The sequence below is a fragment of the Chroococcus sp. FPU101 genome (assembly GCF_017312365.1).
Taxonomy (GTDB): domain Bacteria; phylum Cyanobacteriota; class Cyanobacteriia; order Cyanobacteriales; family Microcystaceae; genus Chroococcus.
In genome coordinates this window covers 1-57,671 of sequence record NZ_BLJI01000007.1, presented here as the reverse complement: position 1 = coordinate 57,671, position 57,671 = coordinate 1, and the positions used below count along the sequence as shown (strand labels likewise).

The window sequence follows — 57,671 nt, the reverse complement described above, 5'->3', positions numbered from 1 at the left end:
CGATCCCGTCCCGCTTCCTGACGATCTTAAAGAAGAAGAACACGCCGCCCGCCAAGAAATGCTAGAAACGATCGCCGAATTTGACGATCATCTTTTAGAAGAACTCCTTGAAGACATTGATCCCCCCCAAGACGAAATTATCCAAGACCTCAAACTAGAACTTAGCGCGGATCAAATTGTACCCGTTTTCTTTGGCATTGCGGATCAAGACTATGGTGTGCGCCCACTATTAGATGCTTTGATTAAAGAAGCTCCTGCCCCTGCTATTACCGCCTCTCGTCGCGGACTGACCCCCACAACCGATCATAATACGATCGTTCAAATCCTTAAAACTTACTTTACAGCACAAGGAGGCCGCCTTTCCCTCGTCAGGGTTTGGCAAGGGACATTAACCGATGGAATGCTACTCAACGGGGTTCGTGCGGGTGGCATTTATCGTATTTTAGGGCAACAACAACACCCCATTACTCAGGCAATGGTCGGGGAAATAGTCGCGGTTGGTCGTTTAGAAGGACTAACAACGGGCATGACGGCTAGTAACATGAATGGTGTTGCCGAATTACCCAAAGCTCATCGCTTAAAACCCGTTTACGCACTGGCGATCGCACCAGAAAACCGTAAAGATGAAGTCAAACTCAGTGGGGCAATGAGTAAGCTACTCGAAGAAGATCCCTCATTATATTGGGAACAACACGGCGATACTAAAGAAGTCATTCTTTGGGGACAAGGGGAAATTCATCTACAAGTTGCCTTAGATCGCTTACGTCGTAAATACAACTTACCGATGACGACCCATTTACCTCACATTCCCTATAAAGAAACAATTCGTCAAGTTTCTAAATCTCACGGACGCTATAAACATCAAACGGGAGGTCATGGTGCATTTGGAGATGTTCATTTAGAAATTAAACCTTTACCGAGAGGGGAAGGGTTCCATTTCCATGAAACCATCGTCGGGGGCGTGGTTCCCAGACAGTATATCCCAGGAGTCGAAGTCGGAGTACGGGAATATTTGTCACATGGGCCGTTAGGTTTCCCTGTAGTTGATGTGGATGTTACCTTAACTGATGGTTCTTATCATTCGGTAGATAGTTCGGAACAAGCGTTTAAAATGGCTGCCCGTATTGCGATGAGTGAAGGGATGCCAAAATGTAAACCTATTCTATTAGAACCTGTTGTCTCGGTGATCGTGACTGCTCCTGCTGAATATACCTCAAGAGTCTTACAACTAGTCAGTGGACGACGTGGACAAATTTTAGGTTATGAAGGGTTATCTAACTGGAAAGGATGGGATGAGGTCATGGCACACTTACCCCAAGCAGAGATGCAAAACTTTATTGTTGAGTTGCGATCGCTGACGATGGGTGTCGGTTTCTTTAAATGGGAATATGATCATTTACAAGAAGTCCCCGACAGATTAACCGATCACATTTTAGCCACTAATGGCAATGGACATCATAAATAGATAGCTTCTGATTGGGTTTGGACTTCCAACCTCTACAATATAATTTGTAGGGGTTGTGTTTCTAATCCCAATTATTTTTAGTGTTGAAAAGCGTCAAATATGGTTGTCAAACTAGATCAGATTGTTCCTTTTGGTCGCACTTTTGATGAATACAGCAAAATCTTTAATTTATCCGATGCTGATTTTAAAAAAGCGATTTTAGGTGTGGGTGACGGGCCTGCGAGTTTTAATGCAGAAGCGAAGCGCAAAGGAATAAAGGTTACCTCAATTGACCCAATTTATCAATTTAATAAAAATGAAATTAAACAGAGATTTGATGCAGTTGTTGATAATATTATTGAGCAAGTCAAAAATACGCCTAACGATTGGGTTTGGACATATCATCAATCTCCTGACGGTTTAAAGAATAATAGAATTAAAGCTCTCAATCTATTTTTAGAAGATTATGAACAAGGAAAACAAGAACAACGCTATTTAACTCAAGAGGTTCCTTTTCTCGCTTTTCAAGATATTCAATTTGAATTAGCTTTGTGTTCTCATTTTCTCTTTTTATATTCCGATCAACTCAGTTATGAATTTCACCTCAAATCGCTTTATGAAATCTTAAGAGTAAGTCAAGAAGTCAGGATTTTTCCTTTACTAACGATGATGCTGCAACCATCTCCTTATTTAGATGCGATTATCCGAGAATTTACGGACAAAGGATATCAGGTTTTTATCGAAAAAGTTCAATATGAACTCCAAAAAGGTGGCAATGAAATGTTAGTGATTACAAAATCAATCTAAATATTTATGGGCGGAGTCGGACTCGAACCGACACGGGGGGCTGCCCCGCCGCATTTTGAGTGCGGTGCGTCTACCAATTCCGCCATTCGCCCTTGAATTGCGTTTGTTTATTATAGCCTGTTTTGCGCTTTAAAAGCAAGTTAGAGTAAGCAGGAGAACTAGCCCAACGATCGATTTCTTTGGCTCTCAAAACAGGGACGGGATGGGTTAACTGTTGAGTTTGCGCTGATTTAAGCATTTCGCCTAGTTCACTTGAACTAAAATTTTCATAGGCTCTAGCTTGTTCTACAAACGCATCTAAGTTAAGCTGAGGGGCTAGAGTAGGAGATCCGCCAGCAAGTTTCATCAAAACGGACATGACAACTTTAGGATCTTGTACAGCCAATAAAGCCGCCCGATCGCAACTAAATTCAGCACATCTGACCCATTCTAGCATTCTGGTTTGTAGGGTCTGAGCGATCGCTGTTCCCCAACTGGGTAAAAGTCCCGCCGCAAGTACCATAATATTGGCAATGGTCAAATAAACACCATGTTCGCATTTAAGATGTCCCAGTTCATGGGCGATTACGGCTTGAATTTCTTCTGGAGTTAGCATATCAATGAGTGATGTATGCAACACCATAAAGGGCTGTTTCCCACGCATCGCAAAAGTATAGGCGTTAGGGACGGGGTTTTGTTGAACGTAGAGTTGCGGGGGTTCTAAGTCTAAGGTAGAACAAGCATCGATAAGTAATTTATGCAGATGAGGCAGTTGTTTTTCACTCACCAACACACTAGAGGCGATATTGTTGAGATAAAAGAACTGTTCGGCTACATTCCCTAGTATGCTCCTAATGGCGACATCAAGACCAGGGAGTTGTTTAAGAGTATTGGTTGCTTGTAGATCAAGAGGATGACGAAAATCATCTGCTTTTAGACCAATAAGTAATAATTTTTCAATTCCCATAGAATTTTTAGCTATTTAACCAAGATTTAATACGTTTTAGGCTATCCCAGTCGGGTTTTCTATTTAGTCCATCTTCGATATTTTCTTCGATATCTTGACGAATATCGGCATCAAGGGTCATAATTTGTTGAACCACTTGAATATGAGGACGTACACCCTTTTCACCTGAGTCTAGAAGGGCTAGAGCAAGATTAATTCTAGATTGAGGTGACGTGGCATCCAGTTTGACGCTTTTTTGGGCAGCTTTGAGGGCATTTTTAGGTTTATCCATTAATAAGTATAACCATGCTACACAAGCCCAAGCCGAGGCGTTTTTTGGGGCGCGATTGCAAATGTCTTCAAACACAGGGAGTAAGGTTTCTGGTTCTTCTCCTGCTTGATAACGTTTTAATCCTTCTTCAAAAAGTGTCGTTGTTTCTGTTTCTGTCATCTCTTTTTACGCTTGGTGTTTGTGGCTAGGTGGGTAAGTCGTCCCACCCCAACTTACTATTAAACACCAAAAGACTTACCACACCCACAAGTCTGAGCCGCGTTTGGGTTCGTAAATTGAAAACCACCTCCGATCATGGCGTTGCTGTAGTCTAAGACTAGACCATAAAGGTATAGTAAACTTTTGCGATCACAGATGATATTAAAGCCATTATAGTCAAAAACTTCATCGTGTTCGCCGATGTTATTAGGATCATCAAAATCCATCATATAAGACATTCCCGAACAACCACCCTGACGAACGCCAACACGCAGGTAGAGATCTTTGCCTTGTTGATCTCGTAACATAATCACGTGTTTGAGGGCGGATTCAGTGAGTTGAATGCCTCTTTGGGCTTGAGTTGATGTCGCTTGAGTCATCCTTTGCTCCAGTGTCTTGGCTTACTATAAATTTATTGATATTAGTTCTCATTCTATTCTTTATTCTAGCTAGTTTTTGAGTCGTTCTACTGCTTCAAAACGTAACGACTCAATCATCTTGGGTAAAATAACGATCTAGAAAATCTAAAGCATGATTGCGAAGATCATAATACTCCTGAGACTCTCGTAATTGATGGGGTTCACGCGGATGAGAGAATGGAACCCTGATTATCTCACCAATGGTTGCATTAGGCCCATTTTTCATCATGATAATGCGATCGGACATCAAGATCGCTTCATCAACATCATGAGTGACCATCATCACTGCTAATTTGTTTTGTTCACAAATTTTCAGCACTTGAAGTTGTAATTTTCGACGGGTTAAGGCATCTAACGCGCCAAAAGGTTCATCCATCAATAACATTTTAGGACGGATGGCTAAGGCTCTAGCAATACCGACTCGTTGCTTCATCCCTCCCGAAATTTCATCGGGATATTTATTCGCTGCTGCTGCTAAATTAACCATTGTGATGTGTTCGCTGACAATATGCTGTTTTTCTCGATGTGAGGCATTTTTATACACTTCATCTACCGCTAGACGTATATTTTCTTGAACGGTTAACCAAGGAAGTAAGGAGTAATGCTGAAAAACCATCATTCTTTCGGCCCCTGGTTTGCGAACTTCTTTGCCTTCTAAACATACGGTTCCAGATGTTGCCTTTTCTAAACCTGCAACAATTTTAAGTAAAGTCGATTTACCGCAGCCCGAATGACCGATAATCGAAATGTATTCATCTGAATTCATGGTTAGATTGATGCCATCTAAAACGACAAAGTTATCGCCTTCAGGAGTTGGATAAGCTTTAACTAAGTTGTCAATTTCTAGGAATTGATCGGCAAGCATTTCCGAGGAAGGATGAGAAAAATCGAATTGAGTCATATTAATTTGAGTTTTTTTTAAGATAAATAAAATAGTTGGGGTTGGTTTGCTCTAATTTCAAAACTTTTCAGATAGCCGACGGGATCACTCGGATCAAATCCTTTTTTGTCGATAAAAGCTTCTGGCGGCTCTATTTTATAATCATCTTTGGGGCACTCAATCCCCATTTCTGCGGCTATTTCTCGATATAAATCGGTTTTCCACGCTTTTCGAGCTAATTCTTCAGCATTTTTGGGAATTTCTGGAATTTGTCCCCAGCGTGCCGATTGTGTCATTAACCAGATACTATGTGATTGCCAGAGGAAAGTCGAGTGATTACCTGGAATTTGTGTTAAATCTTCAGGTAAATCGAAAAAAAGCGTTGTTTCTTCCGAATTAATCGTCCGTTTTTGGTCATCAAACCCGCCATAATTGTATTCTCCGACAATACCAGGACGAGTAAATTTATCAATGGGGCCTGTTTTAGGTTTAGCACCAGTGAAAGAACGATCGGTAATTAGTTTAGCCACTTCAGGACGATTTTTTGGATCGCTGCAATACTGACACGCTTCAATCATCGCTTTTACTAAGCTACGATAGGTTTTAGGATTTTCTTGAATAAAAGATTCCATGACCGCTAAAAGACGATCGGGATGACCCCGCCAAATTTCTCGACCTTGAGCAAAAGTGAAGCCCACCTGTTGACTTTTTTTACCTAATGGCGTGAGAGCGCGAGTGTTCCAAGGCTCGGCAACCATATAAGCTTGCATGGCTCCAATTCGCATATTACTCACCATCTGGGGCGGTGGAATAATGATCGTCCTAAATTCTTCATCGGGGCTAACTCCCGTAGTCGCTGTGAGATAACGGACAAAGTATTCATAAATAGATGAACTTAGAACAACTGCCCAAAGACGGCGGTCTATGGGTAATTTATCAAAATAATTGCGGAAATCCTGTCCAAATTCCTCTAAATTTCCCTTATATTCTTGCCAAGGACGTAGCCCTGCGTCCCACATGGCACGATTCATCGTCATCGCATTTCCGTGACGGTGGATCGTCATGGCTGCACACAAAGGGGCGTGACGTGCGCCTTCTGCACCTGTTCTAGCATTCGTCACCGCACCAGATACAACGGGTGATGCGTCCAAACGTCCGAAGATTACGCCATCCCGTGAGGTTCCCCAACTTGCCTCCCGACTGAGGGTGACATTGAGTCCATATTTGCGAAAGAATCCTTTTTCCCATGCGATCGCAAAAGGAGCGCAATCATTAACAGGAACAAAACCAACTTTTAAGTTAGGCTTTTCTAGGGTACTTGGATCAATAATGGGTTTGACGTTTCGTGCTGTTTCTGATAGCTGTGATAGACCTCTATTGCCACTAATACTACAGGAAGAAAATGTTAATCCTGCTGCCGTTGTGCCTAATGTATAGATAAATTTTCGTCGTGTCCAATTGTCATTCATCGTTAGTTTTTCCTGATTTAAAAGTCAAGGGTTATCGAATAAAAACTAAACGCTAACTTTTGCTTTACGATGGGTCACTAACGCTTGAATTTGTCCTAAGAGATAGTCTAAGAATAATCCCGTTAGACCAATCACTAAGACGGCTAAAAATACCGAATTGAGGTTTAAACGATTCCATTCATCCCAAACAAAAAAGCCAATTCCTAAGCCACCTGTCAGCATTTCGACCGCTACAATCACTAACCAAGCAATTCCTAAACTAATTCTTAATCCCGTAAAAATGTAGGGCAAACTAGCAGGAAGAATAATTTTAGTAATTTGTCTCCATCGTGGCATTTCTAAAACTTTTGCCACATTTAGATAATCTTGATCTACACTAGATACCCCTAATGCAGTATTAATGATGGTTGGCCATAAAGAAGTAATAAAAATCACAAAAATTGCGGAAGGATCAGCTAAATTGAAAATCGCTAGGGCAATGGGCAACCAAGCAAGGGGAGAAACAGGTTTAAATATTTGAATAATGGGATTAAGTGCTAACATGGCTTTTTTCGACATCCCAATTAAAAAGCCAACTGGAATAGCAACTAACGCACTTAAAATAAAACCAATTAAAACCCGTCTTAAACTGGCAATTAATAACCAGCCAATTCCTAAATTACCTGGGCCTCTATTGTAGAAAGGATTAAGAATATAGTCTAGATTAGCCATTAAAGCTTCGGGTGGTGTCGGCATTAAATCATCATTAAATAATGCTACTATCCACCACAGTACGATGATTCCAATAAATCCAGCTAAAGGCAGTAGAAAAGAATCTCGTAAAAAGAAGGGTTTAGATGATTTCCACGCTGACTTTACTGTGAGTAAAATCGCAGATAAATTAAGTAGTTGAATTGACATAGTTACACCAAGTCGAAGGCAAACTAAGACCAGCCAAGGACACTGATGGTATCATGCAATTTTAATAATGCTGATGCTCCAGTCTCCTCTCAAAGCCTACGAAGTTAGCTGACGGGCTAGGATTGAGAGTTACCCTTTAAAGACTTCCTTAAGATTTTTCTGAGTCGGAAATGTCTTTAATACGCCCCTTGTTTTGGTTCCTCCGTTCTAGCTCTCTCAAGAACTAGATTAGGCTGACTTGTTTGAGTTAATGAAAATTAGTCTAACACAATCTTTATAACAAGATAAAGGCTAGTTAAATGAATAAATGTAGGTAATCATACAGCCTACTTTAATCAATTGTTTTGATTATGTAGCCAATTGATCTTATCAAAATTCCTTATATAATACTTTTCTGAACAACCACCCTAAGACGTAATATGCTCATACATTTCAGGGTGGCTTCGGTTAGTGTTTAAATTGTCTAGTGATTGTCTTATTTAAGAATTTTTTGACTTACCTTTGGTTTTAAAGATCAAAACACAGGCAGAAGTTACTAATAATAAACCGACTGGTGATTGTTTTTCGGGAACAGATCGAAGTTCAATGATTTCCCCTTCTCCTGCAACATATCCCTGATTAGCAATATAAATGTTACCATTTGGACTAATAGCTAAACCAGTAGGAGTTGATATTTGGCTATAAACTTTTCTTTTTGTACCATTCGGGTTGATTTGCCATAGATTACCCGATAAATCTCCCCCTAAAACATTAGTCGCATATTCAAGGACATAAAGACTATTATCTGGGGCAAAAGCGATATCAACAATATTAGTAAAACCAGTGGCATAAACATCTAACACCCCTTGCTCATATCGATAAATATTGGCACCACCAGGAGGAAAAGGAAAACCTGTATACTGAGCTACATAAACAGCTTGATCTGATCCTACCGCTATTCCAGTGGGGACAGCTTGCATCGGAAAAGGATTCGGTAACCCTGGAATTGGATTAAATACATCACGCTGCGGAATGACTGTAACCGTAGAAATTGTACCATCTTCTGCGATCGTATAAAGTGCATTACCTCCGCCATCGGTTGCATAGATAGTATTGCCTTGAACCGCAACCGAAAAAGGATTACTAACGATATCCGTCCCATCTGGATTATTATTCAGTTCATAACTAGCAATATCTGTGACTAATGACCAAGAAGAAGGATTTGATAAATCAACTTTGATCAAATGTGCAAAATCATTTACCCCGACCACTGTATCACGGTTCGTGGGATCACTTGCAAAGCCAATCACACCATATAGATTACCATTGGCATCAAATGAGAGATCTTGAAGTCCTGTCGCATCTCCGCCATTGGCTAAAGCAAGAGACGGTAAACCCGTTGTAATGCGTTCAAGTGTATTAGTTTGTACGTTTAGACGTGCGATCGCGCTACTGGCACCATAACAGAGAGTTTCACCAGGTGCGCTAGGAGAAGGAACACACGCCCCATTTCCACCCGAACCTGCTTCAGTGATATAAAGTTGACCATCGGGGCCAAATGTCATTCCTCTAGGACTTTGTAAACCCGTTTGCAGAACCGTCGGAACAAAATTACTAGCCATAGCTGGCTGACTAGAAATTGCAAAAGTCGCCAAGGACATCCAGAAAATTCGTTTAAACATTTTTTGTCATTAGTTGTTTAAATAGATAATTCCCGATTTTATGCAAAGATCTAGCAATTTTGTGCAATTCCTTAAAAATCGTAATCTTATCTATTTTCTAACCAGTAAAGCCACTGCATAAGCGGCAATTCCTTCTTCTCGTCCCACTGGCCCTAATTGTTCATTTGTCGTAGCTTTGACGCTAATTTGCTCAGATGAAATCATTAAAGTTTCGGCTAATTTTTCGCGCATTTGTGGAATGTGGGGCTTTAATTTAGGTCTTTCTGCGACAATTACTGAGTCAATATTCCCAATTTGCCAGCCTTTTTCTTGAATAATCTGATGAACAGAAGCTAATAATAACAAGCTGTTAGCCCCTGCCCATTGCAGGTCAGATGGCGGGAAATAATGCCCAATATCACCTAAACTTAAAGCCCCAAGCATAGCATCCATAATCGCATGAGTTAGTACATCGGCATCACTATGACCCAAAAGACCTACAGAATGCGAAATTTTTAGCCCACCTAAAATCAGGGATCGACCTTCTACTAAGCGATGGATATCGTAACCGTTACCGATGCGAATAGACATAAGTTGATTGAGAAACGCGTCAAACTATCTTTATCCTCACACGAAAAGGAATCACACGAGCATTCATTGTGGTTAAACGGTAGCTTCCTGTAAATCATTGATTAACTGCATGAGATGGTCGCTACTCGCATGATATACTTCATTACAAAAATGACAGGTGGCTTCAGCCCCGTTATCTTTTTCGATCATATCCAGTAACTCATCTTTACCCAATAATTTCAGGGCGCCTAAAACTCTCTCAAAAGAACATTTACAGTCAAAACGTACCATCTGAATTTCGGGTAGAATGACTAAACCTAAATCACCGAGTAACTGCCCAAAGATTTCTTGTAATGTTTTGCCTGAACGTAATAGCGGTGTAAAACCACTTAATTCACTAACTCGTGATTCTAGAGTGGCTACTAAAGCTTCGTCTCTAGCTGCTTTGGGCATCACTTGTAATAAAATTCCACCCGAAGCAGTCACGCCATCTTGTCCAACAAAAACACCGACTAAAAGAGCAGATGGGGTTTGTTCAGAAGTCATCAAATAATGGGCAACATCTTCCCCTACTTCTCCTGAGATTAATTCAACTGTACTAGAATAGGGATAGCCGTAACCTACATCCCTAACGACATATAAATAGCCTTCATGTCCAACGGCACCACCAACATCTAATTTACCTTGAGCATTCGGCGGTAATTCGACATCTGGGTTATCAACATAACCTCGTACTGTACCATCTAAACCCGCATCAACCAGTAAACCCCCCATCGGGCCATTACCTTTGATGCGTATATTAACTCGTGAATCTTCGCGTTTCATACTCGATGCCAGTAATAAACCCGAAGACATTGCCCGACCTAACGCGGCTGTTGCGACATAAGACAGTTTATGACGTTGACGTGCTTCTTCTGTAAGACGTGTTGAAATCACTCCTACTGCTCTAATACCACCGTCTGCTGCTGTTGCACGAATTAATTGATCTGCTGCCATCGTGATATAACCTATAATGCTTAGTTGATGTGGATCTTTGAAAGAAAATCTGACCGTAAATTTGTTTCGTCTTATTTCTTCACGCTTTTTGGTCGTTCTTCCTTCATATAAGTTAACAAAATTTTAATGCTAATCAAATGGGTGATGAGCGCAAAAAAATACACTTGACAAAATGCCATTAATATGTATTAAATAAGATAAATCAGTCAAGATTTCTAAGGCTTTTGAGCGTTGTTCAACGATACTGAGAACAAGCTTTTAGGTAGTGCAAATGTAAAAAAAGAGTTTGAAACAATCAGCAAAATCATTCTTAAGAATTCCCAAGTGTATCGAGGTAATGGTAATCTAGCTATTATGTATGACGATGATGAATTTAGTCTATTAGCCCTACAAGACGAAATCGATAGCCCTCTGGATCACTTAGACCCGATCGAAGAGAGTTCCTCCTCACTTCAAAATCCAGAACCGATGTTACTCTTGTTGACAGCCCCCAATGCACCACAACGAATGTTGGCGGCAAGAGCTTTTTGCGAATTACAAGAAGAACGGGCGATTCCTCATTTAATTAATTTACTCACTGATACCTGTCCTTTAGTGCGGGTGAGTGCGACTTATGCTTTGGGACGAAATCCTAGTTCAGATGCCGTAGAACCCTTAATCAATCTCTTAAGTAAAGATTGGAACGGTTATGTTAGAAAAGGTGTTGTTTGGGCTTTGGGAAACTGTAGCGATCGCCGCGCCCTCCAACCATTGATTCATGCTCTAAAAACGGATATTTCTGCGGTTAGACTGTGGGCCGCAAGTAGTCTATCCCAAATCGCTAAAATTGATTATGAAGACGTAATTACTGCCATTCCGCGTTTAATTGGCAGCCTGAGACGGGATGAAGTAGCTGCTGTTAGAAGTAACTGTGCTTGGGCAGTTGGGCAATTATGCCGAGAACTCCCATTAAATGTCGTTTATGCGACTGCGATCGATGCTTTAATTGAAGCTTTAGTAGAAGATGAAGATTTAGGGGTGAAAGAAGATGCCAAAGGAGCTTTACTTAAAGTAGGTGATCCGCGTGGTCTTCAAATGATTGAGGAATTAGAGCTTGAAGGAATTATCTAAAGAAAAACCGCTTATTATTGGAATTAGTGGCGCATCAGGGCTGATTTATGCAGTTCGTACCCTCAAATTTCTCTTAGAGGCAGAATATACCATTGATGTTGTGGCCTCTAAAGGATCTTACATGGTTTGGCAAGCTGAAAATAATATTAGAATGCCTGCTGAACCTGATTTACAAGAACAATTCTGGCGCGAACAAGCAGAAGTATTAACATCAGGAAAATTACGCTGTCACCGTTGGGGAGATGTCGGGGCAACGATCGCCAGTGGGTCTTTTAGAACTCAAGGAATGCTGATTATTCCCTGTAGTATGAGTACTGTTGCTAAACTGGCTAATGGTTTAAGTTCAGATTTACTCGAACGCGCTGCTGATGTTCAAATAAAGGAAGGTCGTCCGTTAGTCATTGTGCCACGAGAAACGCCTTTTAGTTTAATTCATCTGCGAAATTTAACCACTTTAGCTGAAACGGGGGTTAAAATTGTGCCAGCTATTCCCGCTTGGTATCATAAACCTCAAACCGTCGAGGATCTCGTCGATTTTGTCATTGCTCGTAGCTTAGATCAATTAAATATTGATTGTGTTCCCTTAAACCGTTGGGAAGGACATTAATTATTTTTCACTCACTTGATCCTTCTCCTCTACATTTTTGACATAAACCTTCTTGAAGATCAGGGGTAGATGATAGACAAGAATAGCAGATCTCAAAATAATCGGTATAACCGTCTAGAATTTCGCCAGAATTACAGTCATGTCTCCAACAAGCAATTTGAAGAACTTCTTTAATCAGTTTCTGTCTTTTTTCTAACTCCAGATTATCAAATAGTTTCTCACGATAAAACAATCCGAGAATAGAGTTAAGCATACGGCTTCCTGAGTGATCGGACATCTTTAATTTTTTCTCCTACGCTTAAACGACATTTTCTCATTAAAAATAGTACAAAAAAACTATGAAAAATTTAAAAAAAATATCTAGTTTGACTTTTATTTTGATTACTCTTTTAGGATTATTTTCTCACTCAACACTAGCGGCGGAATTAGAAGAAATTATAAAACGCGGTAAGCTAGTTGTAGCAGTAAAAGATAATATGCCTCCCTTGGGTTTTAAGGATGCTCAAGGCAATATACAAGGATTTGAAATCGATATCGCTAGAAATTTGGCGCAAGAGTTATTTGGTGATCCTCAAGCAGTCATTTTTAAACCCGTTAGTAATTTAGAGAGAATTCCCATCCTTTTAGACGGAAAAGTTGATTTAGTCATTGCCAGAATTTCTCAGAATTCTTCGCGTTCTCATATTGTCGATTTTAGTAACTTTTATTATTTAGACGGTACCAGTATTGTTACAAAAAATCCTAGTTTGTCTTTAGCGTCACTGAACAATCGTAAAATAGCTGTTTTAGAGGGATCGGGAACGATCGCCATTTTGCGTTCACAAATTCCAGACGCTCAACTGATTGGTGTAGAGTCCTATCAAGAGGCTTTGGTCTTGTTAGAATCAGAAAAGGCTGATGGCTTCGCAGCCGATGATAGTGTTTTAGCGGGATGGATTAAAGAATATCCCCAATATCGACTATTACCGATCGCTTTATCGGGTGAGCCTTTGAGTGTAGTAATGCCGAAAGGTTTACAATATGAAAGCTTAAGGCAAAAAGTCAATAGCGCGATCACACGATGGCGCGTCTCAGGTTGGCTTAAAGAGCGAGCTATGTTTTGGGGTTTACCGATCACCTCACCAGTTAATCGTCAACCTTAATTTATACTGAACTATGGATGATAATTTACCCGTAATTTATTTATCAGGATTACTGATTTTTGTCGCTGGATTAGCTATTTTTGTTTTAATCCAAATCGTTAGAACACGGCGTTTTGAAGGACGTTTTAGCCGTTTACAAAAAAAACTTAAAGAAGAGAAAGGAACGGCTAAAGAATATTATGAATTAGGCAGTATGTTTTTAGATAAAAAGCTTTATGTTCAAGCAATTAATTTATTACAAAAAGCCTTAAAAGCAGAGGGAGAAATTGATCCAGAGAATAAAGCCCTCATTTATAACGCATTAGGATTCTCTTATTATGCACAAGAACAATACGAACTCGCAATCCGAAACTACAAAGATGCTATTAAGTTATATCCTCAATATGTTATTGCACTAAACAACTTAGCCAACATATACGAGAAAAAACAAATGTCAGCTAAAGCCTTAGAAACCTATGAAGAAACCCTAAAATACGAACCGCAAAATAGTATTGCTAAACGTCGCGCCGAATCCCTCCGTAAACGATTTATCGCTCAAAGATAGTGATTTACTCAGTTTTATAAGCCGCAGGGGGCGCAGGTGGAGCTATATCGGAGGCGGGCGAAACCTCAATCGGGATTGAAGCTTCAACAGCAGGAGTAATCGGAATTGACACAGAACGAGTTGGGGCTCCTACCGTTGGCTCGCTAGAACGATAGGAACGGGTACGACGGGTCACAGTTCGAGTTGGCGAGACGTCTTGAACTGATGCTGTATTGCCTCTCTTGCGCCGTCTGGAGGGTCTTTCTTCAGTACTACGGTTGGGGGTAACTTGTGCGCCCTCAGTGATAACAGGCATCGTATAGAAGCTTTTACGCGGTTTAACAGGTTCCTTTTTAATAACGGGTTTGCGTCCCTCAATTTTCTCAGGTAGCGGGGGAAAAGGTTGATAGGAAATATCTTTAATGATATCCATCATGTACCAACGCCAAACCACAGCAGCCGAACTAGAAGCCCCCCATGTATGTTGATTATTATCATTGCCTAGCCAAATGCCTGTGACTAACTGAGGGACAAAACCGACGAACCATAAATCTCTTGCTTTATCAGTGGTTCCCGTTTTACCAGCTACAGGGCGACCAATTTGTGCCGCTTGACCAGAACCCGAATTAACCACACCCGTTAGCATCCAAGTCATAATTGAAGCAGTTTCGGGGTCAATGGCTTCTCTAGTTTCAGGTTTATTTTGATAAATCACGTTACCTTTACGGTCTAAAACTCGGCTAATGCCATAAGCTTTGTTATAAACACCTTCATTAGCAAAAGTGGCGTAGGCGTTGGTTAATTCAAGAGGTGTAACTTCCCATGAACCCAAAGCGAGGGAATAAGTCGGCTGTAGTTCAGATTCGATGCCCATTGCCTTAGCAATTTTAATAATCGGGTTCCAACCGACATCAACCAAAATTTTGACGGCTACCACATTCAAAGAAGAAGCCAACGCTTGACGCATAGAAACATAATTTCCTGTATATTTATCGCCAAAATTTTCAGGTTTATAACCATCTACCGTATATTCAGCGTTCATATACCCTTGATTTGGGGAAACACCAGCCGCGATCGCCGTTGTATAAACAAAAGGTTTAAAGGTTGATCCAGGTTGACGTTTGGCTTGAGTCACACGGTTATATTGATTTTTCTCAAAATCATTTCCCCCAACCATCGTTTTAATTTGTCCCGTTCTGGGATCAATCGAGACTAAAGCCGCTTGTTTAAAACGTTCCCAACGTCCATAGGTTGAAAGACTTCTTTGAATTGCTGCTTCTGCCTGACTTTGCCAACGTGAATTTAGGGTCGTTTCTACCGTAAGACCCCCTGCTTGTAATACCTCTTTGGATAGATATTTGGGTAGTTCTTTTTGAATATATTCAGTAAAATACGGAGCTTTGCGTGCCATGCGCTTAAGTGGGCTAGGATTGGTCACCAAAGGACTATCGATCGCTTTCTGTGCCAATTCGGGGGCAATAAACCCTTCTTTTTCCATACTTCTAATGACAAGATCGCGTCTTTCTTTGGCAGCTTTTGGATTTTCTAATGGAGAATAAACACTTGGAGCGGGAACAATTCCTGCTAAAGTAGCCACTTCTGCTATAGTTAATTGATCGACAGGTTTACTAAAATAGACCCAAGCTGCATCACCGAGTCCGTATGCTCCTGAGCCGAGATAAACTAAGTTTAAATATTGTTCTAAGATCTGTGATTTATCAAATTTTTCTTCTATTTTTTGAGCAATTCGCATTTCTTTGAGTTTACGTCCCATGCTGCGTTCTTGGGACAGAAAAACAATTCGGGCGAGTTGTTGGGTGATCGTGCTACCGCCTTCTACTACGTCTCCTGCTTTAATATTAGAAAACATTGCTCGTAGAATGCCTTGGGGATCGACCCCGCTATGATCTTGGAAACGTCGATCTTCTGTGGCGATAAAGGCTTGTAATACGTGATCAGGAATTTGCCAAATTTTGAGCTTATCGTGGGTTACGGGGCCAATTTCTTGTAAAACGGTACCATCGGAGGCTTGAATGGTCATCGTTCCAGGTGGTGTATAGGTCAATACATCATCAACCGATTTGGGGACACCGCTTTCGAGATGAACAAACGCTAAACCTGCCGCGATCGCACTTGCACTCGCCCCTAAGCCCAAGCCTAACCAAAACCAGAATTTAGGGTTTTTATGAACATTTTGGGCAATTTTTAGGGAATTTTGATAAACTACTTGAGTCGCAGGGTGTAGAGTTTGAAGCAGAGAACGATTCGAGTCTGGCCGCTTTTCAGTTGCCGTCGGAGTCGCTCTTGATGAATCAACTGGAGGCAGTCGCCGTCGTCTGCGTCGGTTAGAGGCGCGGTTGGCAGCAGGAGTTTTCGGTCGTTCGGGGCGTTCAGTCTCTATTCGATTAGCCAGAGAATGAAGGATTTGACCTAAGCGTCTTTTTATTTTAGAACCAAAGTTATCTGACACGCCGACACCTCATACAATGAACAATTCACAAAATTCCTAGGGGATGTCATTATTGTTGCAGTTTTTCCCACCAGGAATGAAGGGGATAGTAGAATGCTGGAGTCCAAAGACTACTCAGCACAGCACTAGAAAGAGCAATTCTTTGATAGTCTAGCCAAATTTCGTCAATCGGACGGAGTTCCATCAAAGCATATTGGAGTGCGATCATTGCTTCTGCTACTAAAGCCAGAATAAAAACTAATAAAACAATTGTAATCAAGTCTTCTTTAATATGGCGTTGCAAACGAGCCGTGATAAATCCGACGATGACCAAAACCACCACATGAGAAGGAATTGAAGAACTCATACTATCTTGAAGCAGACCCAGGGTTAAACCCGCAATCACCGAGGATAAAACTTTGTGTTTCAGACTCCAAGTCACCACCCAAATTAAAAACCAGTTTGGCCCCACGCCTAACAACTCCATCCCAGGTAAACGAGTGGGCGACAGCAGTAGGCATAACACAACTGAACTAATCATCAATAACCCGTTTAACAGTTGGCGTTGTCGAGGTGAAAGTTTAGCGATCATAGCGGTTCGTTTAGTGGGGATTTTCTAGAGGATGAACAATAACCCATTCCAATTTATCGATCGCTGCGGTAAACTCAATTTTGGCTTCTGGGGCGGGATTTTTTTCTAACATGACCTTTTGCACTCGTCCGATGGGTATACCACTGGGAAATAAGCGGCTAACTGAAGAAGTTGTAATCACATCACCCGGTTTAACATCAGGCACTTTCTCAAAAAATTGCATCATCGCCACTTGAGATCCTTGTCCTTGAATTCGACCCATCGAACGACTACGGCTAACGGATGCCCCTACGCGACTACTAGGATTACTGACTAACAAAACACGACTTGTATTCGGAGTTGTATCGACCACCCGACCGACTAAACCGCCGATTCCTGTAACCGCCGCCCCGACAGCGATTCCATCTTGACTACCCCGACCTAGAATAATTTGTTGCCACCACTCATCCGCACTACGACCGATGACTGGCGCGGTAACAACGGGTTTTTTTTGAGATTCAAAGTATTTAACTAAGATTTTGAGTTGTTTATTTTGTTGTTCAACATCTTTCAATCGTTGTTCGAGTTCCCATACCCGTCGGTCAGTGAGTTGCTGTTCTTGAAGCTTTGCTGATTCGGATTGGAAAGGACGTGAGAGCAACGCATAAAGCTCTCTTATTGCCCCGCCAGAGGTTTGACGAATCAACCAAGCGATGAGAAGAACTAAACTAACTAAAACGATTTGTAAGCCGTGCTGAGTCCATTTACGTCGCACTGTAAACATGGGTGTTTGAGAAGGATATTTTGTCTTTGGGTGATGACCGTTAGGCGGTGCGAGAAGTTTCGCTGAGAATCCGTTCTAGTAATTTCTGGTTTTTCAAAACTTCACCTGTTCCTTTAACGACGCATCTTAAGGGATCTTCAGCAACATGAGTCACAATTCCAGTTTCATGACTAATCAGAGTATCCAAGCCCCGTAATAATGCCCCGCCACCCGCTAACATGATACCGCGATCGATAATATCGGCGGCGAGTTCGGGTAGGGTACGTTCTAGGGTTCGTTTCACGGCATCGACAATGACAGAAAGGGGTTCCGACATACTTTCGCGGATTTCTTCACCTTTAATGGTTACTGTACGGGGTAAACCAGACATGAGGTGTAGTCCTCTAACTTCCATCATCGGCTCATCTTCCCCAGGTAGCGGATAAGCAGAACCTAAGCGGATTTTGATTTCTTCGGCTGTACGTTCGCCAATAATCAGGTTATGTACCTTTTTGAGATATTGCACGATCGAATCCGTCAACTCATCTCCTGCAACCCGTACCGATTCGCTTAAAACGGTTCCCTGTAAACTCAAAACCGCGACTTCTGTTGTACCACCACCAATATCAATAATCATATTTCCAGTAGCTTCAGTTACGGGTAAACCTGCACCTAAAGCGGCGGCAATCGGTTCATCGATTAAACCAACTTCTCGCGCACCTGCTCGCATGGCGGCTTCTACAACAGCCCGTCTTTCTACGCCCGTAATTCCACTGGGAATCCCAATCACCATCCGAGGATTTCCTAAAGGATTTCCTTCATGAGCGCGGCGAATGAATTCGGCTAACATTATTTCAGCACTGTAAAAGTCAGCAATCACACCATCTCTGAGGGGACGCAATGCGGTCACATTCCCGGGGGTACGACCGAGCATTTTTTTGGCTTCTTCCCCAACAGCAAGCGGATTTTTATCCTTGTCGATGGCGACTACTGAAGGCTCTTCTAAGACAATACCTTTACCTGAGACATAAACTAGGGTGTTTGCTGTCCCTAAGTCTATCCCCATATCTCTCGATAGAGAAAAGCGACTAAAGAAACCCACTGGCTCTACTACTCCTTATAAGAAAGAACTTGCAATTACTATATCTAACGTTTATAAAATCACAGTGGATTCTATTACGTTTTGTTAGATAAGTCTAGCTAGATTAACAAATTGATCATAAGTTTTACCGACCTGTGATCGATAAGGGTTACACGTAGGCACCTCCGTGCGACGGCGGTGTACCGCGTGACTTAATCCTGCAATTTCTAGAATAGCGATCGTTGTTCTAGGTTCCCATTGGTTAATTTATTGATCGCTGCGTGAATCATCGAGTTGATGATGGTTCCGCAAAAAGAGTGTTCAAGGCAAACTGGTTCGACATCAGAAAGCTGGTCTAACTGGAGCCATCTGATACTCATTAATTGTTCCACTTTCTTGCTATTTATGTAAAAGGTCTAATATTATAAAAGGATTTAATGAACTGAAAAGATTAATAATTCTACTTAAACTAATTAAAGCCATTGTTAGTGAATATGAAATGGAAATATTTGATCTACAAAGTTCGAGAACAAATCATTGAGTTAATTAAAGGACTACTTAATAATCCTTGCTGGTTATTAATGCGTTATTTAGGACGATTTAGCTTTTTTAGACAATTAATGCTCCAATGGTCTAGGCAAATTTCTCAGTTTTCTTCTTATTTAATGCCAAAAAATACGATTTTTACGGATGCTGAGCCTGAGCAGATTGTAAAAACTTTGCGTCACAATGGTTTTTATCTAGGTTTAACTCTCCCGCCAAATATAGTAGAAGAAATTTTGGACTTTGCTCAACAGACTCCTTGCTATGGAAATCGTAATTCTAAATTAAACTTTTATTATTGTGAAAAAGACAAAATACAAAAACAAGTTTTATCGCCAATTTTAACAGGATACTACTTTAACACAGCTATTTTTAGTCAAGCGATCAATCAATTAGCCCAAGATTCAGTTTTATGGGAAATTGCAAGCCGTTATTTTCAAACTCAGCCAAAACACATTGGTAATCAACTGTGGTGGAGTTTTGCTGTTAATGTTGAATCTGAAAAACGTTATCAAGCTGCTCAATTTTTCCATTATGACCTCGATGATTTTCAATTTCTTAAATTTTTCTTTTACTTAACAGACGTTGATCAGACAAGTGGCTCACACGTTGTTGTTCAAGGCAGCCATCAGCGCAAACCATTTGTACATCAACTAAGAAGACGGGGATATACTGATTATGAGATTGAGAAGACTTAGGGAAAAGAAAATATTAAGACCATTTGCGGACGAAAAGGATTGGGATTTGTCGAAGATCCTTTATGTTTTCATAAAGGTTTACCACCGATAGCAAAAGATAGACTCATCCTCCAGATAGAGTTTGCAATACATGATTATGGAATGCAAAAAGATCTGAGTAAATGAGTCATATCTTTCAGAATTTACTTTTAGTTCTGGCGGACTAATAAAGCCACTGGAAAATGTTTAAATAAATCAGATATCGATACAGTTTCATCGGCTATCACCTCATCTGTAAATTGATTGCGCCATTGCCCTACTGGTAAATTTAGACTTGTATCGCCCCAGTTTTGCCCACTCGTGAATTCTGTTTGTAATCCCATAATCAGACGAGGAACAACTACCACGACTGAACCACCCCGACTATAAGCAATAATGTGTTCAGCTTTGTTACCTTGGGCAAATATTGGCTCATAAAAACCGTTTCTATCAAAAATTTCGGGTGATTTGGCCCGTAAACCCAAAGTTTGACGAATTAGCCACAGTTTCGGTAAGCCTTCTGGGTAACGGCGACAAATGTCATCAATTGATAAAGTTTTCAGTTCATTTAACAAACTACGACGTAAATCAAAATCAACGATACGACGGTTATCTGGATCGACTAAACTGTTATCCCATAATTCTGTGCCTTGGTAAACATCGGGTATACCAGGTGTCGTTAGTTTAAGCAGGGTTTGAGAAAGTGAGTTAATATAGCCAGGAATCACCAATGATTGCAGGAAATTTTCTAAATCGGCAATAAATTCGGCATCATTGAACGTATTTTTAATAAAGGCTCGTAATGCGTCGTCATACTCAGGATTGCGTTGCGCCCAACTGGTATGTTGTTTGGACTCACACACCGCTTTATCCATGTAGTTATAAAGACGCTCAAAAGATATTGGCCATGCTCCAACTAATGTCTGATAATACAAATACTCAGCATTGCGATCAGGCCATTGTTGATGACGATATTTTTCATTCATTTTTGACCAACGCTGTACCGTTTCCATCCATTTTTCGGGAATTTCCGACAGTAACAGGAGACGTGCGCGAACATCTTCACTACGTTTAGTATCATGAGTAGAACTACCTAGCATGGCATCTGGCCATTCGGATAATGCTTTCTGTGATGCTTTGTGAAAGTCTTCGACACTACAACCAAAATGACTCGGATCGCCCCCTACTTCATTGAGTGCGACAAAACGGTTATAACAATAGAATGCTGTATCCTCAACACTTTTCGCCATCGCAGGGCCGGTTAGCTGTTGAAAACGCATCACAAAATCCTGTTCTAGATCCCCTGTCAGATTTAATAGTAGTAAACTCGCAATAAAATCAAGGGGTTCTGAACCTAAGTCGGGACGAAATTCTTTAGCTAATTTTGTTGCTTCGACAATATAAGCGGCATCTGTTTCAGTAATATATCGAGTTTGCGCCCGTGCATAGGTTCTATACACTGAAAAACAGCTAAGAAGTTCGATTAAGGCTTCTCTTAATTCATCTCGTGAAAAATCTCGATAACGCCAATGATTTGCCGTAATGGGTATTAGTAAATCAACCAGACGACCCACTTCAGCACATAGCATATCTTCTAGGATAAACTGTTTTTTCTCTTTTACGATCGCTGCGTAATCGGTGGGTTCTCCCGTAAACTCTCCATAGAAATCGGTTAAAATCTGTTCACTTTCTGCATTAACAAATACTGCTTGCGCCCGATTCATAAAATCATAACCTGTGGTGCCATCGACGGGCCAAGTCACAGGTAAATCTTCCCCCGGTTCGAGAATTTTTTCAACAACGATCCAAGCATTGGGGGTGACTTCATGGAGTCGGCGTAAATATTGTTCTGGATCGCGCAAACCATCGGGATGATCAACCCGCAAACCATCGATTAAGCCTTTTTCTGTCCAGTGTATGATAGGCGCATGGGCTTCTTTAAACACTTGCGGATCTTCGACTCGTACACCTGCTAGGGTAATAATATTGAAAAAGCGGCGGTAATTGAGTTCTTTTGGCCCATGTTCGTAAAATGTTAAGCGATAATTTTGTTTTTGAATTAACTGATCTAATAAGTCTGGTTCAGTATTAATTGTATAGATGGTATCTTCTTTTATTTCGATTGAATTGGGGTTAACAGGGAAAGTATGCTCATGATAGCGTAAGATTAATTCGTCTTCATCGTAATCTAAACGGATTTCACCTTTAGCTAAAACCGTTTCATAGCGATCGCCTAATACGGGTGCTAAAATCTTGCCATGCAAACGAGGGTCGGGAGATTTCCAATCGATATCAAAATAGGGCGCAAATTGACTTTTTTGGCCATGTTTTAGGACATCCCACCACCAGCGATTTTGTGAGCCACCGATACCCATATGGTTCGGGACAATATCAAGTACCAAACCCATATTATTTTTGTGTAGGGTTTTGGCTAATTCCTCAAGATCTTCTTCAGTTCCCAAGTCTGGATCAAGCTGTTCAAAGTCAAAAACATCATAGCCATGAGTGCTTCCAAACATGGCGAGTAATAGGGGTGATGCGTAAAGATGACTAATTCCTAATTCTGATAAATAGGGAATTAAATTAATAGCACTTCTTAATGTGAAACCGCTACGAAATTGAATTCTGTATGTTGCTCTGGGTAGTTTGAGCCTAGCACTTGACATTTTTTTTTACCTTTTTGTGTCTGATTTTTGTGTTTTTAGATTTTTTAATTAATGACAACTATTGTTTAATCTTATTTGAAAAAATTAAGATTATAAACTAACTCAGTTAACTGCCTAAAAAGTTAGATATTGTTTATTAATTTTCCTTTAAAAGAATAACAAAAACACTAACAATAATCAAATATTTCTAGAGAAGGACTCTTTTAATTAGCGGACTATTCCTTTAGATAGAGCCAAAGATTGAGCAAGGTAACATTTTTCAAACTGTTGAGGGATGGCTAAAGCGTGATTTTTTGTAAAACTTAAACTAAAAGTAAGCTGTATTAAATCATCAGTTTTCACTACAACTAAAGATTTTTTTACACACAGAACTTATTCCATCAAGAGGCTCATCATGTTTTTAGAAAATATAATCATACAGAAAATTTCTCTGTTACCCTTTGAATTGGCACAAATACAACCTGAGACAACTATAAATTCAGCAGAAGAAGCATCTTTTGTATTTAGTGGTCCGCAATTTTTTACGGCTTTGATAGCAGGTGTTGTTCTAGCTTTTGCCTTTCAACTTTTGTTTACAAATTTAGGTGTTGCGGCGGGAATCTCTTTAGCAGGTGGTTCGTCATCCCATTCCGAAAACTCATCGGGGAGCTTTGGTGGAACCGTTCGTAAAATCGGTTTAGCCGTCGGTTTAGGAACACTTATTAGTGTGATGATTTCTTTATTTGCAGCATCATTTTTTGCAGTTAAACTAAGTTTATTTGTCTCTCCTGGTTTGGGTGCAATTATAGGATTAGTGATCTGGGCAACTTATTTTACATTATTAGTTTGGATCAGTTCTTCTACTGTTGGATCTTTAATTGGTTCAGTCGTCAATACGGCTACTTCTGGTTTTCAAGCTATCTGGGGAACTGCCGCAGCGATGGTAGGTTCACAAGCGATGAGCAAACAAGTCGTCAATACCGCAGAAGCCGCAGCCGCAGCCGTTAGACGCGAGTTGGGATCAGCCATTGATGCAGAAACGTTAAAAGAAAATGTACAAGATTATATCGAAAGATTACGAACCCCTGAATTAAATTGGCAAGGTATTCGGAATGATTTTGACAAGCTACTCAATACATCAGAATTTAATGAAGTTTTAGAGAGTGGAAATTTACCCAATATAGATCGTCAAACCTTTGCTCAATTAATTAGCGATCGCACTGATTTATCAAAACGAGATGCAGAACAATTAGCCACGCAACTCGAAAAGGCATGGAAGCAAAAAGTAGGACAGCAAAAACCCAAAAATTCCATAGAGTCTTTAGTGGATTATTTGAGATCAGCCGCACCAGGCGAATTGATCGGGGGTAAACTAGGTGAGCAAATTGATTCACTCGTTGAACAAATGCGTCAAGGGAATCAATCTTCAGATCAAGGGGGATCTCAAGCTCTTACCTTTAGTTTAAACTCTTTGATGGGCTTAGTTTTAGGACGGACAGATTTATCAGAATTAGATGCAGAAAAAGTACTCAATCAACTGCAAAAACTTAAAGGTTATGCAGGTGAGCAAAAAGATAAATTAGTAGCTCAAGTCAATCAAAAAAGTGACTATAGCCCCATTCGGACGGATCTTGAAAATTATCTGCTTAATGCTTACAACTGGCAACTCAAACCCACTACCCTTAAACGTGAAGTTCAGCAGTTGATTTATGATTCTGATGCTAACCCTGAAATGATGGCATATGAGTTAGAAGGTTTAAAACGTTCCGATTTTGTCAATTGGTTAGAGCAGAAAGGTTTACTAACTCAAGATCAAATTGAATCTACAGCTAATATTTTAGAAGATATTCGCTTAGAAACAATGGCGACGACACAAGCAGCAATAGAACGAGAAAAAACTCTGACATTGCTTGCTGATGTCGAACACTATTTACTTAATACTCCTGCATCTGATCTCGTCCCAGAAAAAATTCAACTCAATTTTAAACCCATTCTAGAAGATCCTAGTAGTGATAGCGATCGCCTAGTCAAACGACTTTCGCAACTCGACTATCTCACATACAAAGATATCTTGGAGACACGCGCTGATCTAGCACCCGAAGATATATCGATCATTATTCCTTCTCTAGAAACCGTTCAAAAACAAGTCGAACGAGAAACATTAGATGCAGGAGAAGCTATCAAAGCTAAAATTGATCAACAATGGCTCAAGGTGCAAAGCTATCTCAAAGATACTCACAAAGAAGAATTAAACCCCGATGCTATTAAACGAGAAATTCAACTCTTGCTCGATGATCCCCAAGCAGGTACAAATGCACTAAGAGCGCGTGCTTCTCGTTTTGATCGTGATCTTTAGTTCAACTCCTTTCAACCCGTGAAGACTTAAGCACAGAACAAGTTAACCAAGTCATTGATCAAATCGAAAATACTTGGTCATCGGTTCGCCATGCACCCCAAGAACTTGCAGGAAAAGCAAAAGATCAGTACGATCAAACGGTTAATTCTATTTCAGATTATTTACGTTCTACAGGCAAGGAAGAACTTAACCCCGAAGGAATTCAACGCGATCTCAAAAAACTGCTTGATGATCCTAGTGAAGGGGCAAAAGCGATCAGAAGTCGTTTAGCGAGAATGGATCGTGATACGTTAGTTAAATTACTTTCCCAACGTGAAGATCTCAGCGAAACACAAGTTAATCAAGTGATTGATAATGTTCAGAGTACTTTACAAGAGATAGGGAATGCCCCTCGTCGTTTAGCAAGACGTACACAACAAAAAGTACAAGATTTTCAGAGTACGATCGCTGATTATCTCCGTTCTACCGATAAGGAAGAATTCAACCCTGAAGGAATCAAACGAGACGTACAGTTACTTTTAAATGATCCTCGTGCGGGTGTAGAAAGCTTACAGGATCGTCTTTCTAAGATTGATCGCGAGTCTTTGATTGCTTTAATCTCACAACGCGAAGATATTTCCGAAGCAGACGCGAAACGCATTGTGGATCAAATTTTAGTGGTTCGTGAACGTACGATCGAACAATTACAAACAATCCAAAAACAATTACAATCAGCAATTGATCGCATCCTTAATAGTATTCGGGATTATCTGAATAGCTTAGAACGTCCTGAGCTTAATTACGACGGAATTAAAACAGATTTGCGAACTTTGTTTGATGATCCCCAAGCAGGTTTTGATGCTCTGCGCGATCGCTTCTCTCAATTAGATCGAGATACATTGGTAGCGGTTATCAGTTCTCGTGATGATATCTCTCAAGCTGATGCAGAACGTTTGATTTCTCAAGTTGAGGGAACCCGCGATCGGATCTTACAACGCGCTGATCGCATCGGACGAGAAACACAGTATCGTCTCGAAAAAATGAAAGAAGATGCACAAAAACAACTTGAAGAAACCCGTAAAGCCGCAGCTACCGCCTCTTGGTGGTTGTTCTTTACGGCTCTGTTATCGGCGATCGCATCAGCAGGTGCAGGTGCATTAGGAGTTATTTATTAGAGTATAGGGGGTTTAATTTTCAAACCCCACAATCTTCTATCGTTACAGTTGTTTAGCATCCAAATGGACTAATTCAGGTTCTGGATGCTTTTCCGTTTTCATTGAAGAAGGTAAAGGAAAAAAAGGCTGATGTAAACTAATCAGTTGAGCCAAAGTCCGTTTAAGCTGAGTTCGAGAAACGATCGTATCAATAAACCCGTGTTTGAGAAGATATTCTGAAGTTTGGAAATCTTCGGGTAATTTTTCGCGGATGGTTTGTTCAATAACTCGTCTACCTGCAAAACCGATAGTAGCTTGTGGTTCGGCGATAATAATATCTCCCAACATCGCAAAACTAGCCGTTACCCCGCCTAATGTCGGATGAGTCAGAATAGGGATATACAATAACTTAGCTTCTCGATGCCGTTGTAGCGCACCTGAAATTTTAGCCATCTGCATCAGACTTAACATTCCCTCTTGCATTCTTGCGCCACCCGATGCACAAACGATAATAAGGGGTAAACGTTCGGCTGTTGCGTGTTCTGTGAGACGGCAAATTTTTTCACCGACGACTGATCCCATACTACCGCCCATAAAGCGAAAGTCCATTACTCCTAGAGCAACGGGCAAACCATCTAGTAAACCTGTACCACTATGAACCGCATCGGTAAGACCTGTTTTTTCTTGATAGTCTTTAAGGCGATCGCTGTAGGGTTTGCGATCCTTAAACTTTAGGGGATCAGTCGGCTGAATATGTTCATTAAGAACGATCCAAGTATCGGGATCAATAAGTTGTTGAATGCGTTCATCGCCGTCCACACGTTCATGGTGATCACATTCAAGACAGACTAATTGATTGGCTTGTAAGTCCTTAGTATAAGACAATGCACCACAGGCTTCGCATTTTGTCCATAAACCGTCCGCAATTTCTCGTTCTTGCTGTTGACGGACACGGGGTTCTGATTTTTCTCGATTTGCAAACCAATCAAATATAGACATAATATTAACCTAAACAATCCTCTGCCACTTCACACGAGAGCCAAAATTAATCTTCTGGTGAACTCAATAAAAGCAATGCTGTCCACTGATCCCAGGAGCGTACTTGCAATGCAGCTTGACTTCCTTGTCCGCAATAAATCCCTAAGCCAATATCTAGGACACGACTGGGAATGTCATAAGCTGACAAGATTTGCTGCATTAATTCGGCCTCCCAACGGGCTGATGTTGTTCTAATCGTAATCCAGGACACAGATCTTATTCTATCAAGAGTTGTAACTTCTCAATTTTTCTAGAGTAGAGGGAAAAATAAAGATTTATATGTAGCAATCATCGTATTACCCCAAAAGATTGTCAAGACGGCACCGAGAGCAAGATAGGGGCCAAACGGCATCGGTTGACCACGATTGAGCCGTCCTAAAAACATGGCGAATACTCCACCGATTGAACCCAATATACACGCTAAAAAGGCGGTCACGAGTAAAGCTTGCCATCCCAACCAAGTCCCAATCATTGCGGCTAGTTTAGGATCACCGCCACCCATCGCAGGCTGTCCTAATGCAATTTCACCTGAAAAGCGAATCATATCAAATAACCAGAGTCCTAATACTGCACTACCAATTCCTAACATCAAACTCTGAATTAAATTTCCATTTTGCCATCCAAGCATGAGTTGAAACAAAAGTCCTAATACTAATCCAGACTGAGTTAGTACATTTGGTAGGGTCATTGTATCAAAATCAATCAAACTTAGAACTAAAAGCCAAGAAACTAATACCCAATAACCAAGGGTTGTCCAACTAAAAGTATATTGCCAAAATATTAAACAAAATAAGATCCCGCAAACAGCTTCGACAATGGGGTATCGTGCGGAAATCGGGTTTTTGCACCAGCGACATTTTCCTCCTAAACGTAACCATCCCAACACGGGAATATTTTCGGTTTTGCCCAGTTGATGCAAGCATTTCGGACAACGAGACGGCGGGTATAACAAAGATAATTCGGCAGGTACTCGATAGATGACAACGTTTAAAAAACTGCCTACCGATGCACCAAAAATAAAAACAAATGAGGTTAGAACAAAGTTTAAGAGGGTTTCCATTAACTAGCCTAAGTTTGATTACAAGATCAATCTCTACCTCAATAAGAGGTCAGTTGTAGGCGAGTTGGCTGATTTTTTGGGTGTGCGTCTGCTTTTACCCGTTTTCAGATTCAAGTTGTTTGACGGGAATAAAAGATTCTCCAGGTAACAAAATGGGTTTAGTTCTAAAAATTAATTGACCCCGATGACTGTCTCGATGAATGGCGACTCCTTGAGGTTGACGATTGATTTTAGAGTGCAAAACGTGGTAGGTTCGATAAATGCGTTTAGCGGCTCTAATTAAAGTAAGATTCGATGAACTTGTCTCCATTTTTTCTTGATGATTGCTTTTTTAAGAGTTTAGCATTATCCTATTTTCCTTGATTAAAACGAATTTGTTACAAAAATTAATAGTACAAAATCGCTAATGAAAGAAAATAGGCATTAGTAAAGAAGATTAAGTTTTGACGCACTGGGTTTCACAACCGTTCCAATCAATACAAGACCAACTCTGCTTAGTGTAATAATTCCCTAAAATCGGCTTAAAGTTGACAATTTTAATTTTAAAAAAAGCTATGATTACCCTGCGCCCTGCTAACCTTGCTGATTTAGAGTTGTTGCGTCACTGGGATGAGCAACCTCATGTGATTGAGAGTGATCCTAACGATGACTGGGGTTGGGAAGTAGAACTTGGTCGAAATCCTGATTGGAGAGAGCAATTAATTGCTGAACTAGAAGATCGTCCGATCGGATTTATCGAGATTATTGATCCAGCGCGTGAGGAGGAGCATTATTGGGGTGAGGTTGCAGCAGATCTTCGAGCGATAGACATTTGGCTCGGCGATGAGGGAGATTTAGGCAAAGGTTATGGAACAAAGATGATGCAGCTTGCCATTAAGCGATGTTTTGCCGACTCTTCAGTATCGGCTATCCTTGTTGATCCCCTTGCCAGTAATCATCGCGCTCACCACTTCTACGAACGTCTTGGCTTCCAATTTATTGAGCCTCGACGGTTTGGTGAGGATGACTGCTTGGTTTATCGTCTAGACCGAACCAATTGGCACTCTAAAGTCTAAAGTTAATTGGCTTTTGGTCATTAAATCAGTAGAATTATTCTTCTATGATGAGCGTCGTCGGTCAGACTTGAAATTTACGTTAAGATCAAAGAAAGAATCAGTTTTTTACAGATCAATGGAAGTCAAAGAAATTCCAATCGCTCAAATTCGTCGTCCATTACCTCGACAAAACGATCCGCAAAAAGTACAAGCGTTGATGGAATCAATTGAAAGAGAAGGTTTACATGAACCGATTGACGTTTTAGAAGTCGATGGCACATACTACGGTTTTTCGGGTTGTCATCGTTTTGAAGCGCATCAACGTCTAGGGAAAGAGACGATTAAATGTCGGGTTCGTCACGCACCGCGATCGGTTCTCGCAAAACATTTAGCTTAAATTGGTCGTCATAGGAGCAGTAGACAAAACAACGCTTGGTCTGCTTAAATCCCATGTATCAATTATTTATAATGTTCTATGATAGCCATCTTGAAACAATTGACCCTAGATAGTCTTATTCCGCTTCAGTGGCGACAGTCTAGTTATATTTATCGATCGCTTGGTATTTTTAGTCGATGGCGCGACTCCAGTTTTTTATTACAATGGTCGGAAGAAATTGGCGCGGTTTTGATTAGTGTACTGATTGCGATCGCTCCTTTTAGTGCCACCAGTTTAATCGGTGTTCTCCTGTTGTGTATTGCTCTCTATTGGGTTCTTTTAACAATTTCTGAACAGAATCCCTTTGAAAGTACACCGATTCATTTGCTAGTGTTTTTGTACTGGTTAATCGCTACCTTAGCCGTTGCTTTATCTCCAGTCAAAGCAGCAGCCTTAAGTGGATGGATTAAGTTAACGCTTTATTTGGTCTTTTTTGCCTTAACTTCAAGGGTTTTACGTTCAACCCGTCGGAGAAACGGAGTAGTTACCGCTTTTCTGTTAGTGGCGGCTATTGTTAGTGTATATGGGATTCGTCAGGAAATCTTTGGGGCCGAACAATTAGCGACATGGAACGATCCTACTTCGGAAATGGCGGGGGATACGAGAGCATATAGCTATTTAGGAAATCCTAATTTACTTGCTGCTTATTTATTACCTGCAATCGCATTTAGTCTCGCGGCTGTTTTTGTGTGGCAGGGATGGTTACCCAAAGCTTTAGCAGGATTACTGTTTGTCATCAACTCAGCTTGTCTATATTTTACCGATAGTCGAGGCGGTTGGCTTGGCATGATGGCTTTAATGGTCGTCTTTATGATCTTGCTGTATGTCTGGTTTCGGCATTCTTTATCACCCTTTTGGCGAACTTGGTTATTACCTTTGGTTTTAGGGTTTTTGGGAATTATGTTACTGGGAGGCTTTATCTTTATTGAACCCTTACGCATCCGTATTTTGAGTATGTTTGCAGGACGAGATGACAGTAGTAATAATTTTCGGCTCAATGTTTGGGAATCTGTGATTAACATGATTAAAGCACGTCCTGTTTTGGGGATTGGCCCTGGTAATGAAGCGTTTAATCAAGTGTATCCTTTGTATATGAAGCCTCGCTTTTCGGCGTTGAGTGCTTATTCGATCTATTTAGAAACGGCAGTAGAAACGGGTTTGATTGGTTTAACCTGTTTCTTGAGCTTACTCGGTATTAGCTTTAGTACTGGAGTGTGGCGACTGCAAGGATTACAAAAACAAGATAACTTACAAGGATTTTGGTTAATTGCTGCGATCGCGGGGATGGCTGGCATTTTAACACATGGTTTCTTTGATACAGTTTGGTATCGCCCACAAGTTAGCACTTTATGGTGGTTAATGATTGCAGTCATTGCCAGTCTTTATCCGCTTAAAAATAAACAAGAGATTTTTTGAGCTTAATCTTGTTTGTTAAAAAACATTTAGAAACTTAATGGTTTAGCGATCAAACCTCTACAAAAGAATCTCGATCATGTTATGTTTAATAATATATTCTAATACCATGTATTGAGATTTTTCATTATTTTTCCCTTATTTATTAGGGTTTAGTGACCCTTGTATGGGCTTGGTCACCAAGTCCAAAAAATATCAGTTCAAAAAATTAGGAGAATCTTTAAATGTCACAACAAAAAGTATTAATTTTAGGTGGTCAAGGACGAATCGGTAAAAGTGTCGCTCAAGATCTTCTAACGCATACGGATGCAGAGGTTACCATTACTGGACGTACTCAAAAACAAATTGTTTCTAAGCCAAATCTACAATTTTTAGAATTAGATTTAAGTGAAATAAAACGACTTAGAGAAGCGATTAAAGAGGCAAATTTAGTGATTCATTGTGCAGGGCCATTTCATTATCGTGATGAGACTGTCTTAAAAACTTGTATTGATGAAAAAGTTAATTATATTGATGTTAGCGATCATCGTTCGTTTTATCAAAAATTAGTCCCTTATCAAGAAGATGCAATCAAAGCAGGGGTAACAGCCGTTTTAAATACAGGTATTTTCCCAGGTATTTCTAATAGTATAGTTCGTCAAGGTATTGAAAAATTAGATACAGCAGAAACCATTCATTTAAGTTATGTCGTTGCAGGTTCTGGGGGTGCAGGAATTACCGTCATGCGAACCACTTTTTTAGGTTTAAGAAATCCTTTTGATGCTTGGTTAAATAGTCAATGGAAAACAGTTTTACCTTATACAGAGCGAGAAGTCATTCAGTTTCCAAAACCCTATGGAAAAACGGGAGTTTATTGGTTTGATATGCCCGAAACTTATACGTTTGCTGATTCTTTTAATGTCAAGAATGTTATTACTAAATTTGGTTCGATACCCGATTTCTATAATCATCTGACTTGGATTACGGCTCATGTTTTTCCGAAGAGTTGGATTGAAAGTAAAAAAGGAATAGAATTTTTCTCAAAAGTCAGTTACAACATGACCTCAGTTACCGATAATTTTAGCGGAATTGGGGTAGCCATGCGAGCCGAGATTAAAGGAACTAAAAATAATCAAAAAGCGATTTATTCTGCAACAATGGCTCATCAAGATACTGCTTTCGCCGCAGGTTGTGGTACGGGAACGATTGCTCAATTTATACTAGATGGAAAAATTAATCAGCCTGGTGTTTATCCAGTCGAACAAGTTTTATCAACAGATTTATTTACTCTAGCGATGCACAGCCGAGGTATTCAAATAGAGGAACAATTAACTTAAAGGATTTTAGAGACTTAAAAAAGGGTTTGACAATCAAACCCTTTTCGGTTATCAGTATTTTCTTTAACTGATCACTGTTTATTGTTGACTGTTTTTTATGCTTCTTTTTTCAAGGAGAGTTCAACAATATTAAACTCTTGTTTTAAACGGGCTTTTAATTTCTCTGGAATCGGACGGCTACCATAAGCGGTATAATATCCAGCTAAAGCGTTCACGGCTGTTTGCATTGTTGTAAATGAACGTAATCCACCCGATTTAGTATCCTTACGATAGCGTGAGATATAATCATTAATTTGTTGACGTGCTAAGGATTGAATATCTGCTTTATTTGGCGCATCTTCGGGTTGATCAATTGCTTGAGTTAAAGTTCCGATCACTGTAAGTGTATCTTGTCCATAGTTCCCCGATAGCCCTGATGGACTCGAACAGCCCACTAAACCAATAACAACAACTAGAACAAGCGCAAGTAAGCGTGATATGTATGATTTAATATTCATGACTTAATTTGATACAAAAATTAACCATTAGTTTTCTTATCCTACCAGTAATGGTAGGTACCTTTATCACTTTTATAACAGTGCGATCGCTCTTTATTCATCCCCTTATAGGCTGATCCCTTATTCCCTTTTGTCAAAAAGCTCAGAATTTTTAGATGGCGAGTTTAGCGGTTTTTAGGTTTGCGCTCATCATACAGAGATTATATGCACGATCAATCACATTGCAAGTTTTGATATTTTTAGGCTACCTTCATGAGTGACGATCGCTGCGTGTCTTACTCATACAAATTAATTTTTATATTACGGTTTGTCAATCGATATGCCGTATTTGATTATTGAAGATGTTTTAAGCATTTCAATTTCCATTAGCTGTGTTTATCGTTTTGAAAAATAAGAATATTTGATTTAATGGAATACTCTCCTTTAGGATGAATTTGTAAAGAAAAAAGCAAATATTGAATTATCTAACTCTATATATTCTAAAAGAGTTTTTGATATTTTTCTATGGCTTCAACTCTCGGCAAAATCTTATAAGAAGGCTTGATATGATTTCCCATCAATCTAGACAAAACGAAGCTAGTCAATTGCTCGAAGACTTACAAAAAAATATTTATTAATGAAAAAAATGAGACTCAATCAAGCTAATGATGAGTTGATAGTTCACCACAAAAAACTCTTGTTAAGACTTGAAATTGTTAAGTTATTGATCGAGGAATTCAAACCATGCACAATCTAATTATGGCTATCCCCACAGGTATTGCAGCTTTTATCGCCACGAATTTAGATGATATTTTTATCTTATTACTCTTTTTTTCTCGGGTTAATACTCTGTTGCGTCGTCGTCATATTGTGATGGGACAGTATTTAGGCTTCACGATCCTTGTTTTAATGAGTTTATCGGGTTTTTTGGGGGGAATATTTTTCCCTCCATCTTGGATCGGTATTTTAGGACTGACACCGATTATTTTAGGGGTGCGTCAGTGGTTGGAAACTGATGAAGAAGAATCTGATGAAACACCAAATATTGAACAAAACTCAGCATTTTCACCTTTAACAAATTATCTGTCGCCTCAAGCTTGTGGTGTTGCGGCTGTAACATTCGCTAATGGGGGTGACAATATCGGGATTTATGTTCCTTTGTTTGCGAATTGCACCTGGGGAAGTTTGGTAGTCATTCTAAGTATCTTCTTTACCCTAGTTGGCGTTTGGTGTTATATCGCCTATCGTTTATCTCATATTCCGATCGTTGCAGAAAGCTTAACCCGCTACGGTTCCTATTTCATTCCTTTTGTCTTGATTGCCTTGGGTGTTTCGATTCTGTCGGAAAATCACACTCTAGAAGATCCGATCTTAAGATTAATCATCCTCGTGATCAGTATTGTTAGTTACATGATGTTTCACAAAACAGAACAAGCAACACAACCTAGCCAAGACTAATTGATCTCGCTGCACCCATCTAGAAAAATTTAAACCTCGGAAAGTATTATTATGATTACTCAAACAAAGCCCGAGACTTCAAGTGTACACGGACTTAAAACCAATTGTCTGTCTTTTGGAGAAGTTTTAGCTCAATCTTTTGCGGTGATTGCACCAACAACCATACCCGCATCAAATCTAGGTTTATTGGTAGCACTCTCAGGTAATGGCACTTGGCTTAGTTTTGTGATTGGTATTATCGGTCTTGTCTTTGTCAGTCTCAATATTAATCAATTTGCTAGACGTTCGGCTTCTCCTGGCTCATTATATTCTTATATTGTGGAAGGTTTAGGCCCAACAGCAGGGGTAATTTGTGGATGGAGTTTGGTTTTAGCCTATCTGTTCACTGGAATGTCAACTTTATGCGGTTTTGCTAACTTCAGCAGTGTTTTTATTGGCTATTTGGGGATTCATCTTTCTAGTATTACGTTATTAGCGATCGGTGCTGGAATTGCTTGGTATGCTGCTTATAAAGATATCCAATTATCGGCGATGGCAATGCTTTGGATGGAAGGAATTTCCCTAACTTTAATCGCCATTTTGTGCTTAATCATTTGGGCGCATCATGGTTTTGCGCTCGATATGGCACAGTTAACCCTCAAAGACACCAAACCAAGCAATGTCATTATGGGGTTAGTGCTGGTAATGTTTGCCTTTTCTGGTTTTGAAAGTGCTACTTCTTTAGGGGATGAAGCGAAAAACCCTCTTAAAACAATCCCTCGTTCTGTTCTTGGTAGTGTCTTACTTGCGGGAGTCTTCTTTATTTCGACAACTTTTATCGAAGTGATGGCGTTTCAGGGAACGGGCGTTTCTATTACGACGACTGAAGAACCGTTGGGATTTCTTGCTAATCAAATCGGATTAGGTTTTCTGGGACAACTCATAGCTGTCGGTGCTTTAGCTAGTTTCTTTGCTTGTATACTCGGTTGTATTAATCCTGCGTCAAGAATTTTCTTTTTGATGGCACGTCATGGGTTATTTTCCTCTCGTTTAGGAAGAACTCATTTATCGAACCGAACCCCTCATGTTGCCGTTACCATGTGTTCGTTGATTGTTTTCCTAGTTCCTGCTCTGATGTCGATGTTTGGCATTAAACTGTTTGAGAGTATGGGTTATCTGGGTGCGATTTGTGCTTTTGGATTCTTGACGGTGTATGTATTGATTTCTCTGGCGGCTCCTGTATACTTGCATCGACTCGGTAAACTCCGTCTGTTAGATTTGGTCATCTCGTTTTTGGGTGTTTGTTTTATGATGCTACCGATTTTAGGTAGTGTCGGAGTCCCTGGTAATAGTTTGTTTCCTGTTCCTCCCGCACCCTATAGTATTTTTCCTTACTTGTTCTTATTGTATTTAGCTGTGACTTGTGGCTGGTTTATCTGGCAAAGATTCCGTTCACCTCATATCGTGCGCTCAATGAAACAAGGAATCGCGGCGATTAATGCCCGATTTGATGAATCAGACGCTCAATATCACTATCCGCAGTCGAAATCAGTTGATTAGTTTTTGGGTAGAGATAGCGTAATGTCTCTACTTTTATCCTTGTCCACTTTAGATCATGATCAATATTGAGTTATGTATATCAATCTCATGTTTTTTGCTCTCCTGCCAAAAGTGTCTGAACAACTTAACACTTTTGTTGTCGGGCAACAAGTTGTATGGAGTTACAAAGCGCATCATAGTCACGAAGCAATTCAAAAAGTTCCTGCTGAAGTTGTTAAATTAGGGGCGAAGCGAGTACAGATTAGAGTTCGGCAAGAGAACGGTGAGTTTGTGAAGCGTTGGGTTAATCAAAGTAAATTAGAACAGTTATAATCCCTGTTGCTCTTGATTTGATGATCATGCGATCGCACTTAATCATCAATTTCTCTTGATTAAAATACATTATTTTGATAAGATTAGTGTACTTTATCAATAGCTTAGACTGCCATGACCATTTCCCAAGCATTGGCGCATAAACCAGAATTCAAGAAGCAATATTTTTTTGAAAGACGTTCTCTCCTGCCTCATACACCCCATCATTTTTGGCAGATCGAAAGCGGAATTATCCGAACTGCAACATGGCTTGAAGATGGAATCATGATCACGATCGGTTTATGGGGGCCTGGGGAAATTGTGGGGACTTCATTAACCCGCATTGATCCTCATCATATCGAGTGTTTATCTTCAGTACAGGCTTTGGCAATACCTTTAGAAGACAGTCATCAACGAACAGCGACTTTATTAGCGCAAATGCAACAACTAGAAGAATTAACAGTGATTCGCGCTCATCGTAAAGTTGATTTGATGTTACTTAAACTCCTAGGCTGGTTAGCTCAAAAATTTGGACGTAAATCGGCTTCAGGGCAGCTAATTGACTTACGTTTAACTCATCAAGATTTAGCGGATCTCTTAGGGGCGACACGTGTCACTATTACCCGAACACTCAATCAATTAGAACAACAGGGCTTTATTGAACGCCTTCCTCTACACCGCATTATCTTGCGAGAAGAGGAAATCTGGCATTATCAGATTTAATGAACAGATTTTGCCAAGATTGATCGTAGAGAGGGGATATATCGTATCTCTACACGATGATGTGATCAGAGATAAATATCTTTGCGCCGCATCACTCATGATAGTTGCAAAAAATTTACATATTTCAATTGTTTTACAATATAATTAAAATACATTTATGATACACAATCAATCAATTTTACTGATTTAGCTCTCTACCGTTGGATTGCATAATGAGTCAATCTTATGGATGAGGCTAGATTTGACTTAAACTTTTTTTTAGATAAGGAACAAATAAAAAAATGATTAAAAAACTTAGAAGTATATTTTTAATGGGACTGGGCTATTTACTTTCTCCCTTGTGCTGGTGGAATGATATTGTTTTTAATCTTCCTATTGCCTATGGTTTTGGTTGGCTTTGTCATTTATTTACACCCTCATTTCTCATCCCTGGTACGATTATTGGCTACTGGCTCTCTAATATTATTGGAATGCTTATGATCCAATTTGGAGCTGCTAATTTAATGGATAACCAAAATCAAACACGAAATGTTAAAAAAGAACTATTTACAGGTTTAGTGTCTTCAACTCTTTATACTTTGGTCATTATCGCCTTAATTCAGTTCAAAATTCTGGATGCTAATTCTTTATTGTCGATGATCAGCAGTAAAAATTCTTAAAAACTGAAATTTATGATTAACTTCCTCTAGGTTTAGATACTTGGATAGAGATCTTATAAGTAAGCTGTAATCTACTTCAAACAAGAAGTTTAGAAAAACAGCTTATTTTTTTATTCAGTTAAAATGCTACTACTAAACGTTACAGGATTTGCACAAACCAAATAGATAATACCTGTTCCTAAAAGGGCAACTGCTAAACTAAATAAGATCACCCAGCGATCGGCAGGTTCATAAGTATCTTCATCAATGTCATGACGCACTGCAAAATAGTGCTGTGTTGAGAGTAAGACTGTTAATAAACCCATTAAAGAAAAAAGTAACCCTAGTTTCCAGCCATAACCAGGACGCGGAACTTCTGGAGGATGAAAGGCTCGTATACGAATAATAACCACTCCAAAACCCATTAATGCGATCGCTGTTCTCATCCAAGCTAAATAAGTTCTTTCATTCGCTAGATGATCTCGAATGCGAGAGGAATTGTATTTTTTAACCTTTGGAGTAGTTTCTTGATTAGAAGAAAAAATGGACATAATTGGCAGTGAATGCGCTAAAAACTTTGATTGTGAATACAGGAAGCCAAAAAATCGACCTAAAAACGAGTCAATCGATGCTCAAACTACAATTAAATCTAGCGAATTGACTCATTAGAGCAAATGTTCTTTTTTTTGAATTGATACATAAAAGTTATTAAACCCTGTACAAATCCAAAAAATCCGCTATGATTTGTATTGTAAATCAATTTGAGTTGTTTTGAAATCCGATTTTAACTTAGGTATTAATTTACACATGAAATCATACAAAGTTCATAACTCCATATGGCGGTAATGACAATAGAACAACTACGCATCTTTCTGGCTGTAGCAGAACACCTCCATTTTACTCGTGCGGCTGAAGTACTCTATGTGACACAACCTGCTGTCAGCGCAGCGATTCAAAATTTAGAACGTGAATACAGTGTCAGGCTTTTTCATCGAATTGGTCGCCGCATTGAGTTAACTGATGCAGGTAAACTATTACAGATAGAAGCTCAAAAAATCATTGAACAAGTAATGCTGACTGAACGCGGACTCAAGGAACTGAATAATTTACAGCGAGGTCAATTAAGATTAGGCTCAAGTTTGACGATTGGTAACTATTGGCTACCTGAAAAAATCAGTCAATTCCAAAATTCTTATCCTGGAATTTCTATTCATTGTACCTTGGCTAATACCGAAGAAATTTGTCTTGGTACAGCAACGGGACAATTTGATTTAGGTTTAATCGAAGGAGAAGTCAAATCAACCTTGCAAAACAGTTTAGAACAAAAAAGTGTCGCTAGTGATTGTCTGCAAATCATTGTTGGGAAAAATCACCCTTGGTATCATCAAAAAAAAGTTCTATTATCTGAACTTACTCAAACAGACTGGGTAATGAGAGAAGCAGGATCTGGAACTCAACAACAGTTTGAAGAAGCCTTATTAAGTTGGGGAATTAAGCAAACTCAATTAAATATTATTTTAATTTTAAATACAGGTGAAATGGTGAAATCAGTGGTAGAAACAGGAGTAGCCGCAGCAGGTATATCTGAACTGATGATCAAAAAAGAATTAAAGTTAGGTTCTTTACGAGCCATTCAAATTCTTGATGATCGAAATGGTAAAACAAAAACTTTAGAATGGGTACGACCTTTTTTAAAACTTAAACATAGAGAACGCTTTCAAACACGAATTTGTCAAGCGTTTGAAGAAATTTTAGAAACTGAGCCTGTAAATAGCTATTTAGAAAAAGTTTGAGGAGCTTTAATTAAATCTTCCATATCTAATAGTTGTAAAGCATCATTACTAATAACAATCGGTAAATTACCATTCCATTTATCAATTGCTTGTTTTTTAAGAATTTCTGGAGTCAAGGATTCTTGGAGTAACATTTGGGAACGAGCTTCACCTTGAGCAAGATTAACCATAACTTCTGCTTCTTTCTGTGCTTTAATGACCGTAAAACCCGCTTTTTTAGCTTCTTGTTCAGCGATTTGTTTTGCTTCAACTGCTTCCATAAATCGTTCTGAAAAATGCACATGAACTAGAGATAGATCATCAACTTGGATATGATAATTAGATAAACGAGTTTGTAATAAATTATCAACTTGTGCTTTGACTTCTTCTCGTTCTGTAATAATTTCTTCGGCTGTATATTTGGCCATCACGGCTTTTAATACTTCTTCTATAGCAGGGTTAATAATTCGCTCAATAACCTGTTCTTCCACACCAATTTCTTGATAAATTTTATTAACTTCTGCTGGGATAATATGCCAATTAAGCGCAACATCTGTGAATACTTCTTGTAAATCTTTAGAAGATGCTTCGGCTGAAATATCTTGTTTTTGAATCCGAACAGTCAGCTTTTCTACAGTATTGATGATCGGAATGATTAAATGTAACCCTTCATTAAGTCTTTGATCTTGTACTTCACCAAATTTCATAACAACACCTCTTTTACCTGCTTCGATAATCACAAATGGATTTAAAAGTATTAGAGATAATAAAAAAAAGAGTATCAAAACTTGATAGCTTGGTAAAGAACGCTTTTTAGTCATTGACATTTAAAATATTTTACTAATTACTAAAATTAATTATAAAAAGAATTGATTATAAATATAAAGCTTTATTGTAGTAATAAAAATTTTTACTATTATTATTTTTTATGATTTAGACGATTATGAACATTTTTGTTTATGTAATATGTTTCAATACAAAAACATTTAAACATAAAATATATTAATGAAATGATACAAAAAAATTATACATATTTTTGTTTTTTAACTATAATTATTAGTTAGTATAGTGGACACTCAGCAGTTAAAAAGAGAGATTTAATATTTATGATCTTCATTGATTATCTTTAAAAAATAATCAGTAAAATACTGATGCTCTAAAAACTTCATTGAAATTTTAAACTTATTTAGAGATAATTATTGTTATTTTTGAAATAAAAACGAGTTAATATAATACAAAAAATAATAAAATAGTTTTAAAATAGAAATTTAAAAAAAAATTTTTTAATGTAAAAACATAGGAGAAAAAAATGATAAAAGCAGTAACATTTACAATGAAAATTTTGAGCGTTTTACTAGCACTACTGATACTTGTTATTATCAGAACGTCATTTACTACTATTCTTGAAAATTTTGCTTAGATGCAGTGCAAACCAGTTAAATATGATTGACTGCATAAATGATAAAGTAAGTCTATTTTGTCACAATCAATCTTCAATTTTTTGTCAAATAAAACTTTAGCGGTTTAACGAGCTTATTTAATATGCTTACATAAGCACTCTCTATTTTAGCTAAGTGCTTAATACATTTAATTAACAGCAAAATTGAGCAATTGTTATGACTTCTTTTAACTCAACAGTTGATTATTTGACCCATGACAGATAACAATGATCGAAGTGATAATAATTATAAGGCTTGTGCAAGATGGAACGATTACCCGAAAATTTACAGTATTTAAAAGATCAAGTGGCTTTAGTGACTGGGGCATCTAGAGGAATCGGAAAAGCGATCGCACTCTCTTTAGCCTCTCAAGGTGCCAAAGTAATAGTCAATTATGCCCGTTCAAGTTCGGCTGCTGATGCGGTAGTACAGGAGATTACAGAAGCAGGAGGAGAAGCGATCGCTCTTTGTGCAGATGTCTCAAAATCAGATGAAGTCGATAGCCTGATCCAAAATATTTTAGATAAATTCGGTACGATTGATGTTTTAGTCAATAACGCGGGAATTACCAAAGATACCCTCATGTTACGCATGAAACTCGAAGACTGGCAAGCGGTTATTGATCTCAATTTAACAGGGGTCTTTTTGTGTACTCGTGCCGTTAGTAAAATTATGCTCAAACGTAAAAAAGGTAGAATTATTAATATTTCCTCCGTTTCGGGTTTAATGGGTAACGCAGGACAAGCGAACTACAGCGCGGCAAAAGCGGGGGTTATTGGTTTGACGAAAACCCTAGCGAAAGAATTTGCAACTCGTGGAATTACAGTTAATGCGGTTGCCCCCGGTTTTATTGCGACCGATATGACCAATGACTTGAGTAATACTGAAGATATCTTAAAATTTATCCCCCTCGGTCGTTTTGGTGAAGCTGAAGAAGTCGCGGGGATGGTGCGTTTTCTTGCTTGTGATCCTTCTGCTGCCTATATTACAGGACAAGTCTTTAATGTCGATGGTGGGATGGTGATGTAATTTATAGATGCAAGGGTTTGGTCTCCAAACCCATCGCTAATTATTTGAATTTATGAAATCATCTTCGCCCTATCAACCTTTTCTTTTACGTCTTCTACATGGGTTTACTAGCCTTTTTTTGCTTGCTGCAATGGTGACGGCTTTTTGGACGTATGACACCTATGATGGGCGATGGGGTAAAACTGCGCTTCCTCATTTTATTGAAATTGAAAGTATACATGGAACCTTTGGACTATACACGCTGTTGATGTTTCCATTATTGGTTCTGTATGCTTTTCATCGAGGACAGAAACGCTTGATCCAACCTGATACATTAACGAGACTAACGCAGGTTGGTCATCCGATCTGGTGGTATACTTTCAATCGAGTAACGAATACTCTCGCCCTACTTGCTCTGACCTTTGCACTGTTTAGTGGCAAGATGATGGATGATCAGTGGTTGCCTCGTGGTGAACTAAACCACTTTTGGTATTACGCACACTTAGTTTCTTGGATGGTGATGATTTTTGCGATCGCATTCCATTTACTGATGAATGCAAGAGTCGGTGGTTCGTCTTTGTTACTATCTATGTGGCACTGGAAATATCGCCTTAAAGATAGTCCCCGTTTCTGGTGGTTTCATTTCTCCCAATGGCGAACAAACCTAGAATTAGACAAAATGCGGTTTTCTCTACTTAATATACTTGAAGCGATCATACTTATTAGTATTATTTCTGCTTGGCTCATTCCATTATTGAAATAGGAATCAAAACTCAAAATAGAAAGTTGGATAATGTCGTTATAACAATAAATCTAACATTTTCCAGCATTTCAATCTGAGCGTAAAGCTGTCATAGTGGTTTACTTGATTGTGCCAACCGTACTAGACAAATCACAAAATACTTAGTATGCTAATATTTAGCACACGAAATAAATTCTCGTATGACGACAGCAACTCCGCAACAGACTAAAGAATATCAATCCGTGAAGGCTCCCTACGGACTGGGCTATCGGATTAAAATTTTATCTCAACTGATGGGGCGAAACTTTCAAGAGAAACTAGATCCCTATGGTTTAACTCCTTTTCATTGGTTGGTCTTGTGTTGTTTGTGGGAACAAGACGGCGCGGCAACGAGTGAACTATGCGATCGCCTACGTCAAGTTGGTGGAACCTTAACGGGTGTAGTAGATCGGATGGAAGAACGGGGTTTAGTGCGTCGAGAACGAGATTCATCGGATCGTCGAGTCTGGCGAATTTGGCTTACACAAGAAGGACGAGAATTAGAAGAGGTTTTACCGCCCTTAGCTTGGGAACTTTGCGAACAAACAATGCACGGTTTTTCCCCCCAAGAACGAGAAATTGTATCTAAGTGGATCAATCAAATGATTCTGAATCTTTCTTAAAGTCGATCCTTTCCCTAATTAAGATCTTTTATTTTAAAAAATACTACGCATTCTAAATAAACATACTCGTAATATTTATTCCCCAACTCGCTGATAACTTCTATCTATGGACACTTATCAATACAGCAACAACAGAACAAAATTCGTTAAAGAACCCCAGATCATTGAACCACCCATTATCGAACAACCAACAACGGTTCAAGAACCTGAAAAACTTCCTACACCATCACCTCGAAATCGGAAGCCATTAATCTTAGCGGCTTTGGGAGTTAGTGCGATCGCTGCGGGAACTTATGGTTATCGTTGGTGGCAGTTTGCATCAACCCATCAAAGTACAGATAACGCTACGATTGCAGGTCATGTTTACCAAATCAGTAGCCGCATCTCTGGCAGTGTTTCAAATGTACTCGTTGATGATAACCAGATCATTAAACAGGGACAAACCTTAATACAACTCGATCCACAAGACTATCAGGTAGCCGTTCAACAAGCCCAGGCATCCTTAAACGTCGCCCAACGCAAAGCCGAAGCCGCACAATCAAGTATTGCTCAGGCAAATCAAACAACCGCCGCCCAAGCTACCGAAACCCAAGGTACTATTAATGGTGCGCTCACAGATATTGCGACTGCCCAAGCTGCCGTCACAGAAGCCCAAGCAGGAGTTCCAGCCGCGCAATCAGAACTCGCACAGACTCAAGCGACTTTAACCCGTGAAACAGCAGACTACCAACGCTATCAGTCACTTTATGATTCGGGTGCCGTATCCCGTCAACAATTAGAGTCCTCCAGAGCTTCTTATGAGGTAGCTTTAGCCGCCCGTAATGCCGCCAAACAAGGTGTTAATCAAGCACAGGCAAAACTGATACAAGCGCAAAAAGGCGTGCAACAAGCCCAATCTGCACTCAAGGTAAGCCAGAGTGGTTTACAACGAGTTCAGGCGAATCAAGCGCAAACTCAAGTCAATCAAGGAGAATATCAAGCGGCTAAGGCAGCGATCGCACAAGCACAAGCGAATTTGGCTCAAACGCAACTGCAATTATCCTATACCAATATTACGGCCCCTGTGACGGGAAGAATCGGACGTAAAAACGTAGAAATAGGGGAACGCATACAATCGGGACAGCCTTTGATGGCAGTAGTCGGGAAAGATTTATGGATTGTTGCTAACTTTAAAGAAACCCAACTCGCCAAAATGAAAGCGGGTGAATCCGTCGAAGTTGAAATCGATAGCTTTCCGGGGCGTACCTTTACTGGAACAGTCGATAGTCTTTCCCCTGCGTCGGGTGCTGAATTTTCGCTATTACCCCCCGATAATGCGACAGGAAACTTTACGAAAATTGTGCAACGGATTCCCGTCAAAATTCGCTTAAATCCTGACAGTGTGAAAGGATATGAATCTAGAATCGTACCAGGAATGTCAGCTAATGTCACCGTTGATGTGGGGAAGTAAATTAAGATGGCTGTTTCTAGTAGCTTAAAACCGCCTGTTACGCCACCTGTACCCCTCAAGACTTGGATTGGAGTGGGTGGGGCGATGCTAGGGGCATTTATGGCGATTTTGGATATTCAGATTACCAATGCCTCACTACAAGAGATTCAAGCCGCTTTAGGAGCTACTTTAGAAGAAGGATCATGGATTTCTACCGCTTATCTAGTGGCTGAAATTATCGTGATTCCTTTAACGGGTTGGCTATCGCAAATTTTCTCGATACGGCGTTATCTACTGGTTAATGTCGCCCTGTTTACCTTCTTTTCCGTTTGTTGTGCGTGGGCTAGAAGTTTACCCATGATGATTCTGTTTCGGGCTTTGCAGGGGTTTACAGGAGGTGTATTGATTCCAGTCGCCTTGACACTGGTTTTACGAAAATTACCACCACAGAAACAGCCTGTGGGTCTAGCCATGTTTGCGGTAACGGCTGTATTTGCCCCATCTATTGGCCCTACAATGGGAGGATGGCTAACGGAGAATTTTGGCTGGGAATATATTTTTTATTTGAATATCATTCCTGGGTTATTACTGATGTCGGCGGTTTGGTATGCGATTGAGGCTGAACCGTTACGCTTTGATCTCCTCAAACAAGGTGACTGGGGTGGCATTGTGGCGATGGTATTGGGGTTAGGATCGCTTCAGGTTGTTTTAGAAGAAGGTAGCCGTAAAGATTGGTTTAGTTCGCCACTGATTGTTAAATTAACAGTGGTGGCAGTGATTTTTTTAACGATCTTTTTTATTATTGAACTGACTCGGAAACGTCCGTTATTAGAGTTACGGTTATTGATGCGTCGGAATTTTGGACTAGCAACGATCATCAATGTCGCATTAGGTTTAGGTTTATATGGATCTGTCTATATTCTGCCGCTTTATCTAGCACAGGTGCAGCGTTACAACTCTTTACAAATTGGGGAAGTGATTATGTGGGCTGGCGTTCCCCAACTGTTTTTAGTACCATTTGTCCCTAAGTTAATGAAGCGCATTGATTTACGGGTTTTGATTGGAACGGGAATTAGTCTTTTTGCCATTAGTTGTTTGATGAATTCCATAATGACGAATCAAACGGGTTATGAACAGCTAAGAGTGTCACAATTTGTTAGAGCAATGGGACAACCTTTAATCATGGTACCCCTATCCTCAATTGCGACGACGGGAATTGAACCTGCATTAGCGGCTTCTGCGTCGGCGTTGTTTAATATGATGCGGAATTTGGGGGGGTCGATTGGGATTGCCTCATTAGCCACTTTATTACAGAATCGAGAGCATTTTCATTCAAATCGGCTCGGTGAGAGTATTTCGATGTATGCACCCGAAACTCAGCAACGAATTGAGCAATTAACCCAATATTTCATCCAAAAAGGATTTGATGCAGTAACAGCCAATCAACAAGCCCTTGAAGCCCTTAGTCATACAGTCCGCCAAGAAGCGTTTGTCATGGCGTATAACGATTGTTTTCACTTTATTGGTATTGCACTTCTCGTCAGTGGACTGGCTGTATTGTTTTTTAAAAAGAGCAAGCCTGCTGGAGGGGCTACCGCACATTAGGGAAAAAACTGTGTATATTAAAGTTAGCACTCTCACCTAATGAGTGCTAAATTGGCTAATGGAGAAATAAAAAATTCTAAGCAACTATGGCTAAAATTATTGCATTTAAAGAAGACTCTAGAAGAGCTTTAGAGAGGGGTGTGAATGCCCTGTCCAATGCGGTACGGATTACCTTCGGCCCCAAAGGACGTAATGTCTTATTAGAAAAAAAATATGGTGCGCCCCAAATTGTCAATGATGGGGTTACAGTTGCTAAAGATATTGAATTAGACGATCCTCTGGAAAATACTGGCGCAAGATTGATCCAAGAAGTCGCTTCCAGAACAAAAGATATCGCTGGAGATGGAACCACAACAGCAACTATTATCGCACAAGCCTTGATCCGAGAAGGTTTGAAAAATGTAACCGCAGGGGCGAACCCAGTGGCTATAAAACGGGGTATCGATAAAACGGTTACGTATTTAGTACAAGAAATTGCTAATATTGCGAAACCCGTCGAAGGAGATGCGATCGCACAAGTGGCAACCGTGAGTGCTGGAAATGACGCAGAAGTCGGTCAAATGATTTCGATGGCAATGGATCGCGTCACTAAAGATGGTGTTATTACAGTAGAAGAGTCAAAATCTTTAACTACTGAGTTAGATGTTGTCGAAGGGATGCAAATCGATCGCGGTTATATGTCTCCCTATTTTGTCACCGATCAAGAACGTCAGATCGTTGAATATGAAAATCCGCTAATTCTGATTACCGATAAGAAAATTAGCTCAATTGCTGACTTAGTTCCTGTTCTTGAAGGGGTAGCCCGCGCTGGTCGTGCCTTACTCATTATTGCTGAAGATGTTGAAGGTGAAGCTCTCGCGACTTTGGTGGTGAATAAAGCAAGAGGCGTTTTAAATGTCGTGGCGATCAAAGCCCCCAGTTTTGGCGATCGTCGTAAAGCCATGTTACAGGATATCGCCGTTCTGACAGGTGGTCGTCTGATTTCTGAAGAAATTGGCTTAAGTCTTGACACAATGACCCTAGATATGCTAGGAAACGCCGATAAAATTACAATCGAAAAAGACAATACTACTATTGTTGCTTCTGGTGCGAGTACCGCAGATATCCAAAAACGGATCGCTCAACTGCGTCGAGAACTCGAAGCGACTGATTCTGAGTACGATAGCGAAAAGATTCAAGAACGAATCGCTAAATTAGCGGGTGGTGTTGCTGTGATTAAAGTCGGTGCAGCCACGGAAACCGAACTCAAAGATCGTAAATTAAGAATCGAAGATGCTCTAAATGCGACTAAAGCGGCTGTAGAAGAAGGAATTGTCCCCGGTGGTGGTACGGCTTTAATTTACTTGGCTGCTAAAGCAAAAGAGTTTAAGCAGACGCTGAAGAATGATGAAGAGAAAGTAGCGGCCGATATTGTTGCAAAAGCTCTTGAAGCCCCGCTACGTCAATTAGCTGATAATGCAGGGGTTGAAGGTTCTGTAATTGTTGATGGCGTTCGTAATGCGGATTTTAATGTCGGTTACAATGCTTTAACGGGTCAATACGAAAACATGATCGCTTCTGGTATTATCGATCCCGCTAAGGTAGTTCGTTCTGCCCTGCAAAATGCGGCTTCTATTGCTGGCATGGTTCTAACCACTGAAGCGTTAGTAGTCGAAAAACCTGAGAAAACCCCTGCAATGCCTGATCCCGGTATGGGCGGTATGGGCGGTATGGGCGGCATGGGTGGCATGGGTGGCATGGGTGGTATGGGCGGTATGGGTATGATGTAATGACCCTCGTTCACATCCAGTTAACCTAAATCTAGGGTGGGCTTTGTCCTACCCTAGATTTGTAAAAAGGCTTTGGAGACCAAACCCCTACAGTTTAACTAACAGCAGCACCGATATAACGATCAATCACTTGACGGAATTCGCTTCTTTGTTTAACGCCTCGCATTTCCTGTAAGAGTTCTTGATCTTTGAAAAATTGTACGGTGGGTGTTCCTGTTATCTGTCCCATTTTAGCGATATCGGGATCGGCTTCGATATCGATTTCGATAAAGTAGATTTTTCCATCATATTCATCAGCTACTTTATCTAAAATCGGTTTGAGGGTTTTACAAGGGCCACAGGTTGGCGAAACATATTTCACCATCAATAAGCGATCGCCTTCATGGAATAATTTTCTTAAAGCATAACCACCATAGTGACGTGTTTTATTGATATCGAAGGTTTCTTCTGTATCCGCAGGGGTATCGCTAGTGGGTTTGTCTTCTTTTAGGTCGTTAATCTGTGTATGACGATATTCTTGAATCAGATCTCTAGCTGATAGCCAACGTTCAGCTAAAAGGGCTGCCATACACCCTGTACCTGCTGCGGTGATTGCTTGGCGATATTCGTGATCTTGTACGTCTCCTGCTGCAAAAACTCCTTCTACATTAGTAGCCACAGTTCCAGGTTTAACTTTAATATAGCCAATTTCATCAAGTTCTAATTGTCCTTGGAATAAAGACGTATTAGGAGTGTGACCTACAGCATAAAACAAACCTCTGACGGGTAAATCTGTTTCCTCGCCTGTTTGATTGTTACGGACTTTTAAGCCTTCCATTTTGCCACCCTCACCAAAAGCATCGACGGCTTCTGTATACCAGTGAATGGTAATTTTAGGGTTATTTAAGGCCCGATCCTGCATCGCTTTACTTGCCCGTAAGCTATCTCGACGGACTAATAAGTGTACATGAGAACCGTATTTTGTCAAGTAGATTGCTTCTTCAATCGCGGAGTCACCCCCACCAATTACTGCTAGTTCTTCATCTTTATACAATGGACTTGCACCATCACAAATTGCACAAGCGGAGATTCCATTACTCCAGAAATGATGTTCACTTGGTAAGCCTAATCGTTTAGCGGTCGCACCTGTGGAGATAATAATACTATGGGCTTTGACTTCTCTTTCGCTCGATTGAATCGTAAAGGGACGTTGCGAGAGATCAACTTTTAGCACATCTTCGGTATAACATTCGGTTCCCCAGCGTTCAGCTTGTGCTTTCATCTGTTCCATTAATTTTGGCCCAGTAATTCCTTCAGGAAAACCAGGGAAGTTTTCGACTTCTGTCGTAGTCATTAACTGTCCCCCAGGAATTCCCCCTGCTTGAAACCCCTCAAACATCACGGGTTTTAGGTTTGCACGCGCTGCATAAATGGCGGCAGTATATCCAGCCGGCCCTGAACCAATAATGACGACGTTTTCTACGGTTGGATTGGTCATAGTCTCTAACTAAAACTCATAACGACTACGTTTTTAGTATAACAGAAATTTAGATGAAAGCCAATTTGATTTTGAAAGATGCTATGACGGATCTCAAATAAATAATACTAAATCCAATTATAATCAACTACTCTAAACTAGAAGAAAGTATATCTAAAGTGAAAAGATCTAACAAGTCAGGAGCACAGAAAGTCAAAAGGCTTTCTTTCATTACATGAATTGGCTATGCTGCTCTACCCTATTATCCTCCAGTACGAATATGAATTTCTCTTTGAGAAAAAGGGGCTTCAATAAGAGATTTAGTAAAATTCTCTAAAATCGCATAATTGAGAGCGCTAATGACTTCGGTTTGAAGATTAATATTATTTAACCAAAACTTTAATTCAAAATTAAAATGGGAATCTCCGAAATTCAGCAAAAAAACTAAAGGAGCTGGCTTTTTAAGAATTCTGGGCTCCTCGTTAGCAATTCGTAAGAAGAGAGTCGTTATTTGATTGACCTCATACTCATAGCCAACGCCAACTTTAATTGAACATTGAACTAAGCGATCGCTAGATGTATAGGTAGTCAAATCCTTAGTAAAAAAAGTCTGATTAGGAATAATTCTTTCCGAATTATTTTTTAATATTTTGACAGTAGTTGCCCGAATGCCTAGTTTAGTGACTTCGCAAGTTTGCCCTTCAATTTCGATAATATCTCCTGGTCTTAACACGCCTTCAAACAATAATAAAATGCCACTCACAAAGTTGCTAACAACCTGTTGTAACCCAAAACCAATTCCGACAGATAGTCCTCCTGTAATTGCAGCGACCGCCGTTCCATTCACACCAACATATCCTAAAATTATCACGATTCCCAAAGCAATCAGAAAATAGCGAATTAGCAATAAAGTTGCTTGTGTTGTTCCTGTTTCTAATTGATTTTCAGTCTCTAAAATTTTGAGGAGAGTATTTTCTAAAAGAATCACAATTACTACCCAGAAATAGAGTCCTGTAATCAGAATAAAAATAGAGCTTAAAGTAAATGGACTATTAAACAGCTTAAAGGGTGATATTTGTGCGATGAGTTCGAGATTATTAGCGAGATTACTAATCGTTCCGAGAACGTAGAGAATGAATAAAGGAGCAAAAAGACGGTAATGATACTGTCTAACTGAAGCCAGAGGAAACACGGCATATAAAGAAGCTAGACAGAAACGATATCCTAAATAAACCCACATTAGTCGAATGGCAACGCTCAGAAGACCTCTTTTCCAATCTTGAGTCCGAAAAAGCTCTTGAGTTAAATTTAGTACAATCAAACTGATTACAGAAAAATCAAGATGTTGAAGCAGTACTGCAAGATACTGACGACAAGAAAATCTAGCATCATCCCAAATAAAGACAGATGCTTGAGGAAAAGTTTTGACAAGCCAATGCCAGAAACATTTTGAGAGTAACCAACTAAGAGCCAGAGCAAGCGCGATCGCCAACAACTGAGATTGAATCTCAGAACGCCCAAAAAAAAGAAATTGTTTAATGACAGCTTCAATTAGAGTTGGTAAACGCTCTTCAACCAGCATCTTCACTCCTCCTTTTGCTCGATTTGTTGATTAACGATTTCGCTAAGTTGTTTAGCAGCTTCTGATGAATCGAGATTGCCCGCGAGTACTCTCTGATACAGACGCTCTCCTTCCTCGAAGACTGGCATAATTCGGTTTAGCTCGTCAAGAGGAATAGCAACAGATGTTTTTGCCTGCTCCAATAAAACCTTTTCTGTTGGGAATAAATCTTCATTAATTTTTACGCTTTGATTAGTAGGGATAAAGCTTTGAGATTGAACGATCCCTTGGATTTGCTGTTCGGGGTTAGTCATAAACTTCGTTAGTTCTAGCGCCAAGTGTGTTTCATCTGGACTAGCACTACGGTTGAGGATCATGACTCGGGTATAAAGAATAGGAGTAGCTCTTCGCTCAGGTTCTGTCGGTAGAGGTGCAACCCGCAAGTTATCTTTTAGATTGTTTTTCAAGTCAGCGATTTCGCTAGAATTGCAGATGTAGTAAGTTAGCTTTCCTTGGGCAAAAGCTTTGTGCAGAATGTCTCTACTACGTGTGAGAATAAAGTTGGGCTGCGTATTAGCTTGTTTGAGCCATTCGAGCCATTTCGCCCATCCCTCAAGCTGAGGCTTGATTAATCCCTGACTATCAAAAAATTGAGCGCGAAAAATTCCCATTCCCCAAAAAGTATCCTCAAAAGCCGAAACCAGACCGACTGAATAGCCCTTCTGCGATCGTTCAATCAGTTCTTCTAATCGAGTAGGAGGTTGACTTAGGGTTTGATCGCTACTCGAAGCTTGCTTAATCTTGGCCTGATTATAGCAAAGCACGCGAATTTGGGAATTTAAAGGCACTCCGTAGATTTGTCCCTGATAACGAACTTGAGTTAGCGTCGGTGCAAAGTAAGTAGACAAGTCAATAGTCCCTTCATTAATCAGTTGAATGTATTCTGCTTCAATCATTTCTAGCATTTGCCTAGCGTAGTCAATGATGAGACTCGCACCTAAGCCGTTTTTCGCCTGAGCGATCAATCGTGAAGAGATTTCATTTTGAGGAACATATTCCGCAATCAGAACAACCGATGGGTTTAGTTGTTGAAATTTTTGAAGACCATTAAGAAAAATTGTTGCCAGATCTCCTTGAAAAGGATGCCAAATTAGGAGTTGTCCTTGAAGTTGTCTGGGTTGATTCGATTGTTGTTCAACTGAAACTTGATGACAAGCCGTTAATAAAATAGCTAGCAACATGAAGACAAAACAAATTTTGTATCTTAGCCAAGCTCTCCAAAAAGAACGCTCACTCAGTCTTCTGGTCACTCTTAATAGTCCTTTTAAAACACCTGATCAAAAGACAATCTTCCCACACCGAGATCTAAACCAATTGGATTATCTCCAGCAGGAAACCCTTGAACTTGAAAAAGGTACGTCCCCTCAGGCGGATTGTTGTAAGCTCGTAAATCAATTGTAAAAGTTGTACCTGGGGAAATAGGAGGAGTGAAGGCAATCGTAATCATTTGAGTCTTCGGATCTTGGGTAACAGATTGTAAAGTTATAGCTTGACCTTTCTCCTTTTTGGTGCCTTGAAATGCTTGGGTTTTTGACAAGTCAAAGGTGATCGCAAAACCACTTACTTCAGGGGCAATAGTCACTTTGCCCAAGGATTCAGGTGAAGAAGCTGGCACATTAACGGTAAAATAATAATGAGGCAATCTCCAGCCAACCAAATCATCAGGAGTCTCAACACCGACTAAAATCGGCGGCTCTCCCGTAAAAAAGGTAGAATTGGCTGGATAGGGAAGCTCTTGTGTCAGAGCGAGTGGGGTACTGACTAGATTGGAGACACAGAGCGTTAAAGTTAACAAAGATAATAAGCGCATAAGTTAAACAAATGGTAAGTTAAAAAAGGTTTTTCTTATTTAAAATTCTTAATCGCCGTAGCTAACTCATCAGAAGAAGCACCGCTAATGAAATCTAATTTAAACGTCTCATCCTGACTAAGATATTCAGCATAAGAAGGCTGTAGATAAGTCCGATAATCCTCATTATTGTTAATATAAGTTTCAAAAAAAGCAAGTTTAAGTGCATTATCATAATTACCAATCAAAGTTTGACTCGGTAAAGTTAGATGAGCAACCGAATTGAGTGCTTTTGTGATCCCTGGATCAAGATTAGTAAAGTCAACGTGGGCTTGTCCTTCAACCATTGCCCAGTATTTATCTGGCGTGGTTAACCAAGTAAAAGAAGCCGCTTGCTCAAAAAAGGGCGGGGCAGCAGGATCATAACTTCCCGAACCTAAAACAGTAGGGATAGAAATTTGGCTAATTCCACTTTTGCCATAAATGCTACGATTGACAGGGTTAGCCGCATAGACAGCTTTAACTCGCTCATCTCGGAAATTATACGCCATTCGAGGTAATTCTAAAGCTCTGCATTCGAGTAGCAATGAAATATCTGCCGCTCCAAACAAGCGATCGCAATCCCGTTGTAGATTTTCAAAATCAATTTTAGCCCCAGCAAGACCTAACACCGTGTATCCGCCAAAAGAATGACCCGCAGCGCCGATATTTTGTAGATCCAGCCTATCGTTAAACTCAGGCGGATTGCGTCGTTGCAGTTCATCAATTACATAGCTAATATCTTTGGGACGGTTAAAAAATTCATCAAGGGCAAAAATATTTTGATGATAGCCTTGCAACATCTCTTGGAGGTAAATCGCATCACTGCCAATATGTTGGGGTGCAGCCACCAGATAGCCATGAGAGGCTAGATGTTTAAGTCCAACTGCATAATCTTCAGGACGAGAGGATAAACCGTGAGACAAAACGATAACAGGAATTCTGCCTGAATCTTTTCGTTGTGGGATGTAAACATCTACATAGAAACTACGGTTACGACTAGAATCGGTTAATTGCCAAACTTCTTTTTTGACCTCGTACTGTCCTAGTTTACGAAGATCGGGCAGGGTAGAATAATTAACTTTAGGATCAGCATTCGTTTCTTGAAGATCCAGAGAACGCATTTCACTGACTAAGAATTCTGTTGCTCGAACAACTTTCCTCGCTTCTTGGGCAAAACCGCTCACCATTTTTCCTTGAAACTCGATATTAACGGGTAGTTTTTTCAGGACATTGAGTAGAGTCAGTCCTTCTGGAGCAAAGGCGGCTGATATTATTGCTCCGCGTAGTGCGTATTTTCCATTACCGCCTCCTTGAATGGTAATCCCTTTACCAAGACGGTAGAGAATATCTGCTCCCATTGCGCTATTAAAAAAACGGGATAATAAAACAGGATTAACATCAACTCGTCTTAGGAGTACTTGACGAAATTCTTCTTTTTCTTCTGCATTCGCACGACTCAAATAAAGCTGTAAATCTGGAGCGATTTTCCCTTCTTTAGCAAAAGCTTCTAAAGATGAAACTTTGACCGATAATAGAACCGAGTCATAAGATAAAAAAAGTTCTTCAGCCGCTTTGACTGGAATTGCGATGAGACTAGCCGATAAAGCAGCCATTAATACAAAAGAAATTTTAGATTTGATATCGAGCATTAGCTTAGGCATAAAAGTACGATTATTACACACCAAAATCATTTGTTTATCTAAATCCGAAATGTTACTGCTAGATAAGGGCCATTGAAATTTTGCTCAAACTCAAAGGCATTATTACCACTGCCATTTCCATACTTAATTTGATAGAAACGATAGGCTAAGTTGAGTGAAAGATAGGGTTTAACCCACCAATCTACCCCAAAAATGGCGTTCCAACTCAGATCAGTTTCGCCTGCGAGACCAAAGCCTGAAACATCCCCCCTCACCCAGAAAGTAATCGGCTCAGAAACTTGTAGACCGAGCTTACCACCGACCATCGGTTCAAACCAAGTTCTTCCAGCACGACTGGTGCCTTCAAAGGTTTTTTCAAGACGATCAAAAGATAATGTTGTTGTGATCGTGCTACTAAGATCATTAAGACGAGTCCCCAGGATAGGAGTAAACCAAATTCTTGGGAAAGCCGCCTTAGATGGTTGAGTGGGTTGATAGGGAATTGGGCGATCGCCGATGTGATAACTGAGCGCAAAATCATAAATTCCTTGATCAAAGGTAAGATTTGATTCTAGACTTGCATTGACTAAAGGGCGTTCTACTTGCTTAATTCCACCTCCGTGAAGACTGACGTAATATCCATCAAATATCAAGCCGAAATTTCCCTTCCAAGCTTCAATACGACCACTTGCTACCACTCGCAGCACGTCCACTACTTCACCAAGGCTAAGATGGTAGTCTACACTGCGTGTTCCTGCTGTTACTGAACCATAAGTAGTCACAGGGATAGTCGCGTAGGGCTGAATATCAATATGCCAGTCCTTACTTTCAACGACTTGGGTTTCCTCCTCGTTGTTAGGAGAAATTTCAGTAGGCAGGGTTTCTTCTGGTGTCGGTGTTTCCATCCCCTCTGGAGTGAGTTGGCTATTAAGAGTATTCCCAGAGTCGCCTATTAAATCTGCCGCACAAGAACTCGTTGGTACAACGCTATTTTCTAAATCTTGCCTTTGAAGCGATGACTCATTGGGCTTAATTGTATTAGTGATGGGAGTGAAATTAGGACAAGAAGAATTGAGCAATGGCTTATAAATCTCATCAATCGTCTTTAAAGAAGCTGTCTCTAGGTTAGAATAAGCGTTTGCTCCCTCTTCACTGTCATTAACTACAGGGAAGGCTGGCGTTGGATTTGCCTCGGCATTAGAAGTCACAAAGCAGGTGATTCCCAATAAAAGTCCCTGAAGTATGAAAATTAAAGATTTTTTGAGTAACAGTTTTGACATGATTTTGAGTTTTCTTTAAACATCAATAAGTAAAGAGGTACAAATAAAGTTATTGGTTTTTCAAAATTTCAGGAGTAATTGAATGAACAATAATGTTAGATAAACCTGTAATAATAAATTGAACTCCGATCGCGGCTACTAATAGTCCGAGGATTCGTGTAACAATGTTTAATCCCACATCTCCTACTACTTTTTGCAACCAGCGACCAGACAAAAAAATCACAAATACCAAGAAACAAATGACGATAATTGTACCGATCAAACCAGCAAAAAGAGCATTGTCTTTTTTGGCTTCTGCTTCACTTGCATAAAGAACCACATTGGCAATAACACCAGGTCCGACTAACAAAGGCATAGCCAAGGGGATGACAATCTTGCGATAGACTAACTGTGCTTGTCTAAAATCACTTTTTTGGTCTTCTGCAGCAAGGTCTTTGGCAGCTTTACTCGAATCACCCTTAACGATCCCTATCCCGATTATTAATAAAAGAATACCTCCTGCAATGCGAAATGAGTCTAAAGAAATGCCGAAAAACCTGAGTAGAGATGAACCTGCAAAGAAGAATACCAGCAGCAAAACTAAGGCAGTCAGAGCCACAAATAAGGCCAGCCATCGCTGAACCTTTCGCTTTTCCCCAGCGCTATAACCGATAAAGATTGGAAGAACCCCTAACGGATTTAAAAGCGCGAATAAGCTGGCTGCAAAATTACTAATTAAAAGTTTATCCATGATGTCTGACTACATAGCATAAAAAGTTTATTCTGTCAACTTAGAAGCGGGTACTTGGGAAGAATAATCACCGCATTGTAAGGCGAGCTTCGTCGGGTTTGCGGGATCACTTCCTCTGACTAATTGGGGATCTGCGGGTCGAACCTGTCCTGGTGTCGTGTTTTCACAAATAATTGTGGTAATTTTAGGGGTTTGATTCGGGGTGATAAAAGCCCCTCCAACATAGGCTTTTAGTTTGCCTGTCAGAGGAGATTGAGCAGGAATCACGTAACTGTAGGCGGCTTCTGAGGTGGTACGGACGGCGTAATCGAAAGTAGCTGGTAAGGTGAGTCCGAAATCTTTTTTAATATCATTAATTGGAGCGCGAAACTGACCATTTTTTTGATAGTAAGTGCGCTGTCCTTCGGTCATCTTAGCAACGACTTGCAGTGCAGCATTTTGATCTCGATCAACTTGATCTTGTGCGTGAGTATTTAAACTGAGTCCAATTAATCCAGTGGCTAATGCTAAAGTTGTAATTGCTCCAGTAATTCTTAAACAGCGAAAATTAAATTGTTGCATAAGTCACCTTTTGCTTTTATAAACGGTTTTGCTGGGTTTGCGGACGGTTAAAGAAAAATTTGAAAAAGCGATTTATTTGGTGTGGCAATAAAGTATTTCCTATTGGCAGTTATGACGTATCAGGGAGCAGGGACTACGCGGTAGTAAACGCCATTCGCGCCGAAAGATGGCTGGAACCAGATTCCGTTGCATTCGTAGTAAGTTGTGCCGCCGACGTTACTGGCGACACAGCCAGTAGGTAGCACTGTATAGATCGCGCCCATTCCATAGTTAGCAGCACTACCAGCAGCATAGCCCTGGGCGTAAGTATTTGCACTGGCTGCACTGGCCGAGGCGGCACCGATCACGGCACCCGTAGCAGCAGCCCCCGCCGCGTACCAACCTCCGCAGTTATAACATCCAGAGCCGTAGTAACTATTTACCACCGTCGGAGGGTGATAGGTTGTGTAAGTCCCTCCGTAGTAAGCCCCGTGATAGTCATAAACGGACGTACCGTAATGAGTTGTACCGCTCCAAGAGCCATCG

56 protein-coding genes, 1 tRNA gene and 1 riboswitch (1 of these 58 running past the window's edge) are annotated in these 57,671 nt (G+C 40.1%); of the genes, 25 read left to right on the top strand and 32 right to left on the bottom strand.

Annotated elements, in window-relative coordinates; all coding sequences use genetic code 11:
* Positions 1-1,465, top strand: the 3' portion of a protein-coding gene (locus tag CFPU101_RS09055) for an elongation factor G (protein WP_206815035.1). The gene continues 572 nt to the left of window position 1, outside the view; only the last 1,465 of its 2,037 coding nucleotides appear in the window; its start codon lies off the left edge, out of view; it ends in the stop codon at positions 1,463-1,465.
* Positions 1,466-1,564: 99 nt separating this feature from the next.
* Complete coding sequence (locus CFPU101_RS09050; RefSeq protein ID WP_206815034.1) at positions 1,565-2,251, top strand: SAM-dependent methyltransferase; 687 nt, start codon at positions 1,565-1,567, stop codon at positions 2,249-2,251.
* A gap of 7 nt (positions 2,252-2,258) precedes the next feature.
* On the opposite strand, the gene CFPU101_RS09045 is transcribed toward CFPU101_RS09050, so the two are convergent.
* The 10 genes from CFPU101_RS09045 to hslO all read right to left on the bottom strand — a co-directional run bounded on the left by CFPU101_RS09045 (position 2,259) and on the right by hslO (position 10,540).
* A tRNA-Leu gene (locus CFPU101_RS09045) sits at positions 2,259-2,343 on the bottom strand.
* Entirely contained in the window at positions 2,322-3,197 is an 876-nt protein-coding gene (locus CFPU101_RS09040; RefSeq protein ID WP_206815033.1) for a M48 family metallopeptidase, read from the bottom strand. Before CFPU101_RS09040 ends, CFPU101_RS09045 begins: the two co-directional genes overlap by 22 nt.
* A gap of 7 nt (positions 3,198-3,204) precedes the next feature.
* The gene (locus CFPU101_RS09035) at positions 3,205-3,627 is read right to left on the bottom strand and encodes a M48 family metallopeptidase (RefSeq protein ID WP_206815032.1); all 423 of its coding nucleotides are present in this window, start codon (positions 3,625-3,627) and stop codon (positions 3,205-3,207) included.
* 59 nt (positions 3,628-3,686) lie between these two features.
* Positions 3,687-4,046, bottom strand: a complete 360-nt coding sequence (locus CFPU101_RS09030) for an iron-sulfur cluster assembly accessory protein (RefSeq protein WP_206815031.1) — start codon at positions 4,044-4,046, stop codon at positions 3,687-3,689.
* Between the two features lie 109 nt (positions 4,047-4,155).
* On the bottom strand, positions 4,156-4,986 hold the full coding sequence (locus CFPU101_RS09025; RefSeq protein WP_206815030.1) for an ABC transporter ATP-binding protein: 831 nt from the start codon (positions 4,984-4,986) through the stop codon (positions 4,156-4,158).
* A 17-nt stretch (positions 4,987-5,003) separates the two neighbouring features.
* Entirely contained in the window at positions 5,004-6,434 is a 1,431-nt protein-coding gene (locus CFPU101_RS09020; RefSeq protein ID WP_206815029.1) for a CmpA/NrtA family ABC transporter substrate-binding protein, read from the bottom strand.
* A 45-nt stretch (positions 6,435-6,479) separates the two neighbouring features.
* The gene (ntrB, locus tag CFPU101_RS09015; protein WP_206815028.1) at positions 6,480-7,334 is read right to left on the bottom strand and encodes a nitrate ABC transporter permease; all 855 of its coding nucleotides are present in this window, start codon (positions 7,332-7,334) and stop codon (positions 6,480-6,482) included.
* A gap of 78 nt (positions 7,335-7,412) precedes the next feature.
* A riboswitch (cyclic di-AMP (ydaO/yuaA leader) is annotated at positions 7,413-7,579 on the bottom strand.
* A 234-nt stretch (positions 7,580-7,813) separates the two neighbouring features.
* Positions 7,814-8,995: a ScyD/ScyE family protein gene (locus CFPU101_RS09010; RefSeq protein ID WP_206815027.1), complete on the bottom strand. Its 1,182-nt coding sequence runs from the start codon at positions 8,993-8,995 to the stop codon at positions 7,814-7,816.
* A 90-nt stretch (positions 8,996-9,085) separates the two neighbouring features.
* Positions 9,086-9,565: a 2-C-methyl-D-erythritol 2,4-cyclodiphosphate synthase gene (gene ispF / locus CFPU101_RS09005; RefSeq protein WP_206815026.1), complete on the bottom strand. Its 480-nt coding sequence runs from the start codon at positions 9,563-9,565 to the stop codon at positions 9,086-9,088.
* Positions 9,566-9,637: 72 nt separating this feature from the next.
* Positions 9,638-10,540, bottom strand: coding sequence for an Hsp33 family molecular chaperone HslO (gene hslO / locus CFPU101_RS09000; RefSeq protein ID WP_206815025.1), 903 nt, complete (start codon positions 10,538-10,540; stop codon positions 9,638-9,640).
* A 354-nt stretch (positions 10,541-10,894) separates the two neighbouring features.
* Between hslO and CFPU101_RS08995 the strand changes: the two genes are divergently transcribed.
* Together CFPU101_RS08995 and CFPU101_RS08990 are read left to right on the top strand one after the other, a co-directional pair.
* Positions 10,895-11,650 (top strand): HEAT repeat domain-containing protein, encoded by a 756-nt coding sequence (locus tag CFPU101_RS08995; protein WP_206815117.1) that lies wholly within the window; start codon positions 10,895-10,897, stop codon positions 11,648-11,650.
* Positions 11,634-12,257 (top strand): flavin prenyltransferase UbiX, encoded by a 624-nt coding sequence (locus CFPU101_RS08990; protein WP_206815024.1) that lies wholly within the window; start codon positions 11,634-11,636, stop codon positions 12,255-12,257. The genes CFPU101_RS08995 and CFPU101_RS08990 overlap by 17 nt, the downstream gene beginning before the upstream one ends.
* Before the next feature lie 7 nt (positions 12,258-12,264).
* On the opposite strand, the gene CFPU101_RS08985 is transcribed toward CFPU101_RS08990, so the two are convergent.
* On the bottom strand, positions 12,265-12,534 hold the full coding sequence (locus tag CFPU101_RS08985; RefSeq protein WP_206815023.1) for a hypothetical protein: 270 nt from the start codon (positions 12,532-12,534) through the stop codon (positions 12,265-12,267).
* 61 nt (positions 12,535-12,595) lie between these two features.
* Between CFPU101_RS08985 and CFPU101_RS08980 the strand changes: the two genes are divergently transcribed.
* Both CFPU101_RS08980 and CFPU101_RS08975 read left to right on the top strand, forming a co-directional pair.
* Positions 12,596-13,399 (top strand): transporter substrate-binding domain-containing protein, encoded by an 804-nt coding sequence (locus CFPU101_RS08980; protein ID WP_206815022.1) that lies wholly within the window; start codon positions 12,596-12,598, stop codon positions 13,397-13,399.
* 13 nt (positions 13,400-13,412) lie between these two features.
* On the top strand, positions 13,413-13,943 hold the full coding sequence (locus CFPU101_RS08975; protein ID WP_206815021.1) for a tetratricopeptide repeat protein: 531 nt from the start codon (positions 13,413-13,415) through the stop codon (positions 13,941-13,943).
* 4 nt (positions 13,944-13,947) lie between these two features.
* On the opposite strand, the gene CFPU101_RS08970 is transcribed toward CFPU101_RS08975, so the two are convergent.
* The 5 genes from CFPU101_RS08970 to CFPU101_RS08950 form a co-directional block, all read right to left on the bottom strand.
* On the bottom strand, positions 13,948-16,392 hold the full coding sequence (locus CFPU101_RS08970) for a transglycosylase domain-containing protein (protein ID WP_206815020.1): 2,445 nt from the start codon (positions 16,390-16,392) through the stop codon (positions 13,948-13,950).
* 49 nt (positions 16,393-16,441) lie between these two features.
* Positions 16,442-16,963 (bottom strand): rod shape-determining protein MreD, encoded by a 522-nt coding sequence (gene mreD / locus CFPU101_RS08965; RefSeq protein WP_206815019.1) that lies wholly within the window; start codon positions 16,961-16,963, stop codon positions 16,442-16,444.
* A 10-nt stretch (positions 16,964-16,973) separates the two neighbouring features.
* Positions 16,974-17,726 carry a rod shape-determining protein MreC gene (mreC, locus tag CFPU101_RS08960; RefSeq protein WP_206815018.1) on the bottom strand — a complete coding sequence of 251 codons (753 nt, stop codon included), beginning with the start codon at positions 17,724-17,726 and terminating at the stop codon, positions 16,974-16,976.
* Between the two features lie 40 nt (positions 17,727-17,766).
* Complete coding sequence (locus CFPU101_RS08955) at positions 17,767-18,807, bottom strand: rod shape-determining protein (protein ID WP_277988740.1); 1,041 nt, start codon at positions 18,805-18,807, stop codon at positions 17,767-17,769.
* Between the two features lie 206 nt (positions 18,808-19,013).
* On the bottom strand, positions 19,014-19,166 hold the full coding sequence (locus CFPU101_RS08950) for a hypothetical protein (RefSeq protein ID WP_206815017.1): 153 nt from the start codon (positions 19,164-19,166) through the stop codon (positions 19,014-19,016).
* Positions 19,167-19,280: 114 nt separating this feature from the next.
* On the opposite strand from CFPU101_RS08950, the gene CFPU101_RS08945 reads away from it, so the two are divergent.
* Entirely contained in the window at positions 19,281-20,027 is a 747-nt protein-coding gene (locus tag CFPU101_RS08945) for a hypothetical protein (protein WP_206815016.1), read from the top strand.
* Positions 20,028-20,215: 188 nt separating this feature from the next.
* Here CFPU101_RS08945 and treY read toward each other — a convergent pair whose 3' ends face one another.
* On the bottom strand, positions 20,216-22,711 hold the full coding sequence (treY, locus tag CFPU101_RS08940; RefSeq protein WP_206815015.1) for a malto-oligosyltrehalose synthase: 2,496 nt from the start codon (positions 22,709-22,711) through the stop codon (positions 20,216-20,218).
* A 394-nt stretch (positions 22,712-23,105) separates the two neighbouring features.
* Between treY and CFPU101_RS25505 the strand changes: the two genes are divergently transcribed.
* Entirely contained in the window at positions 23,106-25,046 is a 1,941-nt protein-coding gene (locus tag CFPU101_RS25505; RefSeq protein WP_242577841.1) for a hypothetical protein, read from the top strand.
* Positions 25,047-25,321: 275 nt separating this feature from the next.
* The gene (locus tag CFPU101_RS25500) at positions 25,322-26,200 is read left to right on the top strand and encodes a hypothetical protein (RefSeq protein WP_242577839.1); all 879 of its coding nucleotides are present in this window, start codon (positions 25,322-25,324) and stop codon (positions 26,198-26,200) included.
* A gap of 42 nt (positions 26,201-26,242) precedes the next feature.
* On the opposite strand, the gene accD is transcribed toward CFPU101_RS25500, so the two are convergent.
* From accD to CFPU101_RS08915, 4 genes are all read right to left on the bottom strand, one after another.
* Positions 26,243-27,178 (bottom strand): acetyl-CoA carboxylase, carboxyltransferase subunit beta, encoded by a 936-nt coding sequence (gene accD, locus CFPU101_RS08930; protein WP_206815014.1) that lies wholly within the window; start codon positions 27,176-27,178, stop codon positions 26,243-26,245.
* 46 nt (positions 27,179-27,224) lie between these two features.
* The gene (locus CFPU101_RS08925; protein ID WP_206815122.1) at positions 27,225-27,428 is read right to left on the bottom strand and encodes a hypothetical protein; all 204 of its coding nucleotides are present in this window, start codon (positions 27,426-27,428) and stop codon (positions 27,225-27,227) included.
* A gap of 39 nt (positions 27,429-27,467) precedes the next feature.
* A complete protein-coding gene (locus CFPU101_RS08920; protein WP_206815013.1) occupies positions 27,468-28,277 on the bottom strand; it encodes an A24 family peptidase in 810 nt (269 codons plus the stop codon).
* 94 nt (positions 28,278-28,371) lie between these two features.
* Positions 28,372-28,587, bottom strand: coding sequence for a hypothetical protein (locus tag CFPU101_RS08915; protein WP_206815012.1), 216 nt, complete (start codon positions 28,585-28,587; stop codon positions 28,372-28,374).
* Between the two features lie 244 nt (positions 28,588-28,831).
* On the opposite strand from CFPU101_RS08915, the gene CFPU101_RS08910 reads away from it, so the two are divergent.
* The 4 genes from CFPU101_RS08910 to CFPU101_RS08895 all read left to right on the top strand — a co-directional run bounded on the left by CFPU101_RS08910 (position 28,832) and on the right by CFPU101_RS08895 (position 32,476).
* On the top strand, positions 28,832-29,332 hold the full coding sequence (locus CFPU101_RS08910) for a GNAT family N-acetyltransferase (protein ID WP_206815011.1): 501 nt from the start codon (positions 28,832-28,834) through the stop codon (positions 29,330-29,332).
* A 115-nt stretch (positions 29,333-29,447) separates the two neighbouring features.
* Complete coding sequence (locus CFPU101_RS08905; protein ID WP_206815010.1) at positions 29,448-29,708, top strand: ParB N-terminal domain-containing protein; 261 nt, start codon at positions 29,448-29,450, stop codon at positions 29,706-29,708.
* A 78-nt stretch (positions 29,709-29,786) separates the two neighbouring features.
* Positions 29,787-31,163, top strand: a complete 1,377-nt coding sequence (locus tag CFPU101_RS08900; protein ID WP_206815009.1) for an IctB family putative bicarbonate transporter — start codon at positions 29,787-29,789, stop codon at positions 31,161-31,163.
* 221 nt (positions 31,164-31,384) lie between these two features.
* Positions 31,385-32,476, top strand: coding sequence for a saccharopine dehydrogenase family protein (locus CFPU101_RS08895; protein WP_206815008.1), 1,092 nt, complete (start codon positions 31,385-31,387; stop codon positions 32,474-32,476).
* Between the two features lie 95 nt (positions 32,477-32,571).
* On the opposite strand, the gene psb27 is transcribed toward CFPU101_RS08895, so the two are convergent.
* On the bottom strand, positions 32,572-32,973 hold the full coding sequence (psb27, locus tag CFPU101_RS08890) for a photosystem II protein Psb27 (protein WP_206815007.1): 402 nt from the start codon (positions 32,971-32,973) through the stop codon (positions 32,572-32,574).
* A gap of 723 nt (positions 32,974-33,696) precedes the next feature.
* Between psb27 and CFPU101_RS08885 the strand changes: the two genes are divergently transcribed.
* From CFPU101_RS08885 to CFPU101_RS08865, 5 genes are all read left to right on the top strand, one after another.
* Entirely contained in the window at positions 33,697-34,410 is a 714-nt protein-coding gene (locus tag CFPU101_RS08885) for a cadmium resistance transporter (protein ID WP_206815006.1), read from the top strand.
* Between the two features lie 51 nt (positions 34,411-34,461).
* Complete coding sequence (locus CFPU101_RS08880; RefSeq protein WP_206815005.1) at positions 34,462-35,949, top strand: APC family permease; 1,488 nt, start codon at positions 34,462-34,464, stop codon at positions 35,947-35,949.
* An 87-nt stretch (positions 35,950-36,036) separates the two neighbouring features.
* Positions 36,037-36,261 carry a hypothetical protein gene (locus CFPU101_RS08875; RefSeq protein ID WP_206815004.1) on the top strand — a complete coding sequence of 75 codons (225 nt, stop codon included), beginning with the start codon at positions 36,037-36,039 and terminating at the stop codon, positions 36,259-36,261.
* Between the two features lie 114 nt (positions 36,262-36,375).
* Positions 36,376-36,963, top strand: coding sequence for a Crp/Fnr family transcriptional regulator (locus CFPU101_RS08870; RefSeq protein ID WP_206815003.1), 588 nt, complete (start codon positions 36,376-36,378; stop codon positions 36,961-36,963).
* Positions 36,964-37,244: 281 nt separating this feature from the next.
* Positions 37,245-37,622 (top strand): hypothetical protein, encoded by a 378-nt coding sequence (locus CFPU101_RS08865; protein ID WP_206815002.1) that lies wholly within the window; start codon positions 37,245-37,247, stop codon positions 37,620-37,622.
* A 110-nt stretch (positions 37,623-37,732) separates the two neighbouring features.
* On the opposite strand, the gene CFPU101_RS08860 is transcribed toward CFPU101_RS08865, so the two are convergent.
* Positions 37,733-38,152, bottom strand: a complete 420-nt coding sequence (locus CFPU101_RS08860; protein WP_206815001.1) for a YidH family protein — start codon at positions 38,150-38,152, stop codon at positions 37,733-37,735.
* Between the two features lie 285 nt (positions 38,153-38,437).
* On the opposite strand from CFPU101_RS08860, the gene CFPU101_RS08855 reads away from it, so the two are divergent.
* Complete coding sequence (locus CFPU101_RS08855; protein ID WP_206815000.1) at positions 38,438-39,394, top strand: LysR family transcriptional regulator; 957 nt, start codon at positions 38,438-38,440, stop codon at positions 39,392-39,394.
* Here CFPU101_RS08855 and CFPU101_RS08850 read toward each other — a convergent pair.
* Positions 39,376-40,194 carry a prohibitin family protein gene (locus CFPU101_RS08850; protein WP_374191940.1) on the bottom strand — a complete coding sequence of 273 codons (819 nt, stop codon included), beginning with the start codon at positions 40,192-40,194 and terminating at the stop codon, positions 39,376-39,378. The genes CFPU101_RS08855 and CFPU101_RS08850 overlap by 19 nt on opposite strands.
* 882 nt (positions 40,195-41,076) lie before the next feature.
* On the opposite strand from CFPU101_RS08850, the gene fabG reads away from it, so the two are divergent.
* The 6 genes from fabG to groL all read left to right on the top strand — a co-directional run bounded on the left by fabG (position 41,077) and on the right by groL (position 48,027).
* Entirely contained in the window at positions 41,077-41,841 is a 765-nt protein-coding gene (gene fabG / locus CFPU101_RS08845; RefSeq protein WP_206814998.1) for a 3-oxoacyl-[acyl-carrier-protein] reductase, read from the top strand.
* 52 nt (positions 41,842-41,893) lie between these two features.
* A complete protein-coding gene (locus CFPU101_RS08840) occupies positions 41,894-42,583 on the top strand; it encodes a cytochrome b/b6 domain-containing protein (protein ID WP_206814997.1) in 690 nt (229 codons plus the stop codon).
* A 179-nt stretch (positions 42,584-42,762) separates the two neighbouring features.
* Positions 42,763-43,224: a MarR family winged helix-turn-helix transcriptional regulator gene (locus CFPU101_RS08835; RefSeq protein ID WP_206814996.1), complete on the top strand. Its 462-nt coding sequence runs from the start codon at positions 42,763-42,765 to the stop codon at positions 43,222-43,224.
* A 106-nt stretch (positions 43,225-43,330) separates the two neighbouring features.
* Positions 43,331-44,674: an HlyD family secretion protein gene (locus tag CFPU101_RS08830; protein WP_206814995.1), complete on the top strand. Its 1,344-nt coding sequence runs from the start codon at positions 43,331-43,333 to the stop codon at positions 44,672-44,674.
* 6 nt (positions 44,675-44,680) lie between these two features.
* Positions 44,681-46,258, top strand: a complete 1,578-nt coding sequence (locus CFPU101_RS08825) for a DHA2 family efflux MFS transporter permease subunit (protein ID WP_206814994.1) — start codon at positions 44,681-44,683, stop codon at positions 46,256-46,258.
* A gap of 86 nt (positions 46,259-46,344) precedes the next feature.
* On the top strand, positions 46,345-48,027 hold the full coding sequence (groL, locus tag CFPU101_RS08820; protein WP_206814993.1) for a chaperonin GroEL: 1,683 nt from the start codon (positions 46,345-46,347) through the stop codon (positions 48,025-48,027).
* Between the two features lie 94 nt (positions 48,028-48,121).
* On the opposite strand, the gene trxB is transcribed toward groL, so the two are convergent.
* From trxB to CFPU101_RS08780, 8 genes are all read right to left on the bottom strand, one after another.
* Positions 48,122-49,504: a thioredoxin-disulfide reductase gene (gene trxB, locus CFPU101_RS08815; RefSeq protein ID WP_206814992.1), complete on the bottom strand. Its 1,383-nt coding sequence runs from the start codon at positions 49,502-49,504 to the stop codon at positions 48,122-48,124.
* A 241-nt stretch (positions 49,505-49,745) separates the two neighbouring features.
* Positions 49,746-51,065: a mechanosensitive ion channel family protein gene (locus CFPU101_RS08810; RefSeq protein WP_206814991.1), complete on the bottom strand. Its 1,320-nt coding sequence runs from the start codon at positions 51,063-51,065 to the stop codon at positions 49,746-49,748.
* A gap of 2 nt (positions 51,066-51,067) precedes the next feature.
* Entirely contained in the window at positions 51,068-52,285 is a 1,218-nt protein-coding gene (locus CFPU101_RS08805) for an ABC transporter substrate-binding protein (protein WP_206814990.1), read from the bottom strand.
* Positions 52,286-52,368: 83 nt separating this feature from the next.
* Entirely contained in the window at positions 52,369-52,914 is a 546-nt protein-coding gene (locus CFPU101_RS08800) for a DUF2808 domain-containing protein (RefSeq protein ID WP_206814989.1), read from the bottom strand.
* Between the two features lie 35 nt (positions 52,915-52,949).
* Positions 52,950-54,584: an alpha/beta hydrolase gene (locus tag CFPU101_RS08795; RefSeq protein WP_242577836.1), complete on the bottom strand. Its 1,635-nt coding sequence runs from the start codon at positions 54,582-54,584 to the stop codon at positions 52,950-52,952.
* A 50-nt stretch (positions 54,585-54,634) separates the two neighbouring features.
* A complete protein-coding gene (locus tag CFPU101_RS08790) occupies positions 54,635-55,855 on the bottom strand; it encodes a hypothetical protein (protein WP_206814987.1) in 1,221 nt (406 codons plus the stop codon).
* 49 nt (positions 55,856-55,904) lie between these two features.
* Positions 55,905-56,585: a MarC family protein gene (locus CFPU101_RS08785; RefSeq protein ID WP_206814986.1), complete on the bottom strand. Its 681-nt coding sequence runs from the start codon at positions 56,583-56,585 to the stop codon at positions 55,905-55,907.
* Positions 56,586-56,612: 27 nt separating this feature from the next.
* Entirely contained in the window at positions 56,613-57,146 is a 534-nt protein-coding gene (locus tag CFPU101_RS08780) for a type IV pilin-like G/H family protein (protein ID WP_206814985.1), read from the bottom strand.
* Positions 57,147-57,671: the final 525 nt, after the last annotated feature.

Bases quoted from the DNA above. Each gene is read 5' to 3' on its own strand.
- CFPU101_RS09040 (WP_206815033.1), bottom strand. From the start codon at position 3,197: ATGGGAATTGAAAAATTATTACTTATTGGTCTAAAAGCAGATGATTTT.
- fabG (WP_206814998.1), top strand. From the start codon at position 41,077: ATGGAACGATTACCCGAAAATTTACAGTATTTAAAAGATCAAGTGGCT.
- CFPU101_RS08910 (WP_206815011.1), top strand. From the start codon at position 28,832: ATGATTACCCTGCGCCCTGCTAACCTTGCTGATTTAGAGTTGTTGCGT.
- CFPU101_RS08860 (WP_206815001.1), bottom strand. From the start codon at position 38,152: ATGTCCATTTTTTCTTCTAATCAAGAAACTACTCCAAAGGTTAAAAAA.
- CFPU101_RS08870 (WP_206815003.1), top strand. From the start codon at position 36,376: ATGACCATTTCCCAAGCATTGGCGCATAAACCAGAATTCAAGAAGCAA.
- CFPU101_RS08980 (WP_206815022.1), top strand. From the start codon at position 12,596: ATGAAAAATTTAAAAAAAATATCTAGTTTGACTTTTATTTTGATTACT.
- CFPU101_RS09035 (WP_206815032.1), bottom strand. From the start codon at position 3,627: ATGACAGAAACAGAAACAACGACACTTTTTGAAGAAGGATTAAAACGT.
- CFPU101_RS08830 (WP_206814995.1), top strand. From the start codon at position 43,331: ATGGACACTTATCAATACAGCAACAACAGAACAAAATTCGTTAAAGAA.
- CFPU101_RS08855 (WP_206815000.1), top strand. From the start codon at position 38,438: ATGGCGGTAATGACAATAGAACAACTACGCATCTTTCTGGCTGTAGCA.
- CFPU101_RS08800 (WP_206814989.1), bottom strand. From the start codon at position 52,914: ATGCGCTTATTATCTTTGTTAACTTTAACGCTCTGTGTCTCCAATCTA.
- CFPU101_RS08995 (WP_206815117.1), top strand. From the start codon at position 10,895: ATGTATGACGATGATGAATTTAGTCTATTAGCCCTACAAGACGAAATC.
- CFPU101_RS08835 (WP_206814996.1), top strand. From the start codon at position 42,763: ATGACGACAGCAACTCCGCAACAGACTAAAGAATATCAATCCGTGAAG.
- CFPU101_RS08825 (WP_206814994.1), top strand. From the start codon at position 44,681: ATGGCTGTTTCTAGTAGCTTAAAACCGCCTGTTACGCCACCTGTACCC.
- groL (WP_206814993.1), top strand. From the start codon at position 46,345: ATGGCTAAAATTATTGCATTTAAAGAAGACTCTAGAAGAGCTTTAGAG.
- CFPU101_RS08865 (WP_206815002.1), top strand. From the start codon at position 37,245: ATGATTAAAAAACTTAGAAGTATATTTTTAATGGGACTGGGCTATTTA.
- CFPU101_RS08875 (WP_206815004.1), top strand. From the start codon at position 36,037: ATGTTTTTTGCTCTCCTGCCAAAAGTGTCTGAACAACTTAACACTTTT.
- CFPU101_RS08850 (WP_374191940.1), bottom strand. From the start codon at position 40,194: ATGACTAAAAAGCGTTCTTTACCAAGCTATCAAGTTTTGATACTCTTT.
- ntrB (WP_206815028.1), bottom strand. From the start codon at position 7,334: ATGTCAATTCAACTACTTAATTTATCTGCGATTTTACTCACAGTAAAG.
- CFPU101_RS08885 (WP_206815006.1), top strand. From the start codon at position 33,697: ATGCACAATCTAATTATGGCTATCCCCACAGGTATTGCAGCTTTTATC.
- hslO (WP_206815025.1), bottom strand. From the start codon at position 10,540: ATGGCAGCAGATCAATTAATTCGTGCAACAGCAGCAGACGGTGGTATT.
- CFPU101_RS25505 (WP_242577841.1), top strand. From the start codon at position 23,106: ATGTTTTTAGAAAATATAATCATACAGAAAATTTCTCTGTTACCCTTT.
- CFPU101_RS08905 (WP_206815010.1), top strand. From the start codon at position 29,448: ATGGAAGTCAAAGAAATTCCAATCGCTCAAATTCGTCGTCCATTACCT.
- CFPU101_RS09020 (WP_206815029.1), bottom strand. From the start codon at position 6,434: ATGAATGACAATTGGACACGACGAAAATTTATCTATACATTAGGCACA.
- CFPU101_RS08920 (WP_206815013.1), bottom strand. From the start codon at position 28,277: ATGGAAACCCTCTTAAACTTTGTTCTAACCTCATTTGTTTTTATTTTT.
- CFPU101_RS09030 (WP_206815031.1), bottom strand. From the start codon at position 4,046: ATGACTCAAGCGACATCAACTCAAGCCCAAAGAGGCATTCAACTCACT.
- CFPU101_RS08985 (WP_206815023.1), bottom strand. From the start codon at position 12,534: ATGTCCGATCACTCAGGAAGCCGTATGCTTAACTCTATTCTCGGATTG.
- CFPU101_RS09025 (WP_206815030.1), bottom strand. From the start codon at position 4,986: ATGACTCAATTCGATTTTTCTCATCCTTCCTCGGAAATGCTTGCCGAT.
- CFPU101_RS09050 (WP_206815034.1), top strand. From the start codon at position 1,565: ATGGTTGTCAAACTAGATCAGATTGTTCCTTTTGGTCGCACTTTTGAT.
- treY (WP_206815015.1), bottom strand. From the start codon at position 22,711: ATGTCAAGTGCTAGGCTCAAACTACCCAGAGCAACATACAGAATTCAA.
- psb27 (WP_206815007.1), bottom strand. From the start codon at position 32,973: ATGAATATTAAATCATACATATCACGCTTACTTGCGCTTGTTCTAGTT.
- CFPU101_RS08915 (WP_206815012.1), bottom strand. From the start codon at position 28,587: ATGGAGACAAGTTCATCGAATCTTACTTTAATTAGAGCCGCTAAACGC.
- CFPU101_RS08950 (WP_206815017.1), bottom strand. From the start codon at position 19,166: ATGAGTATCAGATGGCTCCAGTTAGACCAGCTTTCTGATGTCGAACCA.
- CFPU101_RS08780 (WP_206814985.1), bottom strand. From the start codon at position 57,146: ATGCAACAATTTAATTTTCGCTGTTTAAGAATTACTGGAGCAATTACA.
- trxB (WP_206814992.1), bottom strand. From the start codon at position 49,504: ATGACCAATCCAACCGTAGAAAACGTCGTCATTATTGGTTCAGGGCCG.
- CFPU101_RS08805 (WP_206814990.1), bottom strand. From the start codon at position 52,285: ATGTTGCTAGCTATTTTATTAACGGCTTGTCATCAAGTTTCAGTTGAA.
- CFPU101_RS08895 (WP_206815008.1), top strand. From the start codon at position 31,385: ATGTCACAACAAAAAGTATTAATTTTAGGTGGTCAAGGACGAATCGGT.
- CFPU101_RS09010 (WP_206815027.1), bottom strand. From the start codon at position 8,995: ATGTTTAAACGAATTTTCTGGATGTCCTTGGCGACTTTTGCAATTTCT.
- CFPU101_RS08840 (WP_206814997.1), top strand. From the start codon at position 41,894: ATGAAATCATCTTCGCCCTATCAACCTTTTCTTTTACGTCTTCTACAT.
- accD (WP_206815014.1), bottom strand. From the start codon at position 27,178: ATGTCTATATTTGATTGGTTTGCAAATCGAGAAAAATCAGAACCCCGT.
- CFPU101_RS08810 (WP_206814991.1), bottom strand. From the start codon at position 51,065: ATGCTGGTTGAAGAGCGTTTACCAACTCTAATTGAAGCTGTCATTAAA.
- CFPU101_RS08900 (WP_206815009.1), top strand. From the start codon at position 29,787: ATGATAGCCATCTTGAAACAATTGACCCTAGATAGTCTTATTCCGCTT.
- ispF (WP_206815026.1), bottom strand. From the start codon at position 9,565: ATGTCTATTCGCATCGGTAACGGTTACGATATCCATCGCTTAGTAGAA.
- CFPU101_RS08795 (WP_242577836.1), bottom strand. From the start codon at position 54,584: ATGCTCGATATCAAATCTAAAATTTCTTTTGTATTAATGGCTGCTTTA.
- CFPU101_RS08790 (WP_206814987.1), bottom strand. From the start codon at position 55,855: ATGTCAAAACTGTTACTCAAAAAATCTTTAATTTTCATACTTCAGGGA.
- CFPU101_RS08975 (WP_206815021.1), top strand. From the start codon at position 13,413: ATGGATGATAATTTACCCGTAATTTATTTATCAGGATTACTGATTTTT.
- CFPU101_RS08945 (WP_206815016.1), top strand. From the start codon at position 19,281: ATGAAATGGAAATATTTGATCTACAAAGTTCGAGAACAAATCATTGAG.
- mreC (WP_206815018.1), bottom strand. From the start codon at position 17,726: ATGTTTACAGTGCGACGTAAATGGACTCAGCACGGCTTACAAATCGTT.
- CFPU101_RS25500 (WP_242577839.1), top strand. From the start codon at position 25,322: ATGGATCGTGATACGTTAGTTAAATTACTTTCCCAACGTGAAGATCTC.
- CFPU101_RS08880 (WP_206815005.1), top strand. From the start codon at position 34,462: ATGATTACTCAAACAAAGCCCGAGACTTCAAGTGTACACGGACTTAAA.
- CFPU101_RS08785 (WP_206814986.1), bottom strand. From the start codon at position 56,585: ATGGATAAACTTTTAATTAGTAATTTTGCAGCCAGCTTATTCGCGCTT.
- mreD (WP_206815019.1), bottom strand. From the start codon at position 16,963: ATGATCGCTAAACTTTCACCTCGACAACGCCAACTGTTAAACGGGTTA.